The 56,339-nt window shown below is 71.8% G+C and carries 51 protein-coding genes and 2 pseudogenes (2 of these 53 cut by a window edge); 29 read left to right on the top strand and 24 right to left on the bottom strand.

Annotated elements, in window-relative coordinates:
- The 9 genes from IE247_RS04000 to IE247_RS04040 form a co-directional block, all read right to left on the bottom strand.
- Window positions 1-78, bottom strand: partial view of a GNAT family N-acetyltransferase gene (locus IE247_RS04000; protein WP_190121486.1) — the 5' end (the start) only. It extends 1,074 nt beyond the left edge of the window; the window shows 78 of its 1,152 coding nt (coding positions 1-78); the start codon lies at window positions 76-78; its stop codon lies off the left edge, out of view.
- Window positions 78-758: a YveK family protein gene (locus IE247_RS04005; protein ID WP_190121487.1), complete on the bottom strand. Its 681-nt coding sequence runs from the start codon at window positions 756-758 to the stop codon at window positions 78-80. The genes IE247_RS04000 and IE247_RS04005 overlap by 1 nt, the downstream gene beginning before the upstream one ends.
- Complete coding sequence (locus tag IE247_RS04010; RefSeq protein WP_190121488.1) at window positions 755-1,888, bottom strand: glycosyltransferase; 1,134 nt, start codon at window positions 1,886-1,888, stop codon at window positions 755-757. Before IE247_RS04010 ends, IE247_RS04005 begins: the two co-directional genes overlap by 4 nt.
- A gap of 8 nt (window positions 1,889-1,896) precedes the next feature.
- A complete protein-coding gene (locus IE247_RS04015) occupies window positions 1,897-2,637 on the bottom strand; it encodes a polysaccharide deacetylase family protein (protein WP_190121489.1) in 741 nt (246 codons plus the stop codon).
- Entirely contained in the window at window positions 2,627-4,255 is a 1,629-nt protein-coding gene (locus tag IE247_RS04020; RefSeq protein ID WP_373305500.1) for a lipid II flippase MurJ, read from the bottom strand. The genes IE247_RS04015 and IE247_RS04020 overlap by 11 nt, the downstream gene beginning before the upstream one ends.
- Window positions 4,252-5,682: an O-antigen ligase family protein gene (locus IE247_RS04025; RefSeq protein WP_190121490.1), complete on the bottom strand. Its 1,431-nt coding sequence runs from the start codon at window positions 5,680-5,682 to the stop codon at window positions 4,252-4,254. Before IE247_RS04025 ends, IE247_RS04020 begins: the two co-directional genes overlap by 4 nt.
- Window positions 5,683-5,685: 3 nt before the next feature.
- Window positions 5,686-7,167 carry a sugar transferase gene (locus IE247_RS04030; protein ID WP_190121491.1) on the bottom strand — a complete coding sequence of 494 codons (1,482 nt, stop codon included), beginning with the start codon at window positions 7,165-7,167 and terminating at the stop codon, window positions 5,686-5,688.
- On the bottom strand, window positions 7,164-8,357 hold the full coding sequence (locus tag IE247_RS04035) for a glycosyltransferase (protein ID WP_190121492.1): 1,194 nt from the start codon (window positions 8,355-8,357) through the stop codon (window positions 7,164-7,166). The genes IE247_RS04030 and IE247_RS04035 overlap by 4 nt, the downstream gene beginning before the upstream one ends.
- 90 nt (window positions 8,358-8,447) lie before the next feature.
- Window positions 8,448-9,590: a DUF3344 domain-containing protein gene (locus tag IE247_RS04040; protein ID WP_190121493.1), complete on the bottom strand. Its 1,143-nt coding sequence runs from the start codon at window positions 9,588-9,590 to the stop codon at window positions 8,448-8,450.
- A gap of 531 nt (window positions 9,591-10,121) precedes the next feature.
- Between IE247_RS04040 and IE247_RS04045 the strand changes: the two genes are divergently transcribed.
- From IE247_RS04045 to IE247_RS04070, 6 genes are all read left to right on the top strand, one after another.
- Window positions 10,122-10,415, top strand: a complete 294-nt coding sequence (locus IE247_RS04045; RefSeq protein ID WP_190121494.1) for a hypothetical protein — start codon at window positions 10,122-10,124, stop codon at window positions 10,413-10,415.
- Window positions 10,416-10,736: 321 nt separating this feature from the next.
- Window positions 10,737-11,147 (top strand): rodlin, encoded by a 411-nt coding sequence (locus IE247_RS04050; RefSeq protein WP_190121495.1) that lies wholly within the window; start codon window positions 10,737-10,739, stop codon window positions 11,145-11,147.
- A 304-nt stretch (window positions 11,148-11,451) separates the two neighbouring features.
- Window positions 11,452-11,862, top strand: coding sequence for a rodlin (locus tag IE247_RS04055; protein WP_190121496.1), 411 nt, complete (start codon window positions 11,452-11,454; stop codon window positions 11,860-11,862).
- A gap of 305 nt (window positions 11,863-12,167) precedes the next feature.
- Window positions 12,168-12,401 (top strand): chaplin, encoded by a 234-nt coding sequence (locus IE247_RS04060; protein ID WP_190121497.1) that lies wholly within the window; start codon window positions 12,168-12,170, stop codon window positions 12,399-12,401.
- Between the two features lie 618 nt (window positions 12,402-13,019).
- The gene (locus IE247_RS04065) at window positions 13,020-14,231 is read left to right on the top strand and encodes a pyridoxal phosphate-dependent aminotransferase (RefSeq protein WP_190121498.1); all 1,212 of its coding nucleotides are present in this window, start codon (window positions 13,020-13,022) and stop codon (window positions 14,229-14,231) included.
- A gap of 134 nt (window positions 14,232-14,365) precedes the next feature.
- Window positions 14,366-14,752 carry an SCO4983 family protein gene (locus tag IE247_RS04070; protein WP_190121499.1) on the top strand — a complete coding sequence of 129 codons (387 nt, stop codon included), beginning with the start codon at window positions 14,366-14,368 and terminating at the stop codon, window positions 14,750-14,752.
- 345 nt (window positions 14,753-15,097) lie between these two features.
- On the opposite strand, the gene IE247_RS04075 is transcribed toward IE247_RS04070, so the two are convergent.
- The gene (locus tag IE247_RS04075) at window positions 15,098-16,960 is read right to left on the bottom strand and encodes a phosphoenolpyruvate carboxykinase (GTP) (protein WP_190121500.1); all 1,863 of its coding nucleotides are present in this window, start codon (window positions 16,958-16,960) and stop codon (window positions 15,098-15,100) included.
- 347 nt (window positions 16,961-17,307) lie between these two features.
- Here IE247_RS04075 and trhA point away from each other — a divergent pair, with 347 nt between their 5' ends.
- Both trhA and IE247_RS04085 read left to right on the top strand, forming a co-directional pair.
- A complete protein-coding gene (gene trhA / locus IE247_RS04080) occupies window positions 17,308-17,982 on the top strand; it encodes a PAQR family membrane homeostasis protein TrhA (protein WP_190121501.1) in 675 nt (224 codons plus the stop codon).
- A 169-nt stretch (window positions 17,983-18,151) separates the two neighbouring features.
- The gene (locus tag IE247_RS04085; protein WP_190121502.1) at window positions 18,152-18,790 is read left to right on the top strand and encodes a TetR/AcrR family transcriptional regulator; all 639 of its coding nucleotides are present in this window, start codon (window positions 18,152-18,154) and stop codon (window positions 18,788-18,790) included.
- A gap of 6 nt (window positions 18,791-18,796) precedes the next feature.
- Here the strand turns inward: IE247_RS04085 and IE247_RS04090 are convergent.
- From IE247_RS04090 to IE247_RS04100, 3 genes and pseudogenes are all read right to left on the bottom strand, one after another.
- Window positions 18,797-20,847 (bottom strand): annotated as a pseudogene (locus IE247_RS04090) (thioredoxin domain-containing protein).
- Between the two features lie 255 nt (window positions 20,848-21,102).
- On the bottom strand, window positions 21,103-22,557 hold the full coding sequence (locus tag IE247_RS04095; RefSeq protein ID WP_229868625.1) for a YDG/SRA domain-containing protein: 1,455 nt from the start codon (window positions 22,555-22,557) through the stop codon (window positions 21,103-21,105).
- 941 nt (window positions 22,558-23,498) lie between these two features.
- Window positions 23,499-24,443, bottom strand: coding sequence for a DUF4357 domain-containing protein (locus IE247_RS04100; protein ID WP_190121503.1), 945 nt, complete (start codon window positions 24,441-24,443; stop codon window positions 23,499-23,501).
- 114 nt (window positions 24,444-24,557) lie between these two features.
- Between IE247_RS04100 and IE247_RS04105 the strand changes: the two genes are divergently transcribed.
- The 7 genes and pseudogenes from IE247_RS04105 (at window position 24,558) to IE247_RS04135 (ending at window position 29,650) form a co-directional block, all read left to right on the top strand.
- On the top strand, window positions 24,558-24,830 hold the full coding sequence (locus IE247_RS04105) for a hypothetical protein (protein ID WP_190121504.1): 273 nt from the start codon (window positions 24,558-24,560) through the stop codon (window positions 24,828-24,830).
- A complete protein-coding gene (locus IE247_RS04110; protein WP_190121505.1) occupies window positions 24,827-25,234 on the top strand; it encodes a type II toxin-antitoxin system VapC family toxin in 408 nt (135 codons plus the stop codon). Before IE247_RS04105 ends, IE247_RS04110 begins: the two co-directional genes overlap by 4 nt.
- Before the next feature lie 245 nt (window positions 25,235-25,479).
- Window positions 25,480-25,710: pseudogene (locus IE247_RS04115) on the top strand (Uma2 family endonuclease); the annotation flags it as partial.
- Window positions 25,711-26,090: 380 nt separating this feature from the next.
- Window positions 26,091-28,187, top strand: a complete 2,097-nt coding sequence (locus IE247_RS04120) for an SEL1-like repeat protein (protein WP_190121506.1) — start codon at window positions 26,091-26,093, stop codon at window positions 28,185-28,187.
- A gap of 353 nt (window positions 28,188-28,540) precedes the next feature.
- The gene (locus IE247_RS04125) at window positions 28,541-28,789 is read left to right on the top strand and encodes a hypothetical protein (protein ID WP_190121507.1); all 249 of its coding nucleotides are present in this window, start codon (window positions 28,541-28,543) and stop codon (window positions 28,787-28,789) included.
- A 199-nt stretch (window positions 28,790-28,988) separates the two neighbouring features.
- Window positions 28,989-29,231: a type II toxin-antitoxin system VapB family antitoxin gene (locus tag IE247_RS04130; protein WP_190121508.1), complete on the top strand. Its 243-nt coding sequence runs from the start codon at window positions 28,989-28,991 to the stop codon at window positions 29,229-29,231.
- A complete protein-coding gene (locus tag IE247_RS04135) occupies window positions 29,231-29,650 on the top strand; it encodes a PIN domain nuclease (RefSeq protein ID WP_190121509.1) in 420 nt (139 codons plus the stop codon). Before IE247_RS04130 ends, IE247_RS04135 begins: the two co-directional genes overlap by 1 nt.
- Window positions 29,651-29,735: 85 nt before the next feature.
- Here IE247_RS04135 and IE247_RS04140 read toward each other — a convergent pair whose 3' ends face one another.
- Window positions 29,736-29,948: a DUF4287 domain-containing protein gene (locus IE247_RS04140; protein WP_190121510.1), complete on the bottom strand. Its 213-nt coding sequence runs from the start codon at window positions 29,946-29,948 to the stop codon at window positions 29,736-29,738.
- Between the two features lie 164 nt (window positions 29,949-30,112).
- Between IE247_RS04140 and IE247_RS04145 the strand changes: the two genes are divergently transcribed.
- Window positions 30,113-31,282 carry a serine hydrolase domain-containing protein gene (locus tag IE247_RS04145; protein ID WP_190121511.1) on the top strand — a complete coding sequence of 390 codons (1,170 nt, stop codon included), beginning with the start codon at window positions 30,113-30,115 and terminating at the stop codon, window positions 31,280-31,282.
- On the opposite strand, the gene IE247_RS04150 is transcribed toward IE247_RS04145, so the two are convergent.
- Complete coding sequence (locus tag IE247_RS04150) at window positions 31,279-31,719, bottom strand: protein-tyrosine phosphatase family protein (RefSeq protein WP_190121512.1); 441 nt, start codon at window positions 31,717-31,719, stop codon at window positions 31,279-31,281. The genes IE247_RS04145 and IE247_RS04150 overlap by 4 nt on opposite strands.
- A gap of 82 nt (window positions 31,720-31,801) precedes the next feature.
- A complete protein-coding gene (locus tag IE247_RS04155) occupies window positions 31,802-33,172 on the bottom strand; it encodes an NsdA family TPR-like regulatory protein (RefSeq protein ID WP_229868627.1) in 1,371 nt (456 codons plus the stop codon).
- A gap of 175 nt (window positions 33,173-33,347) precedes the next feature.
- Between IE247_RS04155 and IE247_RS04160 the strand changes: the two genes are divergently transcribed.
- The 5 genes from IE247_RS04160 (at window position 33,348) to IE247_RS04180 (ending at window position 42,623) form a co-directional block, all read left to right on the top strand.
- Entirely contained in the window at window positions 33,348-33,704 is a 357-nt protein-coding gene (locus IE247_RS04160) for an ATP-binding protein (protein WP_190121513.1), read from the top strand.
- 145 nt (window positions 33,705-33,849) lie between these two features.
- Window positions 33,850-37,065: a tetratricopeptide repeat protein gene (locus IE247_RS04165; RefSeq protein ID WP_190121514.1), complete on the top strand. Its 3,216-nt coding sequence runs from the start codon at window positions 33,850-33,852 to the stop codon at window positions 37,063-37,065.
- Window positions 37,066-37,191: 126 nt separating this feature from the next.
- Window positions 37,192-40,236, top strand: a complete 3,045-nt coding sequence (locus tag IE247_RS04170) for a tetratricopeptide repeat protein (RefSeq protein ID WP_190121515.1) — start codon at window positions 37,192-37,194, stop codon at window positions 40,234-40,236.
- 4 nt (window positions 40,237-40,240) lie between these two features.
- Window positions 40,241-41,545 carry a CHAT domain-containing protein gene (locus IE247_RS04175; RefSeq protein ID WP_190121516.1) on the top strand — a complete coding sequence of 435 codons (1,305 nt, stop codon included), beginning with the start codon at window positions 40,241-40,243 and terminating at the stop codon, window positions 41,543-41,545.
- 82 nt (window positions 41,546-41,627) lie between these two features.
- On the top strand, window positions 41,628-42,623 hold the full coding sequence (locus tag IE247_RS04180) for a hypothetical protein (RefSeq protein WP_190121517.1): 996 nt from the start codon (window positions 41,628-41,630) through the stop codon (window positions 42,621-42,623).
- Between the two features lie 98 nt (window positions 42,624-42,721).
- Here the strand turns inward: IE247_RS04180 and IE247_RS04185 are convergent, their stop codons facing one another.
- Window positions 42,722-42,973 (bottom strand): hypothetical protein, encoded by a 252-nt coding sequence (locus IE247_RS04185; RefSeq protein ID WP_373305501.1) that lies wholly within the window; start codon window positions 42,971-42,973, stop codon window positions 42,722-42,724.
- The gene (gene mca, locus IE247_RS04190; RefSeq protein ID WP_190121518.1) at window positions 42,966-43,847 is read right to left on the bottom strand and encodes a mycothiol conjugate amidase Mca; all 882 of its coding nucleotides are present in this window, start codon (window positions 43,845-43,847) and stop codon (window positions 42,966-42,968) included. Before mca ends, IE247_RS04185 begins: the two co-directional genes overlap by 8 nt.
- A 165-nt stretch (window positions 43,848-44,012) precedes the next feature.
- On the opposite strand from mca, the gene IE247_RS04195 reads away from it, so the two are divergent.
- Complete coding sequence (locus IE247_RS04195) at window positions 44,013-44,417, top strand: DUF4307 domain-containing protein (protein WP_190121519.1); 405 nt, start codon at window positions 44,013-44,015, stop codon at window positions 44,415-44,417.
- Between the two features lie 224 nt (window positions 44,418-44,641).
- Entirely contained in the window at window positions 44,642-45,139 is a 498-nt protein-coding gene (greA, locus tag IE247_RS04200; protein ID WP_190121520.1) for a transcription elongation factor GreA, read from the top strand.
- 132 nt (window positions 45,140-45,271) lie between these two features.
- Here the strand turns inward: greA and ilvA are convergent, their stop codons facing one another.
- Complete coding sequence (gene ilvA, locus IE247_RS04205) at window positions 45,272-46,507, bottom strand: threonine ammonia-lyase (protein WP_190121521.1); 1,236 nt, start codon at window positions 46,505-46,507, stop codon at window positions 45,272-45,274.
- 155 nt (window positions 46,508-46,662) lie between these two features.
- Here ilvA and IE247_RS04210 point away from each other — a divergent pair, with 155 nt between their 5' ends.
- Window positions 46,663-47,169 (top strand): MarR family winged helix-turn-helix transcriptional regulator, encoded by a 507-nt coding sequence (locus IE247_RS04210; RefSeq protein WP_190121522.1) that lies wholly within the window; start codon window positions 46,663-46,665, stop codon window positions 47,167-47,169.
- A 242-nt stretch (window positions 47,170-47,411) separates the two neighbouring features.
- A complete protein-coding gene (locus tag IE247_RS04215; RefSeq protein WP_190121523.1) occupies window positions 47,412-47,603 on the top strand; it encodes a DUF1059 domain-containing protein in 192 nt (63 codons plus the stop codon).
- A gap of 66 nt (window positions 47,604-47,669) precedes the next feature.
- Here the strand turns inward: IE247_RS04215 and IE247_RS04220 are convergent, their stop codons facing one another.
- Entirely contained in the window at window positions 47,670-48,827 is a 1,158-nt protein-coding gene (locus IE247_RS04220) for a cystathionine gamma-synthase (protein ID WP_190121524.1), read from the bottom strand.
- A gap of 263 nt (window positions 48,828-49,090) precedes the next feature.
- Here IE247_RS04220 and IE247_RS04225 point away from each other — a divergent pair, with 263 nt between their 5' ends.
- The 3 genes from IE247_RS04225 (at window position 49,091) to msrA (ending at window position 52,291) form a co-directional block, all read left to right on the top strand.
- Entirely contained in the window at window positions 49,091-50,200 is a 1,110-nt protein-coding gene (locus tag IE247_RS04225) for a hypothetical protein (RefSeq protein WP_190121525.1), read from the top strand.
- Between the two features lie 174 nt (window positions 50,201-50,374).
- On the top strand, window positions 50,375-51,523 hold the full coding sequence (locus IE247_RS04230) for a hypothetical protein (protein ID WP_190121526.1): 1,149 nt from the start codon (window positions 50,375-50,377) through the stop codon (window positions 51,521-51,523).
- 102 nt (window positions 51,524-51,625) lie between these two features.
- Window positions 51,626-52,291, top strand: coding sequence for a peptide-methionine (S)-S-oxide reductase MsrA (gene msrA / locus IE247_RS04235; protein ID WP_190121527.1), 666 nt, complete (start codon window positions 51,626-51,628; stop codon window positions 52,289-52,291).
- A gap of 67 nt (window positions 52,292-52,358) precedes the next feature.
- On the opposite strand, the gene IE247_RS04240 is transcribed toward msrA, so the two are convergent.
- The 4 genes from IE247_RS04240 to IE247_RS04255 form a co-directional block, all read right to left on the bottom strand.
- Complete coding sequence (locus IE247_RS04240) at window positions 52,359-53,276, bottom strand: aminoglycoside phosphotransferase family protein (RefSeq protein WP_373305519.1); 918 nt, start codon at window positions 53,274-53,276, stop codon at window positions 52,359-52,361.
- A gap of 163 nt (window positions 53,277-53,439) precedes the next feature.
- The gene (locus tag IE247_RS04245; protein WP_190121529.1) at window positions 53,440-53,778 is read right to left on the bottom strand and encodes a DUF6980 family protein; all 339 of its coding nucleotides are present in this window, start codon (window positions 53,776-53,778) and stop codon (window positions 53,440-53,442) included.
- Window positions 53,779-53,818: 40 nt separating this feature from the next.
- On the bottom strand, window positions 53,819-54,202 hold the full coding sequence (locus tag IE247_RS04250) for a helix-turn-helix domain-containing protein (protein WP_190121530.1): 384 nt from the start codon (window positions 54,200-54,202) through the stop codon (window positions 53,819-53,821).
- Between the two features lie 89 nt (window positions 54,203-54,291).
- Window positions 54,292-55,206 carry an aminoglycoside phosphotransferase family protein gene (locus IE247_RS04255; RefSeq protein ID WP_190121531.1) on the bottom strand — a complete coding sequence of 305 codons (915 nt, stop codon included), beginning with the start codon at window positions 55,204-55,206 and terminating at the stop codon, window positions 54,292-54,294.
- A 104-nt stretch (window positions 55,207-55,310) separates the two neighbouring features.
- Between IE247_RS04255 and IE247_RS04260 the strand changes: the two genes are divergently transcribed.
- On the top strand, window positions 55,311-56,339 hold the 5' portion of the coding sequence (locus tag IE247_RS04260) for a DUF8823 domain-containing protein (protein WP_373305503.1). Its footprint extends 606 nt past the window's final position; only the first 1,029 of its 1,635 coding nucleotides appear in the window; its start codon is at window positions 55,311-55,313; the stop codon falls past the right edge of the window.

Consider the following 56,339-nt stretch of genomic DNA (forward strand, 5'->3'; position numbering starts at 1 on the left):
CCACTCGGGCCGCAGCCGGGCGAAAGCGTGCCCGTCGCGGCAGAGTGCGACGGTCGGCCCGGCCCCCGCCCGCCCCATCAGACCCGCTCCCGCTCGACGGCGTCGCCCGCCCCGGCCGGCGCGGGGACGGCGGCCACGGTGGAGCGGGGCAGCCGCCGGGGGCGCACCAGCAGGACGAGCGCGCCGATCAGCGCCCCGGCCGAGCCGCCGACCGCCGTGGCGATCCGGGGCGAGGCGGACGAGGGGTGGGCGGGCGGGATCGCCTGGGAGAAGCTGACCAGTTGGACGCCGGTGCTCTTGGCGACCTGGTTGCTGCTGACGAAGATCGCGTCGGCGACGGCGTTGGCGATGTCGGCGGCCTCGGCGCGCCGCTCCGAGGTGCCGGTGATCGCGATCATCGGCGAGTCGGGTGAGGTCTCGGTCCGCACCTGGGCGCGAAGCGCCTTGGCCGGGATGCCGACGGCGACCCGGGCGTAGGCGATGGTGGAGTCGCTGGTGGCGATGCGGCCATAAGCCTGGGCGAAGCCGAGGGCGGCGGCGGGCTGGGTGTCCTTGGCGGGGACGGCGACGACATAGCTGGTGGCGGCGTACTGGGGGGTGACGAGCACCCCGTACGCGGCTCCGCCGGCCGCTCCGGCGAGCGCCAGTGCGGGCAGCGGCCACCAGCGGGGCAGTGAGAAGATCCGGCCGACGAGGCGTCTGATCCGCCTTCGGGGGGCGGGCTCCGGGGTCTCGGACGAGTCGGATGAGTCGGTCATGGGAGGGCTCTCTCCGTCGGGTGGTGGTGGATGGGGTGGTGGAGCGGATCGGCGTGCAGGCACTCGTAGAGCGCCATGAGGCGTTCGCCGCTGGTGGCGATGGAGTAGTGCGCCGCGGCGGCGGGCGGCTCCCGCAGCCCCCGGGCGGCCCCCCGCCGCCTTCGCAGCTCCTCGGTCAGCTCCCCGGCCGAGCCGCCGATCCGCAGGCTGCCGGGGGCCTGTCCGGGCGGCAGGTCCTCAAGGGCCGGGCAGACGCGGTACAGCACGGGAAGTCCGGCGGCGAGCGCCTCCACGACGGCCAGCCCGAAGGCCTCCTCGCGGGACGGGGACACGAAGACGTCGAGCGCCGAGAGGACTTCGGGGACGTCCGCGCGCGCGCCGAGGAAGTGGACCCGGTCCGTGGCGCGGAGGCGGGCCGCGAGCGCGCGCAGGGCGTGGCGCTCGGGGCCGTCGCCCGCGAGGAGGAGACGGGCGCCGGGGAGGTCGGCGACCGCGCGGATCAGCAGGTCGAAGCGTTTGCCGGGGACGAGCCGCCCCACCCCGCCGACCACGAATTCTTGCGGTCCGATGGCCAGTTCGGCGCGGAGTGCGGCGCGCGCGGCCGGATCGAAGCGGAACCGGTCCGCATCGACTCCGTTGGGGACGACGTGGACGCGGTGCGCGGGCACCCCCCAGGCTCGCAGCCTTGCCGCGACGGTCTCGGAGACCGCGACGGTCGCCGACCCCAGCCGCTCGGTGGCCAGATAGAGCGCGCGCGTGGGGCGGGTCAGCGGGCGGCCCTCGATCTCCGCCGCGCCGAGCGAGTGCTCGGTGGCCACGAGGGTGCGCACACCCGCGAGGTGGGCCGCGATCCGTCCGTACACACAGGCCCGGTAGAGATGGGTGTGCACCAGGTCGTAGCGGCCCTCGCGGATCACCCGGACGAGCCGGGGCAGCGCGCCGAGGTCGCGGTTGCCGCCCATCCTCAGATGGGTCACCCGGACCCCGTCGGCGCGCAGACCGTCCGCGACCGGGCCCGGGTTGGTGAGCGTCACCACGTCGCAGTGGAGGGGCAGCCGCCGGAGCAGCAGCCGCAGTTGCTGCTCCGCGCCGCCGACCCCCAGCCCGGTGATCACATGGAGTGCCCGCACCGGCCGTCTCACAGCCCCAGCCGGTGCCGCAGCCGCTTCAGCCCGAGCCGTGCGGCCCGGTCGGCGTGGCTGACATGGGTGCGGGGCAGGGCGTACGCGCCGGTCAGCGCGGCGGGCGGCCGGATCGCGCAGGCGTAGGCGTATCCGGCGGCGCGTACGGCGTCCGCGACCCGGGCGTCGACCGTGCCGTACGGGTAGCAGAAGCCCGCCGGTTCCTCGCCGGTCAGCTCGCGCAGCCACTCCCGGCTGCGGGTGGTCTCCTCGCTCAGTACGGCGTCGTCCACGGCTGTCAGATCGACGTGGTAGAGCCCGTGGGAGGCGATCTCGGTCCCGGCACTCGCGGCGGCGCGGATGCCGCGCTCGTCCAGCAGCGGCTTGCGGGGGCCCCGCGCGTCCCAGACGTTGTCGCCGCCGAGCCGTCCCGGCAGGACGAACAGGGTGGCGGTGCAGCCGTGCCGCCGCAGCACCGGCAGGGCGGCCTCGGTGAAGTCGGCGTACCCGTCGTCGAAGGTGAGCCCGACCAGTCCCTGGGCCCGGCCCCGGGCGTGCGCCCTGAGCAGGGTGTCGACGCCGACGCCGGTCAGTCCGAGCGCGCGCAGCCGGGCGAGCTGGAGGTCGAGCCTGGCGGGGGCGACGGTGATGCCGTACGGGTCATCGGCGGGGTCGGCCACCGAGTGGTACATCAGGATCCAGGGCCAGGAGGTGGCCGGGGGTCGGGCGGGGCGGGTCGTCGCCGTGTCAGCGGACATGACGGATCCTCTGTCGGGTGAGGGCCAGCAGGTGGACGATCTCCGGGGCGCGCAGGGCGAGTCCGGCGGCGGTGAAGACGGCGGGGACGAGCAGGGCGCCGAGCGCCAGGCTCAGCAGCGGGTCGGCGGTGAGCGGCGCGGCCAGCCACCCGGCCAGGGCCGCCGCTCCGGCCGCCGCGCCGAGCCGGGCGAGGGTGCGGCCGATCGCCCCGACCTCGATGGCGACCACCCGGGAGCCGAGCCCGAAGAGCAGCAGCAGCGCGGTGGCGCAGATTCCGGCGGCGTTGGCGGCGGCGATCCCGTACACCCCCCACGGTCCGGCGGCGGCCGTCCCGGCGGCGACGGTGACGATCAGTCCGGCGGCCATCGCGGCGAACGGGTACCAGGTGGGCCGTCCGGCGGAGAAGAAGGGTCTGCCGAGCGCGCCGACGAGGGTGTGGCCGAGGAGTCCGGCGGCGTACACCCGCATGACGGCGGCGGTGGTCCCGGTGTCCTCGGCGGTGAAGGCCCCGCGCTGGAAGAGGACTTCGACCAGCTCGGGCGCGTACCCCAGGATGAGCGCCGTGCCGAGGAGCACCACCAGGCCCGCGAGGGCGAGGTCGTTCTCGACCCGGCGGCGGGCCCCTTCACGGTCACCGGCGGCGACGGCCTTGGCGATCACGGGGAAGGTGACGGTGCAGAACATCAGCGACAGGACCATCGGCAGCTGCGCGACCTTCTGCGCGTAGTTGAGATGGGAGATCGCCCCGCCGGGGAGCGACGAGGCGAGGAAGCGTTCGACCAGGACCTGCGACTGGCGGCCGGCCGCGAAGAGCATGATCGGCGCGACGACGGCGAAGCCGACGAGCGGGGGCGCGAGACGGGGTCCCGCTCGCCGGGGGCGGCGGGCGGCGCGCCAGGCGGTCCGGCGGAGGAAGGCGGGGAGCTGGACGAGGACCATCAGTACGCCGCCGACGGCGACTCCGGCGGCGGCGGCGCGTACGCCCCAGAGGGAGTTGAGCAGCAGGGTGGTGCCGATGATGCCGATGTTGGAGGCGATGTAGACCCCGGCGGGCGGCAGAAAGCTCCCGTGGGCGCGCAGGACGGCGCTGAAGTAACCGGCGGTGCCGTAGGTGAGGACGGTGAGCGCGGTGAGACGGGTGCAGTCGACGGCGAGCGCGGGGTCGGCGAAGCCGGGGGCGAGGGCCCGGACGAACTGGGGGGCGAAGAGGATCAGCAGCCCGGTGAGGGCGGCGAGCGCGCCGAGCAGCCGGGGGAGGGTCGCGGCGACCAGCTCGCTCACGGGGTCCTGGCCGCTGGTGCGGGCCGCGGCGGCGCGACGGGTGATGGCGTGGCTGAAGGCGGGGACGAGCAGGAGGGCCATCGCGTCCTCGATGAGGAGGGTCGCGGCCATCTCGGGGACGGTCCAGGCGATGAGGAAGGCGTCGCTCTCGGTGCTCGCGCCGTAGATCCGGGCGATGGTCTGGTCGCGTACGAGCCCCAGCAGCGCCCCGGCGACGGTGAGTCCGGCGGTGACCGCCGCCGCCCGCGCGAGGAACCTCCCGAGCGGCGGGGGGCCGGGTGCCAGGACGGGAGGCGGGGGCACGGACTCCGGGGCCGGGGGCGTCGGGCCGGTCACGCGGCGGTCGTCGCTTCCCGGCCGGTGGCGGCGGTCCCGGTGACCCCGGTGGTCCCGGCGGCGGGGGCCATCGCCCACCAGGCCGCCAGGCCCAGGACGACGCCGGTCAGCACGGTCGAGGGGCCGCCGATGTCGGCGTAGAGGAAGTCCACGGTCTGCCAGAGCATCAGCGCCACGGCGATCAGCCCGCAGTCAGCCGCCGCCGCGCGCCCGCGCCACCGACTCCGATGCCGTACCAGCCGTACCAGCCGTACCACCCCGGCGGTCAGGATCGCCGCCCAGCCGCCCGCGAAGGCGGTGAGACCGATCAGCCCCTGCTCACTGAGGATCAGCAGATACATGTTGTGCGGCGAGAGCAGCGGCTGATGCCGGAAGGCGAAGCCCGCGCCCGCCGTGTCGGCCGCCGAGGAGAGGCCGATCGAGGCGTGGCCGTCGCGGTGGGCGGGGAAGCCCTTGAGGCCGACGCCGGTGACCGGGGTCTGCCGCCACATGCTCCCGGCGGCGGCCCACATCGCGTAGCGGTCGGTCACCGAGCGGTCGGGGGCCTCCGTGACCCGGGTGATGCTGCCGACCCGCTCGGAGATCAGCTGGGAGCCCACGCCGAGGCCGCCGACCAGGACGACCGCGGCCGCCGCCAGCACGGCCAGCGTCTTGGCCGCCCGCCGCAGGCCGGTGAGCGCGAGCACGACCGTACCGGCGGCGGCCGTGGCGATCCACGCGCCCCGGCTGAAGGACAGCGCGAGCGGTACGGCGAGGGCCGCCGCGAGGGCGAGCGCGGCGGGGCGCAGCCATCGGGGCGCGTTCGCGGGCGGGAGCAGGGCGATCGCGGCGGCGGCCAGCAGGCCGTAGGCGACGACGGTGGCCATGCCCATGACGTCGGTGGGGCCGAAGGTGCCGACGGCGCGGATGTTCTCGCCCATGTAGGACGCGCCGGTGGCGGTGGCGTACTGGTGGAGTCCGAGCGCGCCCTGCACGACCGCGAGGGCGACGAGCGCGGCGGCGAGCAGCCGGACGTCCCGGGCGTCCCGGAGCGAGAGCAGCACGGCGGCCGGGACCAGGACGAAGACCTGGAGATGGCGGACGAGTCCGGGCAGCGCGGCGGCCGGGTCGGCCGCGGTGACGGTGGCGAGGGCGAGGGCGGCGACCGGCAGCGCGAGGACGAGCGCGGCGGCCGGGGTCAGCGGGCGGGCGCGCGTTCGGAGCAGCCGGAGGGCGACGAACAGCACGAGGGCTGCGGAGGCGAGGTCGGCGGGGGCCGGGCCGCGCGAGCCGAGCCCGTCGCCGGCCGGGAGCGGCGCGGCGAGCAGCAGCACGGTCGCGAGCAGCGGCAGCAGCGGCAGCCAGTGGGCGGGGCCGGGCCGCCGCCCGGGCCGGTCGGGCCGGTCGGCGGCGCTCGGGGCGGCGGGCGCGGACTGGAGCAGGGCCATCGCTCAGCTTCCTCCGAGCCGCAGGAGCGAGGCCGCCGTGCGGGCCAGGATGCACACGTCCCGCCAGGGCGACCAGGTCTCGATGTAGTGGTTGTCGAAGCGGGCCCGCTCCTCGATGGAGGTGTCGCCGCGCAGCCCGTGGATCTGGGCGAGGCCGGTGATTCCGGCGGGCATCCGGTGGCGGGCCTGGTAGCCGGGGTGGACATGGCTGAACTTGGCGACGAAGTAGGGCCGTTCGGGCCGGGGTCCCACCAGGCTCATGTCGCCGCGCAGCACATTCCACAGCTGGGGCAGCTCATCGAGCGAGGTGCGGCGGAGCAGACTGCCGGTGGTGGACATCCGGCGGTCGAAGGCGACGTTCCACAGGGTGGCGGACTCGTGTTCGTCGGCGGGGCTCAGGGTGCGGAACTTCAGCAGAGTGAACGGTTTTCCGCCGAGGCCGACGCGCTCCTGGCGGAAGATGACGCCGCCGGGCCCGTCCGCGATGCGCACGGCGAGCGCGCAGACCGCCATCACGGGCGCGGCGAGGATCAGCGCGGCGGCGGCGACGACGGTGTCGATGACGCGTTTGACGGCGCGGGCGACGGGCCGGTGCAGGGCCGCGCGGAGGGGGCGTACGGAGAGTCCCCACAGATGGTCGTGGCCGACGGCCCGGCTCCAGGTGTTGCCCGCGGCCGCTCCCCCCTCGACCAGCCAGAGCCGGCAGCCGTGCCGGGCGAAGAGCCGCAGCAGGGCGGCGGTCTCGGTGTCGGGTCCGGGCGGTTCGGTGAAGAGCGCGTGCCGCACGGCGTGTCCGCCCACGGCCCGGGCGACGGCCTGCCGGGTGGTGAGGAGGGGCAGCGGTCCGCCGCCGTCGTCGGGGGCGGCGGCGATCTGGCCGACCGGGCGCATGCCGTACTCGGGGCGGGCGGTCAGGGCCCGGGTGACCTGCTGGGCGAGCGCGCCCCGGCCGACGACGAGCACGGATTGCGGCCGGCGCGCGGCGGCCCTGCGGCGGCCCAGGTGGACGAGGCCCCGGGCGGCGCAGCAGAACGCGGTCTGGGTGAGCACGGCGAGGACGAGTTCCCGCCAGCCGATGGCGTACCGGCTGTCGTGGGCGGTCAGCGCCTCGGTGAGGACGAGCCACTGAAGCAGGGCGAGCCCGGCGACGGTGGGCGCTTCGGCGAGCGCGGACGGGGAGAGGCTGGGGCGGTACAGGCCCCGGCAGGCGTGCAGGGCGGGCTGGAGGAGTACGAGCAGGGCGAGCACGGCGAGCGGGAGGCGGCCGGGGGCGGGCAGCAGGGCGGCGGTGAGCGCCGGGGCGAGCGCGTCGGCGGCGAGCAGCGCGGCCACCGGTCCGCGTCCGCCGGTGGCGGGCCGGGCCGGGGAGAGCGCCCTCGTCCGGGGGCGGGCCGGGCCGCGCGGCGGGTGCAGGGCGGTGGTCATGGGTCCGGCCCCGGCCAGGGGCCGGGCGGTGTGGGGCGCTGGAACGCTCTCCGTCGTCATCGCTTGGCGCTCTTCCTGGTCGGGGGGTGGTGCGGCAGCAGTAGGTCCCGGTAGAGGTCGAGTACGGCGGCGGCGGTGGCGCGCACATCGCCGGTGGCCCGGACATGGGCCCGGGCCTCGCCGCCGAGCGCGGCGCGCAGCCCGGCGTCGGTGAGCAGCGCGGCGACGGCCGCCGCGAGGGCTCCCGGGTCGCCCGGCGGTACGAGGCTGTGCCGCCGGTGGCCGGGTGGGAGGCTCTCGCCCGCCCCGCCGACGTCGGTCACCACGACGGGCCGTCCGCAGGCCATGGCCTCCAGCGGGGCGAGCGCCATCCCCTCCCAGCGGGAGGGGAGCACGAGCAGGTCGGCGGCGCGCAGCCAGGGGCCGGTGTCGGGGACCGCGCCCGCGAACAGGACGCCGGGGGGCGCGTCGCGGACGAGGTGTTCGCGGTCGGGTCCGTCGCCGACGAGCAGCAGCCGGGCGGCGGGGACGCGGGCGAGCACCCGGGGCCAGGCGGTGAGGAGGGTGTCCTGTCCTTTCTGCCGGCAGAGCCGGCCGACGCAGACCACGAGGGGCGCGTCGGCGGGTACGTCGCCGAGCGCGTCGAGGGAGGCCCGGGCGGTGCGGCGGTCGTCCTCGGGGGCGAGTCCGTCGGCGGGGGCGAAGTGGCCGAGGTCGACGCCGTTGCGGATGACGGCCCAGCGGGCGGCGATACCGGCGCGTTCGCCGGTCCGGCGCTCGCTCTCGCTGACGCACAGGGTGCGGGTGCTCCAGCGGGTGGCGTACCGCTCCCAGGTCAGCGCGGCCCGGGCGGTGCGGCCCGCGACGGCCTCGAAGGACCAGGCGTGCGGCTGGAAGACGGTGGGGACGCGCCCTCTGACGGCGAGCCGGGCGGCGAGGCCCGCCTTGGCGCTGTGGGCGTGCACCAGATGGGGCCGGTCGCGGCGGATCAGCCGCCCGGCGGCGAGGACTTCGACGGGGAGTCCGGGGCCCGGTTCGCGCGCCGCGTTCCACAGCCGCACCCGGGCGCCCGCGGCCTCGGCGCGGTCGGCGAGTTCGCCGCCGGGCGGGCAGGCCACGATCGCCCGTACTCCTTCGGCGGTCTGCGCCCGGACCAGATCGGTGACGACGCGTGCGACTCCGCCCTCCACCGGCTGCACCAGATGGAGAATCGTCGGTCGGCTCGGCTCGGTCCGGCTTTCTTGCGGCACGTGCGGCTCTCTTGTGTGGCTCGGGCTCGGGCTCGGACGAGCGGTGCGGCGGCGGGGCAGCGGCAGGGCGGTCGCGGGGCGGGGTGGGGTTCAGCGGCGGGTGTCCGTCTGCGCGAAGAGGACGCCGAGGCCGTATCCGCCCGTCCCGGCGTCGAAGAGGAAGGTGAGACGGGTGCCGCCGGCGGTCAGCGCGGGGCCGATGTCGAACACGTCGGAGTCGTAGCCGAGGGTGTTCGAGTGGGCGGGCTGCCGGCTGATCGCGCCCTCGGGTCCGGTGATGGTGGAATTCATGACGTCGGTGGCGGGATTGGCCGTGTCGGTGAGCCCGAACGCCTTCGCGCCGTCCGCCCGTACGCTCACCGCGTCGCCCTTCTCGCCCCGGTCCCCGTCGTAGGAGACGAATCCGGCGCGGCCCTTCGCCCCGGCGGGGACACGGAGTCCGGAGAGGCTGATCTCCTGGCTCTTCCGGTCGGTGCCGAGCGCCTCGAATCCGTCCCAGAGGGAGAGATGGCGCAGGGGTTCGGTGCTGTTCTCATAGGCGACGACCAGGGTCCAGCCGCCCCAGGCGCCGACCGTCGAATTCCCCATCGCCACATTGATCTGGGCCACGGTGTAGAGGCCGGATCCGGCGCGGCGCACCAGTGGGGTGATGTCGGCCGAGGCCTGAAAGGCGTCGGCCCCGTCCGCGTCCCGGTGGGCGATTCGGGTGTCGGCGAGTACCTGCTGATATTGGCCGCCCTGTTCCGCGATGAGAACGCGTCCATTGTCCTCGGGCGGCTTCTGTTCTCCGGCCAGCAGATTTCCGCCCCAGTACAGCCGGGCGTAGGTCACCGTGGAGTTGCTCGGGATCGCGAGCCGGGCGCGGCTGGAGTTGTAGGTGTTGGGGTCGTCGTCCTGGTCGATGTAGTACATCTCGAAGTCGCTGTTGACCCCGTCGCCGGATCTCGCCGAGGTGCAGGAGGGTCCTGACGTGCTCGTCGGCGAGGTGCAGGTGATCGAGGAATTCGCGGCGCGGACGATGCCGCCGTGGTGCACGGCCTGATAGCGCTGGGCGAAGGGAATGCGCTCCGATTCCGGCTGGCCGGACACGTCGACGGCCAGGGGGGCCGATACGGGAGAGGCCTGTGACGCGGCGGCAGAATGGGGCGGGGCCGACAGTGTCACGGCCGACAGTGCGAGCAGGAGAACCGCGCCCAGAACACCTCGGGCGGTGAGGCCGGTCGGTTTCGGCATGACTGGCTCTCCCTGTTCGATCTACATGACAAAAACAGGAGTGCAGTTTGTCAGAAACTAGTCGGAAAACAGGTAGGACGCGCTTGTTGGGCCAATTGGCGGCTGATCACCCGAAAGGCCGGGGATGTTGGCGGGCGAGATGCCCGACCGGCCGGGCCGCCCTTTTCCGGGCATCGCGGATTCCCGCCGGAAATATCCCTTCGGGTGATCGGGCACATCCCTTTCCGGCAAGGCTCGTTGGGCGGGGCCGCGAGGGCCGTACGGGGTGACGCGCCGTCACCCTCCGGCGACGGCGGGCCGCCGCGGACCGGCCGCGGACCCGCTGCCACAGAACGGCCCGGCGCGCGCGCCGACGGCCGCCGGGGCCCGCGACTGGGCCCGCGACTGGGCCCGCCGCCGGGACTCAGCGTCGGCGCTCATCGGTGTTCATCCGCTGATACGAGAATCGCCGCAGGGGTTTCTCCGGAAGCGGGGGCTCGTTACGCATGTCGTCGTCGGCGACGACCGTCGCCGGAGAAGGGATGCGAAGACATGAAGTACACCAGGGTTGCCGCGATCATCGCCGGTTCGGTCGCGGCGCTCGGCGCGGCCTCGCCCGCGATGGCGGCGACCACGTCCGGCATGCCCCCCATGAGCCTCAACGGCGGCGTCAACCAGCTCGTCAGCCAGAGCCCGCTGCTGAACGGCGGCAGCGGAAACGTGGTGAAGGACGTCGCCGACACCGCGATGGAGCTGAACCAGGTCAAGGGCGACGCCCCCCAGAGCGCGCTGAAGACCGCCGGTGCGGCGACGCCCCTCCTCGGCGGCATCGAGCTGGGCGGCTGACCGCCGCCGCCGGGGGCGGACACGACGGAAGGGGGTGCGGCAGCCGGTGGGCCGCGCCCCCTTCCCGTACGTCCGTAAGGGTGGCATCCCCGCCCGGCTTCCGGTTCGGGCGGCCGGGCCGGGTACAGAGCGGAACGGACGCCGCGCGGAGAGACCAGGAGACGAGCACGGGCGGCGGCCACGATGCTCCCCGATTCGGCATATGAGCCGATGAGTCCGCCGCATGGGGTCCATTGGAGTGAACCGGCGGAACCAAACAACCCCGGCGGAGTTGCTCAGGGCGCTCCACTTGCGGGCATCCACGAGACAGAAGGACGGAACATGCTCAAGAAGGTTATGGCGACCGCCGCGGTCACCCTCTCCGTGGCGGGCGCGGGCGCGGCGATGGCACCGCAGGCTATGGCCATCGGCGACCACCAGGGCACCACCTCGGTCAGCGGCAACGACTCGATCCAGGCGTACGGCAACTCCGCCACCCACGGCGACCAGAGCCCGCAGCTGGGTCTGGTCCAGGGCTCGCTCAACAAGCCCTGCGTCGGCCTGCCGCTCAAGGCGAACGTCGGCTCGCTCATCGGTCTCATCCCGGTCGCCGTCCAGGACGTCTCGGTGCTCTCCGCCCCGCAGAACCAGCAGTGCACCGAGAACTCGACTCAGGCCAAGGGCGACGAGCCGCTGTCGCACATCCTCAGCAACATCCCGGTCCTGTCGGGCAACGGCGCCGGCAACAGCTGAACCGCCGAATCCGCCCCCGGGCGGACCCGGCACACCGATCCCCCACGCGTACCCCGACACCCCCTCGGTGCCGGGGTACGCGTGCTCCGTCCGGCCGACGGGACATCGGGACAGTGGGACGTCGGGACGTCGGGACAGTGGTCGGCGGGTCACTCGCATGGCCCTCCATCGATCTTCCGTACGGGTGCGCGCGGTTCGCCGCCCGCCGTTGCGGCATTCGGGTGAACGGGCAGAACCAAACGGGTCCCGGAACGGTTGACCAGGCTGCTCCACGATCGATCGTTCACAGCGAAAAGGAACACAAGTGATCAAGAAGATTCTGGCAACCGCCGCGGTCACCGCTTCGATGGTGGGCGCAGGCGCCGCGATGGCCCCCCAGGCCATGGCCATCGGCAACGACAACGGCACCACGTCCTTCAGCGGCAACGGCTCGACGCAGGCCTACGGCAACTCCGCCACCCACGGCGACATGAGCCCGCAGATCGCTCTGGTCCAGGGCTCGCTCAACAAGCCCTGCATCGGCCTGCCCGCCAAGGCGAACGTCGGCTCGCTCATCGGTCTCATCCCGGTCGCCGTCCAGGACATCCCGATCCTCTCGGCCCCGCAGAACCAGCAGTGCACCGAGAACTCGACTCAGGCCAAGGGCGACGAGCCGCTGTCGCACATCCTCAGCAACATCCCGGTCCTGTCAGGCAACGGCGCCGGCAACAGCTGAGCGCGGACGCCGAGGTCGTGAGTGTGCCCCCGAGCGCGGTGCGTTCGGGGGCACACTCATTCGGCGCTTTTCTTCCTGAATTTCAAAAAAGATGTGGCCGCGTTCCCCATAGGCTATGTTTCCACCCGGTTCAATAATTCACCGTGCTGCATCCGAGTGAGTTTTCGAACCGGCGGCCATATAAAGGTTTCCTCGCGGGAACCTCCTCGTTACTAACTCTGCGGGGGTGCCCATGCACAGGGAACTGTCGACGCAGCGCGAAGGCCGCGGCTGCGTACAGCACCACCGCTGAAAGGATCAATGAAATGAAGCACACAAAGGCTGCTGCCGTTGTCGCGGGCGTCCTCATGACGCTGGGATCCGCCGCTCCGGCCATGGCCGACGCCGGTGCCAACGGCGCGGCCGTCGGTTCGCCCGGCGTGCTGTCCGGCAACGTGGTTCAGGTCCCCGTACACGTGCCCATCAACCTCTGTGGCAACTCGATCAATGTCATCGGCCTCCTGAACCCGGCCTTCGGCAACACCTGCGTCAACTCCTGACGCCAAGCCGGCGGGAATAGAACCCCGGGACGCATGAATGCATGCGCCCCGGGGTTCTATTTTTTCACCAAACCACAAAATTACCCATAAATAAACAGGGCCCAAATTCGCGCCCCATCTGGAATTCCTCTTTCCGGCCGGTGGATCCCCGCCGCACGAATAAGCCCGTCCGATTCGACTCGATCGGCCGCATCCCGCCGGAGATGAAGAAATTCTCATTTCCACCGGCGGCGCCCGGCCCGGACCGGCCGCCCATCGGCCCCGCGCCACCGTGACCGGCCCGGGCGCACAGCATGGGGCGGGCGGGCGTACCCGGGCCCGGCACGGCGGTCGCCCGCCCCGGGCCCCACCCGGGCGCTCCACCCGCGCACCCCACCCGCGCGTTTCGTCCCGCCGGACCCGGCCGAGTGACGAGTGACGAGTGACGAGCGCAACACCAAATCGCCGCTCTCGTCGCCGTACCGCATAAACCGCAGGCGTGCGGCCCGCTCCGCTATCGCATTCCAAGGATGGATGCCCCGGCCACCGTACCGAGCAGCCGGGCCTCCATTCCCGTACAAGGTCGCGAGGGGTGAAAACATCCGACGACCCCGGTTACACGGCCGTAAGCTCACCGGCATGCAGGTGATCCAGTCGACGAAGCTCGCAAATGTCTGTTACGAGATCCGGGGTCCCGTCCTTGAGGAGGCGATGCGGCTGGAAGCGGCGGGTCATCGCATCCTCAAGCTCAATACCGGCAACCCGGCGGCCTTCGGGTTCGAGTGCCCGCCGGAGATTCTGGAGGACATCCTCCGCAATCTGGGAACGGCTCACGGCTACGGCGACGCCAAGGGGCTGCTCTCCGCCCGGCGCGCGGTGATGCAGCACTACCAGACCAAGGGGATCGAGCTGGACGTCGAGGACGTCTATCTCGGCAACGGCGTCTCCGAACTGATTCAGATGTCGATGCAGGCACTGCTCGACGACGGCGACGAGGTGCTCGTACCCGCTCCCGACTATCCGCTGTGGACCGCCTCCGTATCGCTCGCCGGGGGCACCGCCGTGCATTACCGGTGCGACGAACAGTCCGACTGGATGCCGGACCTCGCCGACATCGAACGGAAGATCACCGACCGCACCAAGGCGATCGTGATCATCAATCCGAACAATCCCACCGGCGCGGTCTATGACGACGAGATGCTGCGCGGGCTCACCGAAATCGCCCGCCGCCACAATCTGATCGTCTGCTCCGACGAGATCTACGACAAGATCCTCTACGACGGCGCGACCCACACCCCGACCGCCGCGATCGCCCCCGATCTGATGGTCCTCACCTTCAACGGGCTCTCCAAGAACTACCGCGTCGCGGGGTACCGCTCCGGCTGGATGGCGGTCTGCGGGCCCAAGGCCCACGCCTCCTCCTACATCGAGGGTCTGACCATCCTCGCCAATATGCGGCTCTGCGCGAACATGCCCTCCCAGCACGCCGTGGCCAGCGCGCTCGGCGGCCGGCAGTCGATCGAGGACCTCGTTCTGCCGGGCGGGCGGATCCTGGAGCAGCGGGACGTGGCGTACGAGCTGCTCACCCAGATCCCCGGGGTCAGCTGCGTCAAGCCCAAGGGCGCGCTGTATCTCTTCCCCCGGCTCGACCCCAAGGTCTACAAGATCAAGGACGACCGGCAGATGGTCCTCGATCTGCTGCGCGCCGAGAAGATCATGGTCGTGCACGGTACGGGGTTCAACTGGCCGGAACCCGATCACTTCCGGATCGTGACCCTGCCCGCCACCAAGGATCTCGCGGACGCGGTGACCCGGATCGGGACCTTCCTGGATGGCTACGGCCAGCCCTGACCGGATCTCGACCGGCCTGAGCTGGGGAAACCGCCCGACCCGCCGCTATCGAGCCACCAGATCCGACGAGACTCAACTTTAGACAGAATCCAAGCTAGGATGGTCTCCTGAAAGTGAGCAGGAGGCCATCCCCCATGTACGAGCCAATACGCACCCGGTCCGTCCACACCATGGCCGACAGCGCCGACTACCCCCACCGCTCCCGTGAGGACGAGCTGGACATCCAGCTCGCCGGTCATCTCTCCGCGCTGCTGGCCGTCACCGACGAACTGTCGCTCGACGACGCCGCCGAGCGGGTCGCGGCCCAGATCGCCAGATTGCGCGGCGCGCCGCCGGTCCGCCACGCGGGTCTGAGCGGGGCCCGCCCCGAGGCCCTGCACCGCCGGGCGCACGCCCTGGCCGGGCGGGCGCTGGTGGTCGCGGCGTCCCGCGCGGACACGGCGGCCGCGATCCTCGCCGCCGAGCGGATGGACGCCCACGCCGCCGCTCTCGACACCCCCGGTCTGGTCGGGGCCCACTGACGGCCCCGGTTCACGGGCCGGTGAGGCGCGTGGACCGGGTGCCACCCACGCGTCTCCGGACGGGATTCACATCCCCCCGGGTCCCGTCCGGGGACGCTCCCGCCGCGCGCACCGGCCGGGAGCCGCACATACCGGCGGGGATGCCGCACATACCGGCTGGGAGGCTGTGCGCACCGGCCGGGAGAAAGAAGGCGGCCCCCGGAGTCTGAGGGGACTCCGGGGGCCGGAACGCGGCGGGCCTGAGGGTGACCCCCACAGGTCAGGGCGGGACTGGTCGGGCCGGTCCGCCGCGAGGTTCGAGCGGCCCCGCCCGCCCGGCGGCTGCCGGAGCGGGCGGGGAGCCGGTCAGCCGAGGCGGGCGACCAGCGAGCGGTACTCGTCCCACAGCTCCTTGGGGGTGTGGTCGCCGAAGGTGTTGAGGTGCTCGGGGATCAGCGCCGCCTCCTCGCGCCAGACCTCCCGGTCGACCTTGAGCAGGAAGTCGAGGTCGTCGGCGGCCAGATCGAGACCGTCCGTGTCGAGCGAGCCCGCCGCCGGCAGGATGCCGATCGGGGTCTCGACGCCCTCGGCCCGGCCCTCAAGCCGCTCCACGATCCACTTGAGCACCCGGCTGTTCTCGCCGAAGCCCGGCCAGACGAACTTCCCCGCGTCGTTCTTGCGGAACCAGTTCACGTAGTAGATCTTCGGCAGCTTGGCCGCGTCCGCCTGCTGGCCGACCTTGATCCAGTGGGCCATGTAGTCGCCCATGTTGTAGCCGCAGAACGGCAGCATCGCGAACGGGTCGCGGCGCAGCTCGCCGACCTTGCCCTCGGCGGCGGCGGTCTTCTCGGAGGCCACGTTCGCACCGAGGAAGACGCCGTGCTGCCAGTCGAAGGACTCGGTGACCAGCGGAACGGCGCTGGCGCGGCGGCCGCCGAAGAGGATCGCCGAGATCGGCACGCCCTTGGGGTCCTCCCACTCCGGGGCGACGGTCGGGCACTGGGCGGCGGGCACGGTGAAGCGGGCGTTGGGGTGGGCGGCCGGGGTCCCCGACTCGGGGGTCCAGTCGTTGCCCTTCCAGTCCGTGAGGTGGGCCGGGGTCTCCTCGGTCATGCCCTCCCACCAGACGTCGTTGTCGTCGGTGAGCGCGACATTGGTGAAGACGGCGTTGCCCCAGAGAGTCTTCATGGCGTTGGCGTTGGTGTGCTCGCCGGTGCCGGGCGCGACGCCGAAGAAACCGGCCTCGGGGTTGATCGCGTACAGCCGGCCGTCCTCGCCGAAGCGCATCCAGGCGATGTCGTCGCCGATGGTCTCCACGGTCCAGCCGGGGACGGTGGGCTCCAGCATGGCGAGGTTGGTCTTGCCGCAGGCGGAGGGGAAGGCGGCGGCGATGTACTTCGGGGACTCCGACTCGCCGGCGGGCGGGGTGAGCTTGAGGATCAGCATGTGCTCGGCCAGCCAGCCCTCGTCACGGGCCATGACGGAGGCGATGCGCAGCGCGTAGCACTTCTTGCCGAGCAGGGCGTTGCCGCCGTAGCCCGAGCCGTACGACCAGATCTCGCGGGTCTCGGGGAAGTGCGAGATGTACTTGGTGGAGTTGCACGGCCACGGGACGTCCCGCTCGCCCTCCGCGAGGGGCGCGCCGAGGGTGTGGACGGCCTTGACGAAGAAGCCGTCCTCGCCGAGCTCGTCCAGGACGGGCTGTCCCATCCGGGTCATGGTGCGCATGGAGACCGCGACGTAGGCGGAGTCGGTGATCTCGACGCCGATGGCGGAGAGCGGGGAGCCGAGCGGGCCCATGCAGAAGGGGACGACGTACATCGTGCGACCGCGCATCGAGCCGCGGAAGATGCCTTCGCCGGCCGTGCCGTCCTCACCGCCGGTGAAGAGGGCCTTCATCTCCGCCGGGGCCTTCCAGTGGTTGGTGGGCCCGGCGTCCTCCTCCTTCTCGGAGCAGATGAAGGTGCGGTCCTCGACGCGTGCGACATCGGTGGGGTCGGACGCGGCGTAGTAGGAGTTCGGCCGGGTGGCCGGGTCCAGCTTCGTGAACGTCCCCTTGGCGACCAGCTCCTCGCACAGCCGGTCGTACTCGGCCTCCGATCCGTCGCACCAGACGACGCGGTCGGGCTGGGTGATCGCCGCGATCTCGTCGACCCACGAGATCAGCGCCTTGTGATCGGTGGGGGCGGTGCTGGGGAAGGTGGTGGAAGCCGCGATGTCGCGCGCCACGATCGCTCCTAAGTGAGGGTTTTGAGGGGTGCCCTGTGCGGTTGCCCTGTGCTGTTTTTCCTTGCTGCCCCGTGGGGGCCGCGACCCGGATGCTTCGCAGGCGCTCATCCGGTGCCGACTGCACTCATCTGATCATCCGGGGCTCGCGCCCATATGTCCAGGGGGTGTCTCACGTGAGCATCGCCACTCGTGCCGGGTGCTGGGTACCGCCATTCGTGTCCCGGTACGACCCCGTTCGCCGGGGAACCGCCGGGGAACCGCCGGTGAACCCGACCGCGCGGGAGCGGCCCGGCGGCGGGTCCGGCACACCGGTCTGTTACCTACGGTTGCGTAGGTACCATCCAGATATGACCTCTGCCGCGCCCGAAGTGACCGAGACAGAATCCCCTCCGGTGAAACCGAAGATGCGCGGCTGGCTGCATGCCGGGATGTTCCCCGCCGTCCTGGTCGCCGGACTGGTGCTCACCGCGTTCGCCGGCTCCACCAAGGCCCGGGTCGCGTGCGCGATCTATGTGCTCACCGCGTGCCTGCTCTTCGGGGTCAGCGCCCTCTACCACCGGGGCGACTGGGGCCCGCGCGGGGAGGCGGTGCTGCGCCGGCTCGACCACGCCAATATCTTCCTGATCATCGCGGGCACCTACACCCCGCTGACGATGCTGCTGCTCCCCGACTCCACCGCCCGCCCCCTTCTCTGGGCGGTCTGGGCGGCCGCGGCGGCCGGCATAGCCTTCCGGGTCTTCTGGGTGGGCGCGCCGCGCTGGCTCTACACGCCCTGCTACATCGCGATGGGCTGGGCCGCCGTCTTCTTCCTGCCGGACTTCCTCCGTACGGGCGGCATCGCGGTGCTCGTCTGCGTGATCGTCGGCGGGCTGCTCTACAGCGTGGGCGGCGTGGTCTACGGGATCAAGCGCCCCAACCCCTCACCGCGCTTCTTCGGCTTCCACGAGGTGTTCCACTCCTTGACGCTGGCGGCGTTCGTCGTGCACTACGTCGGCATCTCCCTGGTGGCCTACCAGAGCTGACCCCCTTTCTCTCTCCCCCCGCTCTCTCCCCGCTCTCCCGGCCGTGGCGGCCCGCCCGCCACGGCCTTCCTGTCCGGCGCCGGGGGCGGGGAACCCGGGGCGGGGGAATCCGGGGCGGACAGGCGCGTGGACACGGCCCGCCCGAAGACCGGTACGGGACAATGAGCGCATGGCCGCCATCACCCCCGCCCCCGCCGAGACCTCCGGCCCGCCGCCGATGGGGCTGCGGGAGCGCAAGAAGCTCAAGACCCGGATCGCGATCCGCCGCGCCACCCACCGGCTGGTCGCGGAGCAGGGGTACGAGGCGACCACCGTCGAGCAGATCGCGGAGGCCGCCGAGGTCTCCCCGTCCACGGTCTTCCGCTACTTCCCCACCAAGGAGGACATCGTCCTCAGCGGCGGACTCCACCCCTCCCTGGAGACCGAGCTGCGGGCCCGGCCGCCCGCCGAGGACCCGCTCGACTCGCTCCGGCTCGTGATCACCACGGGCCTGGCCGCCTTCACCCCGGAGGAGCGCGCGGAAGCCGTCCTGCGCACCCGGCTGATGGTCGAGGTCCCGGCGATCCGCGCCCGGATGACCGAGTCCATCGCCCTCACCTCCGACCTGCTGGTCCGCGCCCTCGCGGACCGCACCGGCCGCCCCCACGGCGATCTCGACGTACGTGTGTTCACCGCCGCCGTGCTGGGCGCGCTGCGCGAGGTGATGCTGTACTGGGCGGCCCGCGACCACCAGGACGACCTGGCCGAACTGGTGGACCGCGCGCTGCGGACCCTCAGGGACGGCGTACGGCTCCAGCGTCCGCTTTAGAGCGCTTTAGATCCCGCCGCCGCCGGGTGTCAGCTCCCCCGCCAGCTCGGCGCTGTCCGTCACCGGCCGCCGGCACACGAACGCGCGGCAGACATAGGCCGCCGCCTCGCCGCCCACCAGCTCCCGGTCCCTCAGCAGCGGAAACTCGTCCCCGCCGGGGATGCCCACCGCCACCACCGCGCCGGGCGCGGCCGCCAGCAGCGCCGTACGGTGCAGCGCGGCCGTCGCCGGATCGTCGGCGGGCCCGACCACCGCGACCTCCCGGGGGCCGTCCAGCAGCGCCTCCGCCACGGCGAGCCCCCATCCGATGAACCTCGGCGCCTTCGGCCCGAGGTTCTTCACCACCCCCAGCGCCCGCTCGGCCGCCGTCAGATGCGCCTCGGACCCGGTGTGCGCCGCGTACGAGAGCAGCGCCCCCGCCGCGGCGGTCCAGCCGGACGGAGTGGCGTTGTCGGTCGGGTCCTGCGGGCGGCGGATCAGCTTCTCGGCGTCGTCGGCGGTGTCGTAGAGCGTCCCGTTCTCACCGGTGAACCGGTCGATGACGATGTCCAGCAGCAGCCCGGCGAACTCCAGCCAGACGCCCTCCCCGGTGACCGCCGCGAGCGCGAGAAGCCCCTCCGCGACATCCGCGTAGTCCTCCAGCACCCCCGCGTTGGGGCCCACCCGGCCGTCCTTCGAGGTACGGGAGAGCCTCGCCGAGTCGTCCAGATGCAGCCGTACGAGGAGGTCCGCCGCCTCGGTGGCCCGCTCGACCAGATCCGGCCGGTCGAAGAACGCCCCCGTCTCCGCGAGCGCCGCGACCACCAGCCCGTTCCACGCCGCCACCACCTTGTCGTCCCGCTCGGGCCGGTGCCTCAGCTCCCGCGCGGCGAGCAGCCGCTCACGGATCGACGCGTCCGCCTCCTCGCCCGGGAGCTGGAGCACGGAAGCCCCGTGCTCAAAGGTGCCCTCCTCGGTCACCCCGTACAGCCCGGCCGCCCGGCGGCCGTCCTCGTCCCCCAGCGCCTCGCTCAGCTGCTCCGGCGTCCAGACGTAGAACGCGCCCTCACTCTTCCCGCCCGTCGCGTCCACACTGTCCGCGTCGAGCGCCGAGGCGAAACCGCCCTCCGCCGTCCGCAGCTCCCGGACCATGAAGTCTGCGGTCTCCAGCGCGACACGCCGAGCCAGTTCGGATCCCGTGGTGCGCCACAGGTGCGCGTACGCCCGGCACAGCAGAGCGTTGTCATACAGCATCTTCTCGAAGTGCGGCACCAGCGCCCCCCGCGGCACAGGACGCAGCACATAGCGGTGAAACCCGCCCCCCACCTGGTCGTACAGGCTGGACCGCACCATGGCCTCACAGGCGCCCTCCGCCATCTCCAGCGCGCCGTCCGAACCGGTCCTGGCGTGGTGACGAAGCAGGAACTCCACCACCATGCTCGGCGGGAACTTCGTGTCCCCCTCCCCGAACCAACCGCTCACCGGGTCGTAATCCCTGCTCAGCCGCAGCAGCGCACTCCCCTGCGACTCCGCCGTCGGCCGCCCCGAATCCCCCGCCCCCAGCTCCCGCCCCGCCAAATCCCCCGTAATCCTCCGCGCGACCTCCGCCACCTCCTCCCGCCGATCCCCCCAGGCCGCCCGCACCCCTTCGAGCACCTGCCTGAACGACGCCATCCCGTGCCGCGGCTCGGGCGGGAAATACGTCCCGAAGTAGAACGGCTCCCCCTCCGCCGTCATAAAGACCGACATCGGCCACCCACCCTGCCCCGTCGCCGCCTGCACCGCCTCCATGTAGACGGCGTCGACGTCCGGCCGCTCCTCCCGGTCGACCTTGACGTTCACGAAGTGCTCATTCATGTACGCGGCCGTCGATTCGTCCTCGAAGGACTCGTGAGCCATGACATGACACCAGCGGTCAGCGGGCCTAAGTGACACGACGAATAGCCCACCGAGAGAAAGATGGGTACGTCGCGCCGCTTGGCCTCTTGCATCGCCTCCTCTCCCCATGGCCACCAATCCACCGGATTGGAGACGTGCTGGAGGAGATAGGGCGACTGGGAGTTTGCCAGTCGGTTCATGTCTCCCATCGTTGCACGACGAGGATCGCAGCGCGTGACCATTTGCGCACGAGGAACGGCTGCCGCGGGCTGGCGGAGGCAAGGTTCCGAACCTGGGGTCGAGGCGTGAGCCGTGCGGAGGAGCCGGAGCTGCTGCCCCATGCGGCTCGCGAACCCCACAGCCGTGGCCCAAGAGGTCGCCACGATCGCCGAAAGGCCGCTCGGATAATGATCGGCAGGCCAAGCAGGTCAGGACCACCACGCCCTCGGGACGACTCACACGTCAATGCCTTGCTCCTCCTCCGGTAGGCCGTGGAGGGTGCGGTGATAGGCGAGCGCCTGTCTGTCGATCCGGTGTTCCGGAGTTTCGCGGAGCACTCCGCGCACCGTGCTGTCAGCCCGGCTCACGACCGTGAGGTCATCGTTGATAACGAACATGCCTGCATCCATGAGCACATGGCAATTGGGGCACAGGCACAGCACGTTACTGATCGCGTCCGCGCCGTTGTGGGGGCGTGCAATGGAGCGGATGTGTGCAGCTTCCGCGTAGGCACGGCCACCCCCCAGCAGAAGACGGACGCCACAGACCTGGCACTTGAAGTCGTGGATCTGTTTGACAAGGTTGGCGACGGCCGTACTGCGAACGACCCGTTGGACCGAAAGGGGTGACCTTATACCGTCGGCCAGGCCCGACCCCTCGGCTTCGTCGCGTTGTGGGAGGTGCGCTACACCCTGCTCAGCAGGCACCCTTCGGACGAGGCGGAATCGCCACACACGCCGTCCGTCCGGTGACTGCTCGGACCAGTAATCCTCAACCGTGTAGAGCCCGTCGTAGCGGTATGCCAGGCCACCAGGGGCGTTCGCGGTCCGGCGGACCACACGAACGGGAGCACGGGTGGATGCGCTCCTCGCCAGTGCGGCATTGCCGCGGGTGAGTTGCTGATCACCCGTCCCCCCCTCGCCGGTATAGATGATGACGTCGCCGTGGTCCTCGTCGCCGAAATGCTCGTCGTGGAGGACGACCGACTCCGCCCCCAGACTCTCGCTGCCCGCGATGCCGGACATCAGCTGCCGATGGACCCCAGCTCTGGCCAAAGCTCGGCGATCGTCGAAACGGCGTCCTGGCGGGACTCCGGGCACGTGGCCGAACCCAGCGGAGGACGGCGGCACGCCTCCGGTCGGGTCCGCCTGCCCACCAGGCAGTGCCGTAGCCAACTCCCTAACCCTGGTGCGTTCCTCCTTCCGTGCCGTGCGCGCCCGGAACAGGGCTTCTCGGAGCCTCTCCGTTCGCAGCGCATCGTGCACGACCGACTCGTCCACCTCGCCTCCCGCTCCGATCACGGAGGCCAGGCCGACGAGGATCTGCTCGAACCGCTCGGGCGTGGGGAAGGTCCGCCCGTCGAGGTAGGAGTCCAACGTACGAGCACTCACCTCACAATGCCGGGCTACCGCTTCCGTGGCGGGGCTGCCGCACACATCCCAGAAGGCACGCAGTTGATCGGCGAAGTCGGCCTCTTCCGGCGTGCGGCGCGGAACCGCCGCTCCCGACAGGCGCGACCGCTCCGCCATGACCCCTTCGGCCACACTTCGACGTTCACGCCACCGGTCCCGCTCCGCCGCATCACCATTCGCCCACGCGTCGACGATCAGATCCAGCGTCTGCACACTCGGCAGGCGGGCACCGCTCAGCGCCGCGTAGACCGCAGTCCTCGACGCGCCATACGCGACCACCGCATTGACTGTTCCGTTCGCCCTCTCCCGCAGTTCACGAAGGGCTCGCGCGAACTCAGCCAGGGGGCCGTCACCCCTCACAGGGAGCACCCTAGGCACAATCTCACTGTGAAGTAGAGCACACTTTCCCTTCTCTCCAGAGAGATGCAGATCACGTTAGATCTACCTAAATAGCATCTGAGCTGCAATGATCCCAATCTACATCAGTCCCGCGATGTTTTCTGCGGATGGAGAGGCTCGAAAGGTCTGCCATCGTTGCATCGACGGCTGAGTCGAGCGCCTGCAACGAGCGACGGCTCCCTGCGCCAACAGGAAGCCGTCTCACTCGTAGTCCCCTTCTATCGGTACGGAGAACTACATGTCTGAGGGTACGGGGCCTGCCCTGCCCCGCGAAGCCGACCAGGGCATGGACGGAACCTCGGGTACGGAACCACTGCGACGCCCCACTCGCTGGCTGACCCCTGCCGGTCTGGCGGTGACCAGCGGAGGCGCCCTTGCCGCCGGATTTCAGGGCAACATGGCCGTCGCCGCGATGTCGGCGGCTCCGAGCCTGCTCCTGGGATCCTTCTTCTTCTTCGGGGTGGTCTGTCCTGCGGTCTGGTCCCGTAAGCCACAACGCCAGAAAGCGGCCCTCGCCGTGATGACCTCCCTGCTCGGAACGGCTCGACGTCGGAACACGACCCGCCGCCGGCGTCCGGCTGGCTAGTCCGCACTCCCTGTTGAGATGGGCCCGGGGACAGCGATATCGCCCGTACACCGATGGCGTCTGCCAGACGCGGCCGCCTCAGCTCAGAAGGGGGCCGACGCACGAGGTGCCTGCGGAGGGCATGGTCGACGTTGTCCCCGCAGACCCCGGCGCTGACCCGCTTCAGGACCCCTCGGCAGCCCCTGCCGGGGGGTCACCCGGAAGGCGTCGGCCACAACAGACAGCACACTGACTTTTAGGGGTGCTCGGCGGCCTCCCGCGTCTCAGCCTTGCGCACGGCCGCCAGAGAACGGCCTCCTTCATCCTTCCATCTGTCCACCCCGTTAACGCTGTATCCCAGCATCACGCTGGCAGCAGGGGAAGGGTGGGTGAAGGTGTACGCCTGTGTCAGCCGTAGGCGCTCATCGTCCTCGATGACCAGGACCTTCTCTTCCAGAAGCTGCTCACGCAGCCTGCGAGAAGCCTTGGGCATGGAGTCAGCGACCTTTCTACGCGCCAAGGAGCCCTCAAGGACGGTGAAGCCGTGCGGGCTCTCGTGGCCACTCGCGATTGTCAGCTTGGCCTTCGCGCTCAGGTGGTACACGCGCCGTGGGCAAGCCGAGCCGGACTGAGAGGGAGACGTAGGGTGCACACCCAGTTGCTCGTCGAAGTAGGGCGCTCCCTGCAGTAGCAGGATCGCAAGAGCGTGCTTGAGGTACTCCCTCAGAAAACGAGTGTCCGGCCCTTCAAGCGCGAGCGGACGCGGCTGGTTGACGTTGATGACGGCCCGCCCGAAGTCGAGCGCCAACTTGATCAGATCTGCTTCGAGGCAGGAGGTGATCGCGGTGCTCAGAGGCTGGTCGCGTGTGCTTGTCAGAACGAAGGTGTAGTTCCAGAAATCCTTCGCCTTGGCCGTCTGGTAGGTGTCCATACGGGTTCGCAAGGCATCGCTTCGGCCGATGTACAACTGGTACGGCTTGGAGAGGCTGCCATCGTTGGGACCGACCAGGACATAGACACCAGGGCGTGCCAGCTCGCCACGCCCGCGTACATCCCGGTAGGCCAGCCGCGGGAAAGCCAGGACCTCTCCGGTCCAGCCCTTGCGCGTGACGCGGCGCAGCCCGTCAGCCACACCATCGACCAGCTCAATGGTGTAGAACTCGCTGGCGTCATCCGTCCTCGACATGTCGACAAGGTTCACATACCGCTCCGAAGACCTGCGCGCACCCCCCGATCTGCACGTGATCACGCTCATCGAAGCCCGTGAGCGTGCATGACCCTCGCGGTGTAATAGACCTTGTCCTACACTTCGTACATGAAGCCGACCCGCGCCGGAACCACTGAGAACATCTCCGTGTCCATGCCCGCCGAGCTGGTCAGCGAGCTCCGATCCCGGACCGGACGTCGTGGCCTGTCCAGCTACATCACCGAGGCTGTCAGGCATCAGCTCGCCATGGACGGGCTCGCCGAGATCGTGGCGTCCCACGAGGAGGAGCACGGCGCGCTCACGGAGCAGGAGATCGAAGGCGCTCGTCGCGAGCTGTTCGGAGACGTGAACGCCGAGGATGCGGAGCGGGGCGCCGCGTGAAGGAGCTGCCGGCCCGCTCGCTGGTGCTCGACTCCGAAGCTCTGTCACTGCTCCTGCGCAACGACCGCACGATGGCGGCTCGCATCGAGGCAGCCCGGCAAGTCGGGGTCCCCATCCTCGTGTCTGCGCTGACCATCGTCGAAGCCGTGCACGGGAAGACCGATCTGGCGCGCTTGAAGTGGGTCCTCTCCCGGCTGCTGGTGGAACCAGTCAGCCGGGAGGACTCCCTGACTGCAGTGAAACTACTTCAAGACGCAGGCGGACTACATGGGCACAAGTACGCGATCGATGCCCTCGTTGCCGCGCTCGCGCTCCGCGTCCCAGCTCCCGTCATCGTTCTGACCTCAGATCGAGACGACTGGTCGAAGCTCTGCGGGAACCGCGTGATCATCAGAGAGGTGTGAGCACCGCCCACTACTGGGCTCGTGAGTCCGCTGTCACCAGTGACAACTGGAGTAGCCGACACTCAGCAGCACGGGGGCGAGGGGACGCTCCTGCGGCACGGCATGGCCGTGCCTGGTCGAACGCGGGCGATACCGGTTATCTCCTGGCGTTCTCCCGATTCGGGCACCACCGAGTCGCAGAACAGTAGGCTGAGCCCAGCAGCGCTGGAACTGTTGAGGTTGAGGTTCCTCGAAGGAGGCACACCATAACCCCCGAGATGGTGACGCCCGCGTGGATGCACACCCAGATCAGCGCGGAGCAGTACGACTCCTGGTCCGAGGAGCAGTGCGCCGACATTGAGATCGTGGACGGGATGACCGCCGGGAGCCTGAGCGCCTCCAAGCGGCACAACCGGCCGGCTCGGATCCGGGCCAATGCCCTGGGGACCGCCGCAGGCCCGGACTGGAACGCCGACACGGACTTCGACGTCCGCCTGGTCATTTCTTCATGACTGGACACAAGGGAAAGCAGAAATTCCGGGAACACCTGGAGGCTCTTCTCGCTGTGGCCGGCTCCCCCAAGCCAGCAGCCATCTGTTCCGCGAGCAGGGATCGACTTGGGCGAACTTCCCTGTCCGTGCAGCGCATCAGCGATTGGCGAAGCGGGAAGCACATACCGACAAATAAGCTCTTCCGAGAGTTTCTCCGTGCAGTCGAAACCTTGGCTCGGCAGCGAAACATCATCTTCCCTGCCGCACTCGCCGACCGGGCAGTCTGGGATCGTCTACTGCGCGCGGCGCGGTCCAAGACTCCCACTCCGGCACAGGCAGAATCGCGTCACATCGCGGTAGGCACAGTCCGGATCCCGATCCGCCCGGTGGCTGACGCCAAGCCCTTGGAGCTGGGAGTACACCGGACGAGTCGTATCGAGGGCTCTCCTCCGCTACCGGCCTATGTGCCACGGGACGCGGACAGCGCGGTCTCGGCTCAGCTGCTTGAAGCCAGAGAGAACGGCGGCCTCGTCCTCTTGGTCGGCGAGTCCACGGCCGGAAAATCACGGTGCGCCTTCGAGGCTGTACGACGCGAACTGCCCGATCATTGGATCATTGCACCGCCTGCGGCAAGCGAGCTGAGCCCCGTGCTGTCGCATATATCCCTACCCAGGTCCGGTCGTCGGAAGTGGGTTCTCTGGCTGGATGATCTCGACCGCTTCCTCCTCCCCGGCGGCCTTGACCAAGGCATGCTGTCCGTGCTCCTGGAGCAACGAGTTGTGGTCATGGCCACCATGCGTTCTGAGGTGTACGGCAATTACAGTGAGCGCGCACTGAGAGGCACGGGAGCCGCCTTGGCTTCTGTGCGCCGCCCAGGCTCTCGGGTGCTGAATCTCATCGAGCCCCTCGTGCTGGAAAGACAGTGGTCCGAGGAGGAGATGAGTCGGCTCCGCGCACAGTTGGCAAACCCGGACCCCGATATGCGTCTCGCTGACGCAGCCCGCCACCACGGCGTTCACGGCATCGCGGAATACCTCGCAGCCGGACCGAAGCTGCTTGAAGAGTTCCTGACGACCAGACGTCAGCCGAAAGGCCATCCCCGGGGCGCGGCCTTGGTCCAGGCGGCCATCGACCTCTCGCGAGCAGGTATCTCCACCCCTCTGGCCACTGAGACCCTGCTGACATTGTCCACGTGTTATCTCTCTGCCGGGGACGCCTCCCGCCTCCAAGCCGAGAGCCCCGAGCAGGCTCTGGCCTGGGCAACCGAGATCCAGTTCGGTGTAGCAGGAATGCTGATTGCCACGGATACCGCCGAAGCCTGGCGGCCATTCGACTACCTCGTGGACGCCATTGCCAGTACCGCCGAAGCGTCGGCCATTCCTGACGAGGTCTGGGAGGCGGCGGTCACGCACGCGAATGGCGGCAACGAGCTACTACCTGTCGGACGATCTGCCTTCCGTTTCGGTCGCCTGGTGCTCGCCGAGCGCTGCTTCTCTCCACTGGCAGCCAGAGGTGACCACACCGCCATGCACGACCTTGGGTTCGTACAGCGCGAAAGACGGCCAGAACACACCTGGCCCTCGTGGTACCGGACGGTATCTGAAACAGGAACTGCACTGCAGGCCCGAGCCCTTGGCGCCCTGCACGAAATTGAAGGCCGACGGGACGAAGCGTCGGCATGCTACGAGAGGGCCGCAGCTCAGGGAGATGCTCTTGCCATGCGGCTCCGGGGTGTGATCGCCCAGCGGTGCAGGCAGAACGACGAAGCCCATGAGTGGTACGTCCGCGCCGCCGAGGGCGGAGACGCGGTAGCGATCTCATCCTTCAATGAACCGGGAATCCACCGGCCAGAAATGGGCCACGCGCTAGGTTCGGAAACCTGGGATCCGAATGTCGAATGGGATGAGGATGACGAAGAGCCGTGGCGGATGACGGCCCGCACATCACGCATCCTCAGCTGCAACCTGGAGATCCTCGCCGATACGGCTCACGACGAGTTGGATGAACTGGGTGACCAGCCAATCTCCCCGAACAGTATTGGGAGATTCTTCGCACGCTTGCCGGCCTCCACATGGAGCCAGCCACGGCATTGGCGGCGCAGGGTGCTAAGAGCCCTGGATGATCTCAACGAGGACATCGCTCTCGGCCACTCTCCGGAACCACGCTGCGCGGCGGAGGAACTGGCGCTCCACTTTGCCCTGGAGAGCGCTTCGGCAATGACATGTGATGAACCGGATCTGGTGGCCGAGCTCACCCAAGGCCTCCCCGAGCAGCAGGGCGACTACGACTGGCTCACTTGTTCAGATTTGCTCTTCCAGGACCACGATGTGCTCTTTCTCTACGACCCGATGATGCAAGGCTTGGAGCATCCCGACGACCCGCTCAACCAACGCATGGGCATTGGAGACCTGCGACCCGAAAGGTGGTTCGAGGAGTTCGGGAACGCGCCGCCTCGCGATCCATCCCGAGGATTCGCACATTGACGTGACCCCGCTGAATAGCGCTGCCGCATGCTGATCTTGATTGGTGGATCATGATCGGGTGTTACATCGCCATGGACTGCATGAACTGTCCGATGAGGCCGGGAGCACCAAGGGCTCACCTCGGAGCCACCCGGACCTGGCTGCGACGCCGAGGCATCCCGCACACCATTCCCGAGCGAGCTGCCCAGTCCGCAATCGGCTCCGGCGCGGTGGCAAGGGCGGCCGTCCGCCCCGCTTCGACAAGGGAGTCGAGTCCTTCCGGACCGGAAGTCCGGACATTATCGGCCCGACCAGGAACTTCAAGCACCCTGGCGCACAAGGCACCTCGGAGTTCAGGTACCGCGCAGCCTTGTATGAGCGTCAGCGCACCGGGCGGTGCGCCGTCGCGCCGAAAGGACCTCATCGTGACCGTGGCACTGCTGTCCACCATGATCTGTGCTGGTGCACTCACCCTCCAGCGCGCCATCTACCCGCTGACCCTTCTGGTCGGCTTCTTGTCCGCGCTGCGCGGCCTTGGTGCCCCCGAGCGGGTCTTGGCCTTCCGTGCCTTTGCCCGAGCAGTCGCGGACGTGAGCAACCGCCCCACGAGCAGTTCCCTCTGAACCCGCACGGGCTGCCCGCCCGGCCCTTGGCGCTCGGCCGGGTTCGCGAGTCCTGTCGGCCGTCGGCGCGGCACCCTGGACTCCAGCCGACCGCGCTCCGCGGCGCTCTGGTGAAGCCGCAGAAGAACAGCAAACGATATCAAAACTCAAGGGAGAATGATATCGTTTGCCGTATCTGATCACCCGAGGAGGGGCTGGCATGGCAAGGACAGTGATCGACCTCGACGAGACCATGGTCGCCGAGGCCATGCGGATCTTCGGGACCAAGACCAAAGCCCAGGCCGTACGGCTCGCCATGGAAGACGCCGTCAAACGGCACCTGCGGCAGGAGGGCTTCGACGCCATGGACGCCGGCGACTTCGACTTCAGCGAGATCATCGAGAGCACCGGCCCTCGCGACGCCAACGGGACCCTGAAGCGCGACGGCGGCCGGGCCACCTGATGCAGGACCGCTTCCTGATCGACAAATCAGCGCTGGCGCGCTGGACGAAGCCGGGCGTAAGAGAGGTGCTGAAGCCTCTCCACGAGCGCTACCTGCTCGCAGTCTGCCAACCCACTGAGTACGAGATGATCCACTCGGCCCGGGACACCGCCGAGGCAACGCGAATCAGCACCTGGCTCCATGCCTTCGACTACCTGCCCAGTGACGACAACGCCTTCACCCGCGCACTGGAGGTGCAGCGCCACGCTCTCAACGCGGGGTTCCACCGGGCACTGTCACTCCCCGACCTGCTCATCGCCGCCACAGCGGAACTGAACCGGCTGACCGTCCTCCACTACGACGGCGACTTCGACATGATCGCCTCTCTCACGGGCCAACCCGCCGAGTGGGTCGTGCCACCAGGCAGCGCCGACCGCTGAACAGTGCTGAGAGCGCTATGGAGATCACCGACTCCTGTGGGGAGTCCACGGGCCCCGACATCGGCGATCGTGCCGCCCGCGCGGGTCAGTTCGCGCGGTCCTCCGCCAGGGTGTGGGCGACGAGGGCGTTGGCGTGGCCGTGGCCGAGGGAGTGCTCCGACTTGAGCCAGGCGACGAGTTCCATGTGCTTGGTCAGGGGGGAGGCGCGGATGAGGTCTTTCCACTCGGTGATGGGGCGGCCGTACTTCTTCTCGATGGAGGGGAAGTAGGCGGCGGGGCCCTGTGCGCTGGCGGTCATGTCGGTGAGTGTGCCATCTGGAGAGGGGGAGCGGGCTACACCGTCGGCGGCGGGGCCGGCTCCCGTGGGGGGTGTAGTCGGTGCCGTGGTGGGGGCGGGGCTTGGATTCCTAGGGTCGAGAGGTGCCGGGCGGGGGTTCCGCCGGGGCTCGACGGAGGGAAGTCATGAGGAACGGCAGCGTGTGGAACGCGAGGTCCCGCAGGGTGGCGACGAAGGCCGGTGGGGTGGCGCTGGCGGCCGCCGCGCTGGTGGGGACGGTGGGGTCGCCGGCTTCGGCGGCGCGGGAGGGGATTGACCCGGCCGAGCGGGGGGCCGGGCTGCGGGCGGTGGTGGAGGGTGGGGAGGCGAGCTGGAGTCTGGGGCGGATCGTCGAGGACGGGCGTACGTCGTGGAAGGGCGCGGCGGGGGTGGCGGATCGGCGCGGTGGGGCTCCGGCGGACCCCGGTGGGCGGTTCCGGATCGGGAGCATCACCAAGACGTTCACCGCCACGGTGGTGCTCCAGCTCGTCGGCGAGGGCCGGATCGGGCTGGAGGACCCGGTGGAGAAGTACCTGCCGGGTGTGGTCCCGGACGGTGAGCGCATCACCGTACGCCAGCTGCTGAACCACACCAGCGGCCTGTTCAACTACACCGAGGCCCCGGAGCACAACATGCCGACGGAGGAGTGGGTGCGGGCCGGCCGCTGGCAGTCGTACTCCGCCGCCGGCATCGTGGCGAACGCGGTCGGGCGCGCTCCCTACTTCCCGCCGGGGAAGGGGTGGAGGTACTCCAACACCAACTATCTGCTGGCCGGGATGCTGATCGAGCGGGTGACCGGCCGGAGCTGGAACAAGGAGGTCGAGCGGCGTATCGCCCGCCCCCTGAAGCTGCGCGACACCTCCATGCCCGGCACCTCCGTACGCATCGGGGGCACGCACGCCCGCAACTACACGAAGCTCCCGTCCGGTCCGGTGGACACCACCCTCCTCAATCCGTCCGAGGCGGGTGCGGGCGGGGCCGGGGTCTCCACCACCGCCGACCTCGCCCGCTTCCACTCCGCGCTGTTCAAGGGGGAGTTGCTTCGCCCGGCCGAGCTGAGGGAGATGAAGCGGACGGTCAAGACGGACCAGGGCGTCGGCTACGGCCTGGGCGTTCAGCGCCTCGACAATCTGAACGGCCTCGGCTGCGGTGAGGTCTGGGGCCATGCCGGCGGCATCCACGGCAGCGTCTCCTTCTTCTTCGGCGACGCGCGCGGCGAGCGGCAGGCCGTCACCTCCGCGAGCCTCTACGGCAAGCCCGACCTCGTGGCGGTGGTCGGCCGGATGAACAAGGCGGTCGCCTGCTCCGCTTCCTAGGAGGTGTCGCCGAATCCCGCGACGTACCGCTTCTGCCAGGGGGTCTCCACCGCGTGGGCGCTGTAGTGCCGTCGTACGTACGCAACCGCGTCCCCCGCCGGTACGCCGTCCAGGACGGCGACACAGGCGAGGGCGGTGCCGGTACGGCCGCGGCCGCCGCCGCAGGCGAGTTCCACGCGTTCGGCGTCGGAGCGGGACCAGGCCTCGGCGAGGACGGCGCGGGCCTCCGAGCGCTTGGCGGGCAGCCGGAAGTCGGGCCAGTGGAGCCAGTGGGACTCCCACGGGACCTCGGGGGGCTGTTTGCCCAGGAGGTAGACGGCGAAGTGCGGGACTCGGCCGGGCGGAAGGGGGCGGCGGAGGGCGCGGCCTCGGATGAGGCGGCCGGAAGGGAGGCGGAGGACACCGGGGGTGGTGGGGTCCCATGGCTCGGTCGTCATCCGATCACCGTAGATTCCCAGGCGCGGAAGGGGTGCCCGGTTATGGATATTACGGAGCCGGGCATGATGATCAGCGCTTGTTTCAGCGCTTGGCGTCGGCCAACGCGCGCGCCCTCTCGTCCAGTTCGCGCGCGGCGCGAACCCTCCGATAAGGCGCGACACGGCGGCGCATGGTGTGGAAGTGGTCGTCGCCCCGCGCGGTCGACAGCTGCGCGTAGTCGTCGAGGAAGGCGCTCCAGGTGGCGCAGGCCTCCTCCAGATGGCCCAGCTCCAGCTGCCGCTGGGCGAGGACCGCGTTGGAGTGGACCCTGCCCTGGCGCTCGCGGTGGGGCTGGGACTTGAGGGACTCCTTGAGGGCGGCGATGGAGCCCGCGAGGTCGCGGGTCTCGTAGAGGACGTGGGCGACATGGAACTGATAGGCCGAGCGGTCGTAGCCGCCGACGGCCTCGCGCCGCGAGTCGGCCCTCGACAGCGCGGCCTCGGCCTCCCTGAGCCGGGCGAAGGCCTGGTGGCGGTCGCCCACCATCGAGGCGGCGTGGGCCTGCTGCCCCCGCAGGAAGGCGACCAGCCGGGGGCCCGCCCCGGGGGCCGCCTGGGCTGCGGAGTCGGCCAGTTGGAGGGCCTTGTTCCCGTGGCCGAGGTTGGCCGCCTGGAGGCTCATGCCGCGCAGGGTGCGGCAGTACGTCACATGGTCGCCCGCCGCCCCGGCCAGCTTCAGCGCCTTGACGTAGTACCGCTGGCCGAGGCCGTGCTCACGCTCGTACATCGCCATCCACCCGGTGAGATAGGTCAGGTCGGAGGCGGCGGACAGCATGTCCTTGCGGTCCTTCTCCTCCCCCGAGGAACGTAACTGGGGCAGCACGGTGTTGACGAGGAACGCGGCCGCCATGGGGCGGGCCAGTCCGCCGCCGAGTTCATCGAGTATGTCCGCGATGCGGTCGGTCATCGTCCGCACCGTCACCACGTCCCCCGGGCCGATGCGGCCGGCCGGGCGGGTGGCGCGTCCGCCCTCCTGGGCGTGTGCCACATCGGTGAAAAGGGGGACGGTGAGAGCGGCCGAGTACAGGCCCGCGGTGAGCACTCCACGACGCGAGGGATCCATGTCAGCCCTTCCGAGATCCATAAGGGATTCGACAGTGTCGTCGCCGTCGGACCCTTTCCTGCCCTTCGGCTGCTGAAGCCCGGCTTCCGCGTATGTCAATGGGCGCCCGAGCTTGCGTTCGAGCGTTTCCAGAATGACTCCCCTGACCTGTTCCCTCGGCTGCGTCCCGGCAAGCCAGTGAGAAACGGCGGATTGCTCGTACTTCAGCTCCATCCCAATCTGGGCACCCGTTCGATTTACCGCGTTGGCGAGCTGAGTGCGCGACCATCGGGCCTGCTCAAGCAGTCCCTCAAGTCCCGTGTTGCGCTGGTTCAGAGAGGCCCTGGCCACATCAACTCCCCACCCGTTCATGGCTTTCACGGTTAGACACGCCGTCAACGGTACCGGTACGGGAGGCTACGCAGTTAGCTCTGCACGGCCCACGATCACCAGTGGACCGAAGAGAACGCCGCACCCCCGGCACCGGTGGACAGGAGGAGCCGTGATCTCCGTGGAAGACGTGGAAGAAGCCGATACGCGACTGAGTATGAGTTTGACGGTCCGGCCCTCGGAGATCCGCCGCATTCGCCGTGCCGTCATGGACCATCTCGACGGACGGGGACTCGGGGAATCCGCTTTCGATATCGCGCTCGTGGTGACCGAACTGCTCGCCAATGTCCATGAACACGCGGATGGCATATGCGAACTGGATATCGAGCCCCGGGAGGGCCGGCTCATCCTCACCGTGCGCGACACCGTCATGGCTCCCCCCACCCTGCGGCACGACTCCCCCTCCGCCGAGAACGGCCGGGGGCTTCTTCTCGTCGACGCGCTGACCGAGCACTGGGAGACCACCGTCACCGCCACCGGGAAGGTCGTCACCTGCACCTTCCGGACTCCCTGAGGCCCGGCGGCGAAGTCCCCGGACGTCATCGGCCCGACTCCCGCCGTCACTCCCGCCGTCCCTCCCGCCGTCCCTCGCGCGAAGCCCCCCGTACAGCGCACACTCGACAGCGGAAACGGAACCGCGATGTCACGAGGGGGAGCCCATGCGGGAGAGTCACCGGACCGAGGCGGAGAGACTGCTGGCCCGCGCCGTGGAGGACGAGGCGCGGCGCTCGGAGGGGCGGACGGACGCGGCCGCGCTGCTCGCGCGCGGGCGGGAGGCGCTGGACTCGCTGGCCGCCGAGGCGGCCGAGGAGTACGCCGCGTACACCGGGGCGCTGGACGGCGCCACGGCCGGGGGCGCCGGGTTCGGCCGGGCGGATCTCGTGACTCCCGCGCTGGTCACGGCTGTCGCCGCGGTGGCCGCCGCCGGGGCCGATCTCGCGCTCGGCACCACGGCCGGGACCGCGCTCGCCGCCGGGGCGGCCGTCGCCGTCGCCGGGGCCGCGACCACCGCCGTCAGGGCGACCGGCGCGAGCCGGGGGGCGGGCGCGCCCGGCCGGGCCGAGACCGAGCAGCGGCGGCTGGAGTGGCTCACCGCCCTGGAGGTGCGCGGCATCCGGCCGTTCCTCGACCGGCAGCGGATGACCGCCGCCCGCACCGCCGCCGCCCGCACCGGCGGCGGAAGGACCGGCGGCGGAAGGGCCGCCGCGGCCCCCTCGCTGCGCGGCGGCGACCGCAGCGCCGCCGCCCGCAGCCGGTCGGTGCTCGCCCACTCCTTCGCCCAACTTCCGGAACCGGAAGGTCCGTTCAGTGGCCGCCGGGAGGAGCTCGCGCAGATCGCCCAGTGGGTCCACGCCTCCCGCGCGGCCACCGAGACCAGGCCGACCGTCGTCGTCCTGCACGGCGTCCAGGGCTCGGGCCGCTCCACCCTCGCCCTGCGCGCCGCCCACCGGCTCAAGGACCAGTTCCGGGGCGCGTGCGTGGTCGATCTGCGCGGCGAGAGCGGCCGGCCGCTCGCCACCCGCGACGCGCTGCTGCATCTGCTGAACCGGCTCGGAGCCCCCCGCGAGCAGCTCCTCTTCCGGGAGCGGTCCTCGGCCGACCAGCAGGTACGGCGGCTGGCCGAGCTGTACCACCGGCATCTGACCGGCCTCCCGGTCACCGTGATCCTGGACGACGCCCGCGACCCGGCGCAGGTGCGCACCCTCATACCCGAGCGCTCGGACAGCCTCGTCCTGGTGACCGCGCGCGAACCGCTGGAGCTGCCCGCCGACATCCCGGCCCGGGTCCACCAGCTGCCCGTGGCCGCCCTGGACGAGGCGGGCTCCGAGGAGCTGCTGCGGGCCGTCGGCGAGCGGTCGGACCAGTCCCCCGCGCAGACGCCCTACGACGGCCAGTCCGCCGAGCGGATACGGGAGCTGTGCGGCGGGCTGCCGCTCGCGCTGCGCGTCGCCGGGTCCTCGCTCGGGACGCGCGGCGCCCAGCGGCTCGCCGCCGACCTCGCGGCGCAGGAGTCCGCCGACCCGGTGGAGCGCGCGCTCCGGCTGCGCCACGCCGACCAGAGCGAGCAGGCCCGGCGGCTGCTGCGCCGGCTCGCGCTCGCAGGGCGGGCCTCGCTGGGCCCGGCAGCGGCGGCGGCGCTGCTCGCGGTGGGCGAGGAGGAGGCACGGCGGCTGCTGACGGCGCTCGCGGACGCCGGGCTCGTCGACAGGGCCCGCTCCGGCCGCTACCGGCTGCACGACACCGTACGGGCCTTCGCCCGGGCCCGGCTCCTCGAAGAGGAGGAGGCGGCGGAGCGCACCGCCGCGCAGGAGCGGCTGATACGGAGCTACGCGGAGCTGGCCGGGGCGGTGATCCGGATGGTGGACGGCAAGATGTCCACCCGGGCCGGGCAGTTCGGCGCGCACGGCTTCCCCTCGCTGGACGCGGCGCTGCGCTGGCTGGACGACGAGTCCAGCTCGATCACCTCCGCGCTGCGCCACGCGGAGGGCGTGAACCAGCAGACCGTTCTGGCGCTGCTGGGGGCGCTCGCGGACTACTGTCTGCTGCGCGGCGATCTGTACCGGCTGGGCGAGATCAGCGAGTTGTCGCAAGCGGTCGACCAGGGGCTGCTGGAGCGGTCCGTGCGCTGGCGTACGGGGATCGCGGCCCGTCAGCTCGGCGAGCTGGACAAGGCCCGCACCACCCTGTCGTCCGTCGTCGGGCTCTACCGCGAGGCGCACAACGACGCGGGGGCCGCGCTCGCGCTCTGCTCGCTCGGCATCACCCTGCACCATCAGGGCAATCTCACCGAGGCGGCGGCCCGGCTGACCGAGGCGGTGGAGCTCCAGTCCTCCGACGCGCAGGCGGAGGACCGGGCGTGGTCGCTGCACGCGCTGGCGGCGGTCCGGCGCGATCAGGCCTCGCTCGCGGAGGCCCTCTCGCTGCTGGGGACCGCGCTGGAGCTGCACCGGGAGGGCGAGTCGCTGCACGGCGAGGCGTGGACGCACTTCCAGCTCGGCCAGGTGTGTCTGCGGATGGGCGAGGTGGCCCGCGCCGATGCCGAGCTGGGCGCGGCCCTCGCGCTGTACGGGCGGACCGGCGACGCGCGCGGCGAGGCCTGGGCGCTGACGCAGCTGGCGCGGGCCCGGCTGGTGGAGGGGGATCCCGCCGAGGCCGTGACCGGGCTGGAGCGGGCGCTCGCCCGGCACCGGGAGAACGAGGACGCGCGCGGCGAGGCGTGGACGCTGTACTACCTGGGCCAGGCGCTGGAGGAGCGCGGCGAGGGCGATCAGGCGGTACGGGAGCTGGAGCGGGCGCGCACGATGTTCTCGCGGATGCGCGATGTGTACGGGCTGGCCTGCGCCCGCCACCACTCGGGCCGGGTCACCCGCGACCAGCGCGCGGCCCGCACCGGCAATCTCCGCAACTCCGGCTTCGCCCGTCAGCTCCTGGTGGACGCCCGGGCCGACTTCCGCCGTATCGAGGTCGCCCACGGCGAGGCGTGGACCTGTCTGGAACTGGCCGTCGTCGACGCGGGCAACGACCGTGCGCGGCAGGCGCTGGGCCTCTGCGACGAGGCCGTCGAGCTGTTCGTCTCGTACCAGGACGAGCGCGGCGCGGACTGGGCCCGCTTCCTGCGCTGCACCCTGCTGCCGTACGCCTCGCCCGGCGGGATCGAGATCGGGTCCGTGGTCGCCCAGGAGGAGTTGGGCCGGCTGATCGCCGCCGGGCACCCCGCCCGGGACGGCAAGCTGGAGGACTGCGCCCAGGCTCTGGCGGTGATGCTGGAGCGCGGCGTACGGCTGGAGGACGGCTGGCAGGCGTGGGACCGGGGGATGGTGCCGGGCAGGCACGCGCGCGAGGTGATGGGGGTGCCGGTGCCGCCGGCCGAATAGGAACCCGGGTGTCCGGTTCTCGGCGGGGGCGAGCGGGGGCGAGTGGGGGCGAGTTGAGCCGTCAAGGCCCGGACGGCGGGGCCCTTTGTCTGGATACTGGTGCTGGGACTCTCGGAGGGGGACGTGATGACCGGGGACGGGCAGGGGGAGGCCGGCGGGGGCGTTCCGGAGGAGGAGCGCGGGTACGAGGAGACCGGCCCGGAACAGGACGAGTTAACCGGGGACGAGGGCCCCGGGTCCGGGGCCTCGGACGCGGACCCGGACCCGGACCCGGACGCGGAGGATCCGGGGCCCGGGGAGGACGGCTCCTGGTCGTACGGCGGATCCGTCGTCGGCAGCGCGCCGCCCGCGCCGCCCGAGGAGGACGGCCGCCCGCACAGCGGGAAACCGGCCGGGCGGCGGCGGAAGCCCCCCGGAGGGACGACAGGACGGCGGCGGAAGTCCGGCGGGGGCATCGTGCGGGGCCTGCACGGTCCGATCGTCGCGAGCGCGAGCGCGAGGGTGTCCCAGAGGGACTCCATGAGCATTTCCTTCGTCGGACCGCCGCCGGAGGCCTCGCCGCTCGCCGCCGGAGCCGGTGGCGGCGGGGACGGCCCGCGCGGATTCATCGGCCGGGCCGGGGAGCTGGGCCATCTGCTGCGGGTGGCCGGGACGACCCGCATGGTCGAGCTGTACGGCCCCGCCGGAATCGGCAAGTCGGCGCTGGCCGAGCGGGTCGCGGACCGCGTCGGGGACGATCGGGCGCGGCCCGTGCACTGGCTGACGGTCCCGGAGGACCAGCCGCGCCCGGAGGTGACGCTGCTGCGGCTGCTCGACCGGATCGGCGTCCCGCCGGGCGAACTGCGCGCCGCCCTGCCCGACTTCCCGGACGCCTCGCCGGAGGCGCTGGCCCTGGTCTGCCGCCGGGAGCTGACCCGGCGGCCCGCCGTGCTGGTCGCGGACGGAGTGCCCGGCGGCCACCCCGGCACCACTCTGCTGACGAGCCTGGCCGACGCCGTGGAGGGCACGGACACCCTGGTGCTCGCCACCTCCGAGACCAGCCACACCGGCTCCGTACCGGCCCTGCTCGGGCACGAGGTGCCCCCGCTCACCGGCGCGCAGAGCGCTCAGTTCCTCGGGCTGCCGCTCTGGACGGCGGATCCGCTGTTACGGGCCTCCCTCGGCCGCCCGCTGTTTCTGCGGCTCGCCGAGGGACTGCCGCGGGACGGCATCGTCCCCCGCTCGCCGAGCGAGCTGTTCGCGTTCGTGCGGTGGGCGCTCAGCCCGGAGGCCGACGGCCTGCTCACCACCCTGGCCGAGCTGGGCATGGAGGAGCTGCCCGAGTCCCTGGCACGGGAGCTGCCGGAGCCGCCCACCGACGCCTGCCTCCAGGAGCTGCTCCAGTGCGGGATCCTCCAGCGCCCCCGCCCCGGCTACTGGCGGCTGCCGCCCGCGCTGCGCGCCCTCGCGGCGGCGGGGAGCGGACCCCGGCCCCCGGGACACAGCCGGAGCGAGCTGGAGGAGCGGCTGACGGGATCGGCCAGGACCGGTTCGCGGTCCCCCGTGGAGCCGTACATCTGGCTGGCCTCCCGTGTGCTCGCCCCCTCCCGGGGCCCGGGCCGCGGCACCGCCCGCCGTCTCGCCCTCGACTGCGCGGGGCTGCTCGCCCGGGACCTGGCCGGCCGGAACAGCCTCGCCCAGCTGCTGCTGCTGTGGTGCACCACCCGGCAGCCGGGCGAGCTGAGCCTGCCGCTGGCCGCCGTCGCCCGGCAGACCGGCGACATCGCGCTCTCCAGAAAGCTGCTGCGCTCCGCCGACGACCTGACGGGCTCCTGGGCCGAGGAGGCCGAGAGTCTGCGCCACGCGGGCCGGCTGACCGACGCGGGACGGGTGCTCGACGGGCTGGATCTGCTCGACGCGGACGGACCGGCCGCCCGGCGGCTGGATCTGCGCGCCGAGATCGACATCGACCGGGGGGCGCCGCGCGGGGCGGGCGTTCTGCTGAGACGGGCCGTGGAGGCCCATCAGATGGCGGGCAGCGAGCGCGGGGAGGCGTGGGCCGCCTACCACTACGGCCGGCTGCGGCTGCTCGTGGGCGACCCGGACGGGGCCGAGGAGAGACTCGGCTTCGCCCAGGGGCTCTTCGCCCGGATCGGCGAACGGCGCGGGGTGGCGTGGGCGCGGACCGGGCTGGCCCGGGTGCCGCTGCTGCGGGGCGACCGCTCGCGCGCCGTGCCCGCGCTGGAGCGCGCGCTGGCCGGGCACGAGGCGACGGACGATCCGCGCGGCCGGGCCTGGACGGGCTATCACCTGGCGCTGGCGCTGGCCGACGAGGGCTCGCCCGATCTCGCGTCGGCCGCGCTGGAGCGGGCGGTCGGGGCCTTCCGGGCCGTCGGGGACGGGCTGGGGGCCGCCTGGGCGCTGCACCAGCTGGCGCTGGCCGGGCCGGGCCCGCACCGCACCAAGGTCGGGCTGCTGATGCGGGCGGGCGCGGCCTTCGAGGAGCTGGGCTGCCCGAAGGGCTTCGCCTGGACCCGGCTGGAGCTGGGGCTGCGCACCGCGGACCCGCTCTGGATCGGCGCCGCCCGGAGCGTCTTCGGGAAGAGCGGGGACGAGGCCGGGGAGCACTGGGCGGACCTGGCCGGCGCCCGGCTCGCCGGCGACCGGGACGAGGAGGCGCGGGCGCTGAAGGAGCTGGCCAGATTCCACCCCCGATGGCTGCTGCGGGACACCGCTTCGGGGCTCCCCCGCGCCGCCCGCGACACCGTGCCGGAACCGCTCCCGGACGGTGCGCCGCGGCAGCGGGGGCAGCACCCGGAGTTCTCGTGCCGGGTCCGGATGCGGCTGCTGGACGAGGTGTTCCGGGGCGGTTCCGCCCGGCTCGCCCTGGGCGTGGAGCCGGGGCCGCTGCACAGCTGGGCGGCCGAGGATCCCGAAGGACCGCCGCTGCTGCGGGTGTACGCGACGGCGCTCGGCGACGCCGATGTGGAGCCCGCCCACTCGGTCACCGTATGGCCGACGTCCGACACCAGCGGCTGGGCGGAGTTCCGCATCACCCCCCACCGGGAGGGACCCCTGCGGCTCCGGTTCACCGTCGAGGACCGGACCGGCGGCACCGTCCTCCAGCAGGTCGAGACCGAGTTCCGCGTCCGCGCCGCCACCCTCGTCCCGGCGCCCGCGCGGGAGGCGTGAGCAGATGCCCCGAGAACTTCCCGTGCGCGTCGTCCAGGATCCGAGCCACGGCTTCACCCGCTTACCCCGCCGGGCGAGCACCGCGCCCGATCTCGTCGTCGGCGTCGACCTGATGTACGGCGACCGCGTCCAGGTGCGGATGCACGGCCCCGCCCTGCCCGACCTCGGCTCCGAGCACCGGGTGGTGCTGCACCGCAATCCGGCGGAGATCCAGGCGGTGGCGACCCGGCTGCGCCATGTCTGGAAGCGCGAGTTCGTCGACGTCCAGTCGGTGGACGCCTGGGGCCGGCCCGCGCCGGGACGGCCCGAGCGCCCCTACGCCACCCTGCTCGACCTCAGCGGCGAGCCGGAGGACGAGCTGCGCCCCTGTATGGAGGAGCTGGCCGCGCAGGGCTCGTACCTCCTCTTCGATCTGCTGCTGGGCGAGGGCCCCCGGAACGGGGGCGCCGACGGCCCACTCGGAACATTCCGGGAGATATTCATACAAGTCCTCTCGGGTGACCAGCCGCTGCGCGTCCGCTTCGACTCCGAACTCTTCCTGCCCTGGCCGATGCTGGCCCTGCCGGGCACCGCCCCGACGGGGACCGAGAGCCTGGACACGCTCTTCCGCCGGTTCCTCGGCCACCGCCACCAGATCGAGCAGACCTGCGGCTCCTACCCGGGCGTCCAGGGCCGGTCGGCACCCCGGCCGCCGGTGATCCCGGCGGTCTCCCTCAACCACGACACGACGATCGACCCCCAGAAGCGCACCCGGGCCGGCGAGGTGGCCGCCGCACTCGCCAAGGACACCGAGTTCACCGAGCGGACCACCCGGGCCGAACTGCTGCGGGCACTGGCGGAGGGGCCGCTCGACGAGCAGCTCATGTACTTCTGGTGCCACGGGAAGTTCCGTACGGAGGACGACCAGACGCCCTGTCTGGTCGTCCGGCTGACGGACGGCCGCGAGATCGACGCCTACACCGTGCGGGGCCGCCCCCCGGTGAACGGGACGGCGGACCTCTTCCGGCCGCTGGTGATGCTGAACGCCTGCTACGCCGGTCTGCCCAGCGGCGCGGATCTGGCCTATCTGGGCCGGGCGCTGATCGACCGGGGCGCTCGCGGGGTGATCGGGCCGCAGATAGAGATGCCCCAGGTCTTCGCGGCCGAGTACGCGCTCGCCTTCCTCACCCGGTATCTGGAGGGACGGGAGACGGCGGGCGAGATCGCGCACTCGCTGGCCCGGGGGTTCGCGGACCGGTACCGCAATCCGCTGGGCCTCGCCTACGCGCTGCACGGCGGGATGGACGAGCGCCTGGAGCGCGCCTCATGACCGCCGTACCTCCTCACCCGCGCACCGGATCCGCGCCGCCCGGGGCCCCGGCCCGCCGAACCGCACCCCCGCGAGGCCGCCCATGACCCTCCACACCGTCGATCTGGACGAGACCGGCTGGCTGCTCGACACCGAGGGCGGCTCGCCCGTCCCCGCCGACCGGCTGGACGAGCACTTCGCGCGCGAGCTGACCCCGCCGTCCTGGGCCACCGACATCCTCGTCTACGCGCACGGCTGGCAGACCTCCCCCAAGGCGGCGGCCGAGGCGGCGAGGCGGCTGACGACGCTCGCCGAGGAGGGGTACGCGGCGCGCCCGGCGCTCTATCCGGCGCTCGGCGACCGGTTCGCGCCCTGGACGGTGGTGGTGCGCTGGCCCTCCCGCAGCGGCCCGCTGCGCCGGGGCTACCGGATGATCCGGAGCCGCGCCCACGCGCTCTCCGCCGACGGGGGGCACGCGCCCCGGGTGATCGGTCAGCTGCTCGACGGTCTGAACGAGCGGCGCGCCGATCCGTCCGCCGCCCGGGTGCTCGCCAACCGGGCGGGGCAGTACGTCCATCTGGTGGGGCACTCGTTCGGCTGCCGGGTGCTGTGCGAGGCCGTCCAGTGGGCGGCGGGCGACCGGCCGGGGCAGACGCTGGGGTGGAGCAGGCCCGCGCCGGCGGGTCGGCCCTTCACCGTGGACTCGATGCTGCTGTTGCAGATGGCGGCCCCGCGGAACGCCTTCGAGACGATGTTCGCCGCCCTCGCCGACGCGCCGCTGCACGGCCCGGTGGTCGCGACGCACTCCCGGCGCGACTGGGCCACCGGGCTGTGGCACAAGCTCGCCGACCAGCGGCGCGGCATCGGCAGCCGGGGCATCGGCAGGGCTCCCGAGCCGGTCTCCGCGATCCGGATGCTGCCGCCGGACGAGCCGTATCCGAAGCGGTCGCTCGACCACTGGTTCGTCAGCGTGGACGCCGGAGAGGTCTTCACGGCGGGCTGGGGCCCGTCGGGCGCGCACTCCGACCATCTGCACCCGGAGACGGCGCATCTGCTGCTGTCCCTCGCCAACCACTCCCGCTCCGAACACGGCGGCTGACCGGCCCGGCGGCCGTACGGGGCCGCCGGGCCGGTCAGCCGGTGTTCAGGTGCTGAGGGTGCTGAAGGCGCTGAAGGCGCCGAGGGCGCCCGGAGTGCTCAGGCGCTCTTCGCGGTGGTCTTGGCCGCGCCCTTCGCCCCGCCCCCGGCAGGTGCTTCCGGGGCCTCCTCGAAGTTGACCCGGCCCATGTGCCGGTTCAGGGACTTCATCAGGAACCACACGCCGACGGCCAGCGCCGCGAAGACCAGGAACCCGAGAACACCGGGGGTGACCTTGTTCTTGTCGAGCTCTTCGGCCGCCAGCGCGGCTTGCATCATTGCCAGGTTTACGCTTCCGCTCATATCAGGCATTCTCGCGGATGCCCGCGAAGAGGTCGTCCTCGGGGAGGGAAGTATCGACCAGGGACTTCGCCAGCTCGTACTCCTCGGTCGGCCAGACCTCCTTCTGGAGCTCCATCGGAACCCGGAACCAGCCGCCCTCGGGGTCGATCTGCGTGGCGTGCGCGATCAGCGCCTTGTCACGGATCTCGAAGAACTCGGCGCACGGGACATGGGTGGTCAGCGTGCGCTCGACGCGCTCGAACTCCGTCCACCGCTCCAGCCACTCCCCGTACGGGGACTCCATGCCGCGCGCCAGCAGCGCCTCGTGGAGCGCGACCGTGCGGGGGCGGTTGAAGCCCTGGTTGTAGTAGAGCTTCCGGGGCTGGAAGACCGGCCCGAACTCGGACTCGGGGAAGCGCTCGGCGTCCGCCGCGCCCTCGAAGGCCACCATCGTGATCTTGTGGGTCATGATGTGGTCGGGGTGCGGGTAGCCGCCGTTCTCGTCGTACGTGGTGATCACCTGGGGACGGAACGAGCGGATCGAGCGGACCAGCCGGCCGGCCGCGCCCTCCACGTCCTCCAGCGCGAAGCAGCCCTCGGGGAGCGGGGGCAGCGGGTCGCCCTCGGGGAGGCCGGAGTCGACATAGCCCAGCCACTCCTGCTGGACGCCCAGGATCTCGCGGGCCTCGTCCATCTCCTTCCGGCGGACCTCGTGGATGTTCGCCTCGATATAGGCGTCACCCTGGAGCTTGGGGTTGAGGATGGAGCCGCGCTCGCCTCCCGTGCAGGTCACGACCAGCACGTCCACCCCCTCGGACACATACTTGGCCATCGTGGCCGCGCCCTTGCTCGACTCGTCGTCGGGGTGGGCGTGAACGGCCATCAGTCGCAGCTGCTCAGTCAAGACTCGATCCTCAATGATTCGTCGCGAAATGTTCTGTGCCGTCCCGCCGCGGCGGCCCTGCGGGGTGGCGGTCGGGTGGCCTGAGGGCGGCTTCTATAGTGACCGAATCGGGGGACAGAAAATTCCGGACCCCCCAGCAGGGGAGAACTCCCGAGAGGAACGGTCATGACCGCCGTGCGCGAGCAGCTTCCCGAAGGCCGATACGGCGACTCCGCGGATCAGCGCGCCGACCGCAAGCTCAAGATCCTCGGGTCCGTGCTGGGCACGGCCTTCCTCGGGATGGTCGTCTGGTTCGGGTACGACTATGTCACCGGCGAGAAGATCAGCGCCGAGGTGATCAAGTTCTCGGTGACCTCCGACTCCGAGGTCCAGGTCCATCTGGAGATCCGCAAGGACGCCGACGCCACCGGCACCTGCACCGTCCGCTCCCGCTCCGAGGACGGCGCGGAGGTCGGCCGCCTCGATGTGCCCGTGAACGCCCCGGGCGACGGCCGGATCGACGAGATCGCCAAGATCCGCACCACCTCGCGCGCCACCAGCGCGGAGCTGGCGCAGTGCACCGCCAAGTAGCCAAACCCCTCGGCAGCGGCGTTTTCCCGACGTGACAGGGGCGGAAATCCGACCCTTCCCGATGGCGGGTCAAGGCCCTGACCTGCGTTGACGATGTTCTAGTGCTTTATGTCCTCCCCCTTCTGCCACGAAATTGTTAGGCTCGTGGTTTCGCCCATCCAGGAAGACACCATGCTTCTGGGTAGGGCGATGCTTTGTATTCCCAGTACCTACGAGGAGCACCTGTGACCCAGACCAGCGAAAACGTCACCTGGCTCACCCAGGAGGCGTACAGCCAGCTCAAGGCCGAGCTGGAGTACCTGTCTGGTCCCGCGCGCATCGAGATCGCCAAGAAGATCGAGGCAGCGCGCGAGGAAGGGGACCTGCGGGAGAACGGCGGGTACCACGCGGCCAAGGAGGAGCAGGGCAAGCAGGAGCTCCGGGTCCGCCAGCTGACCCAGCTCCTCGACACCGCCAAGGTCGGCGAGGCCCCGGCCGACGACGGCATCGTCGAGCCCGGCATGGTCGTGACGATCGCCTTCGACGGCGACGAGGACGACACCCTCACCTTCCTGATGGCGTCCCGCGAGTACGCCAGCTCGGAGATCGAGACCTACTCCCCGCAGTCCCCCCTCGGCTCGGGCGTCAACGGCAAGAAGGTCGGCGACGACGCCGAGTACGAGCTCCCCAACGGCAAGAAGGCCATGGTCAGGATCCTCGCCGCGAAGCCCTACTCCGGCTGAGCCCCGGCACACCCGCCCGTACGAAGGGGCAGGACCGCACCACGCGGCCCTGCCCCTTCGTACGTCCCGGGCCGCTCCGTACGTCCTGCCCCCGCTTCGTACGTCCCGGGCCGTGAGCGACCGCCGCCGGGCTCAGCCCATCACCGTGACCGTGTACCCCGCGGCGCGGAGGGCGGCGGCGAGTTCGGCGCAGTGCTCGGGGCCCTTGGTCTCCAGCTGGAGCTCGACCTCGGCCTCGGTGAGGCCGAGGCGGGGGTCGGTGCGGACATGGCTGACGTCGAGGACATTGGCGTCGAGGACGGTGAGGGAGCCGAGCATGGCGGCGAGGGCGCCGGGGCGGTCGGTGAGGCGGAGGCGGAGGGAGAGATAGCGGCCCGCGGCGGCCATGCCGTGGCGGAGGATGCGCTGCATGAGGAGGGGGTCGACATTGCCGCCGGAGAGGACGGCGACCACCGGTCCCGTGAAGCCGCGCGGATCGCTCAGCAGGGCGGCGACGGGGGCGGCGCCCGCGGGTTCGACGACGAGCTTGGCGCGCTCCAGGCAGAGCAGAAGGGCGCTGGACAGCTCGTCCTCGGTGACCGTGCGGATCTCGTCCACGAGATCGTCGATCAGGGCGAAGGGAAGATCGCCGGGGCGGCCCACCCTGATGCCGTCGGCCATCGTGGCCGGGGCGGGGACCGAGACCGGGTGGCCCGCGGCCAGCGAGGGCGGATAGGCGGCGGCGCCCTCGGCCTGGACGCCCACCACGCGCACATCGGGGCGCACCGCCTTCACCGCCGCGGCGATGCCGGCGACGAGCCCGCCGCCTCCGACGCCGACGACGATCGTCCGCACCTCGGGGCACTGCTCCAGGATCTCCAGGCCCACAGTGCCCTGCCCGGCTATGACGTCGGGGTGGTCGAAGGGGTGGATGAAGACCGCGCCGGTGGCGTGCGCGTACTCCTGGGCGGCGTCGAGGGTCTCCTCGATCACCTGGCCCGAAAGCCGGACCTCGGCCCCGTACTCCCTGGTCGCGGCGACCTTGGGCAGCGGCGCGCCCTCCGGCATGAACACGGTGGAGCGGACGCCGAGCAGCGAGGAGGCCAGCGCCACCCCCTGGGCGTGGTTGCCCGCCGAGGCGGCGACGACGCCCGCCGCCCTCTCCTCGGGGCGGAGCCCGGCGATCCGCACATACGCGCCGCGCAGCTTGAAGGATCCGGTCCGCTGGAGGTTCTCGCACTTGAGGTGGACGGGCGCCCCCACAAGCTGGGACAGATGCCTGCTGCCCTCCATCGCGGTGGTGCGCGCGACTCCGGAGAGCATCTTCTGCGCCCCCAGCACATCGTCCAGGATCACCGGGTGCGGGGCGGCGGGCAAACGGAAGCTCATGCCTCAAGTCTCGCAGCTCATAGGGCGGACGGCCGCTTCTGTCCAGTGGGCGAACACCGCTTCTTATGGGTTTCCCCAAGCCCGTCCGGAGGGGGTCACCGCCCGCGTACTCTGTCCCCCACCAATCGACCACCGCACGAGAGAGCCCCCTGGCCATGCCCACTTCTCAGGACATGACGACTCATCTCGATCCTGGCCTCCTCGATGCCCTCCAGCACCAGGTCGCCCTGTTCGCCCGCCGCGCGGAACAGACCCGGCTCGGCGGCGTCGGTCAGGTCCGCAACTCCATGGACCGCGCCGCATATCTGCTGCTCAACCGGCTGGACCGGGAAGGCCCGATGGGCGTGAAGGCGCTCGCGGCGGGGATGGGGATCGACTCGTCGACCGTGACCCGCCAGGTCGCGCCGCTCGTCGACACCGGACTCGTCAAACGCACCTCGCACCCGGAGGACGGCCGTGCGGTCGTGCTCCAGCTGTCCCCGCGCGGACAGGCCCGCCTCGAAGAGGTCCGCTCGTCCCGACGGGAGCTGATGGCGAACGTCACGGACGGCTGGACGGAGAGCGAGCGCGAGTCGTTCTGCACGCTGCTCACCCGTTTCAACACCGCGCTGTCGGCCCGCCAGACCGGGCTGCCGCCGATGGACCCGGCGGCGGCCTCGTAGCCGCCGGGGACGGGACGGTACGACCCTGGTACGCCGACCACCTGGGTAGCGCCGGTTCCGGACAGGACGAAGGAAGGTGAGATCGGTCCTCCGTAACATCCCGTAGCACCTTGTACCACCCCGCAATACCGCCGTGCCCGTGAGTTCGAGCCGTGCATCACGGGTGCGGCGTCGCCGCCCTCCGCCCCACCGACCAGGACTATGGTGGAAAAAGCGGTACGTAAGGTACCGAGGAGGTCGTGATGACCAGAAAAGTAGCGGACTGCCGTAATTTCCCGAGCGAGACGAACTGCACCCTCACCATCTCCGGTGAGGAGGAGGAAGTCGTACGGGCGGCGTCCGAGCACGCGGTCTCGGTGCACGGGCACACCGACTCCCCGGAGCTGCGGGAGCAGATCCGAGGCTCGCTGGAGAGCGAGAAGGTCCCCGCCTAGGACCACCGTCCGAGAGAGCGGGAGCGAGCCGACGCCTCAGCGACGTCGGCTCTCCCCCACGAGGGCTCAGCCCGCGAGCGCCTGCTGAAGATCGGCGAGCAGATCGTCGACGGCCTCGATGCCGACCGACAGCCGCACCAGATCGCCGGGAACCTCCAGCGCGGAGCCCGCCACCGACGCGTGCGTCATCCGGCCCGGGTGCTCGATCAGCGACTCGACCCCGCCCAGCGACTCACCGAGCGTGAACAGCCGCGCACGGTCGCAGACCGCGACCGCCGCCGCCTCGCCGCCCTCGACCCGGAACGAGACCATGCCGCCGAAGGCCTTCATCTGCTTGGCCGCGATCTCGTGGCCGGGGTGGTCCGGCAGCCCCGGGTAGAGCACCTGCGTCACCTTCGGATGACGGGTGAGCATCTCGGCGACCCGGCTCGCGTTCTCGCTGTGCCGGTCCATCCGGACGGGCAGGGTCTTGATCCCGCGCAGCACCAGCCAGGAGTCGAACGGGCCGGCGATCGCGCCCATCGCGTTCTGGTGGTACGCCAGTTCCTCGCCGGTCTCGTCGTCGGCGGCGATCAGCGCACCGCCGACCACGTCCGAGTGCCCGCCCATGTACTTGGTCAGGGAGTGCACGACGAGATCCGCGCCGAGGGCGATCGGCTGCTGGAGATAGGGGCTGGCGAAGGTGTTGTCGACGACCAGCCGGGCCCCCGCGCCGCGCGCGATCTCCGCGAGCGCCGTGATGTCGGTGATGCCGAGCAGCGGGTTGGAGGGGGTCTCGACCCAGATCAGCCGGGTCCTGGGAGTGAGGGCCGCGCGCACGGCGGCCGGGTCGGAGGTGTCGGCGACGGACCACTCCACCCCCCAGCGCGCGACGACCTTGGCGAAGAGGCGGAAGGTGCCGCCGTAGGCGTCGTTGGGGATCACCACATGGTCGCCGGGGACCAGCAGCGTACGGAGCAGGCAGTCCTCCGCGGCGAGCCCGGACGCGAAGGCGAGCCCGCGCCGGCCGCCCTCCAGTGCGGCGAGATTCTCCTCCAGGGCGGTACGGGTGGGGTTGCCGCTGCGGCTGTACTCGTAGCCGCCGCGCAGACCGCCCACGCCGTCCTGCTTGTAGGTGGAGACCTGGTAGATGGGCGGCACGACCGCGCCGGTCAGCGGATCGGCGGTGTTGCCCGCGTGGATGGCGAGCGTTTCGAGGTGCTGGGAGCTGTACTGGTGGCTCATGTGGCCGAGGGTAGCGGCGCGCGGAACGGATTCGCGCCGCGAGGCCCTGGCCAGGGCGTACGGTCCATTGCGGAAGCGTGGACGGGCTGTTGCGGGAGTATTGCCGCGCGCCCGGGGCGGGTACGGGACGGGCCGGCGGACGGGTCCGGGGACGGGCCGGTGGCGCGCCCGGGGACGGGCCCGGGGACGGGCCGTGTACGGGCCGGTGGCGGACGGACGCCACGGCGTGGCCCGTTGTCGGCGGTGTCCGGGACAATGGCGTCATGGAGATTCTCTGGTTCCTGATCGCGACGGCCATGCTGGCCGCGATCATCGGCCCCTACGTCATGCGCCGCCGGGGCGGCGGCGGCATCCGCCAGGTCGCGCCCGGCTCACCCGACGCCGCCGACCCGGAGACGTACGGCTTCGTCCGCCAGGAGGAGCAGGACATCCGGCTCCCCGGCCCGGACCAGGACCTTCTCGATGTGCTCGACGTGGTGCAGCGGACCCAGGACTGGCGGGCCGCCTCCCAGCTGCTCGCCGGGACGCCGAAGGACGGCGAGGTCCGCTGGCAGCGGGTGCAGGCGTTCGCCGGGGCGGCCTCGCTGGAGCTCCGGCAGAAGCCCGGCGCGGGCGGCGCGTGGCTGCGGACCTGGCGCTCGGAGTCCCCGAAGGACGCGGGCGGCGCACAGGTCCACGCGGAGTTCCTGGTGCAGCAGGCGTGGCGGTCGTCGACCGTGGGCGCGGACGACTTCCGGATCATCCTGGAGGAGTCGCGCACGGTCTGCGGCGAGGCCGCGCTGCTCGCCCCCGGCGACCCGATTCCGTACATCGTGGAGCTGGCCGTCGCCCGGGGCCTGGGGTACCCGCACGAGCAGTTCGACCAGGTGTGGGCCAAGGTGATCGACCGCGCGCCGCAGCACATGGGCGCGCATCTGGCGGCGCTGCACTACTGGTGCGAGAAGTGGCACGGCAGCCGCGAGGAGGCGGACCACTTCGCCACCACCGCCGCCGCGCGCGCCCCGCAGGGCTCGCTGCTGGCCGCGCTGCCGCTGTTCGCGGTCTACGAGCACATCTCCGATCTCGTCATGGTGCGGAACTTCCATGGGACGGCGGTGGTCTCCAAGGCCATGGAGGGCGCGCTGTTCGCGGTGCACTCGGCCCGCGCGGACGATCCGATGCTCGCGCACGTACGGCATCTGCTGGTCCTCTTCCTCGTCCGCGCGGAGCGCTGGGCCGAGGCGATGAACCAGCTGGTGCGGGTGGACGGCCATGTGGGCGCGCTGCCGTGGACGCACAGCGAGGACCCGGCGGCCGAGTACACGGTCTACCGCAATCTCGCCGTGGCGGGGTACGAGGCGAACGGCGGCAGCCCGGCGACGCTGGCGCGCTGACCGCACGCCGACAGCGGTGGTGGCTTCGGGTGGTTACGGACCGCTTCGCGGTATCACGCACGGGTAGTTGCGGCCGGAGCGCGGCTGAGGTGATACTCCGATCCCCCCGCCGCCGGGGCGTTCGCGTTCCGCCCGGCTCCGGGAGCCACTGTGCGGCGGCGAAAGGCCGGGACCATGCACCTCTTCTCGCGGCGCTCGAAGGCCGGCTCCAAACAGACCCCGGCGAGCGGCTCCCCGCCCGGCCGGGCATCCGGCCCGGCACCCTCGCCGCCGCCCGGGCCCGCCCTGGGGCCCGCGCTCGGCCTCGCCCCCAGGCTGGGCATGAGTCTCGGGCTGACCCGCCGGGTGGACCGGCCCGTGGACGCGGAGCGCCTCGCCGCGCTGGGGCTGCTGCCCCGGGAGCGCCAGGACATCCGGCGGCCGTCGGCCGATCCCGGTCTGGACCGGGTGGTGGCCGCCGCGCGGACGGGCGACTGGCTGCCGGGCGCGGAGTATCTGATCCGGGCCGGCGGCGACTGGCAGCGGCGCACCGCGGTGATCGGGGGCCTGGCGAGTGCGGCCCGGGCCGACGACGTCTGGCTCCAGCACTGGCGGGCGGCCCGGCCCGGGGATCCCGGGGCCGCCGCCGTACAGGCACAGGCCATGATCGACCTCGCCTGGCAGGTCCGGGCCGGGGGACGGTCCGCGCGGACCTCCCAGGAGCAGTCGGAGGGCTTCATCCGCATCCTCAGCCGGGCTGGGCGGGAGATCTCCCACGCCAAGGAGCTGGGCGGGGGCGATCCGTCGCCGTATGTCGCGGACATCTGGCGCGGGATCGGCATGGGCCGCCCGCACCAGGAGATGCACCGGCTCTGGGACGAGACGGCCTCCCGTGACCCGTACCACCTGGTGGCGCACCGCAGCGCCCTCCAGTACTGGTGCGCCAAGTGGCAGGGTTCGCGCGAGCTGGCCTTCGCCTTCGCGGACCGGGCGGCGGACTCCGCCCCGCCCGGCCGGCTGCTCAGCTCGCTCTGGCTGATCGCCTGGTGGGAGCACCGGGCGGGGCAGGGCGGGCGGGGGGAGTTCCGGCGCGAGGAGGTGTGGGCCGCCGTCGACCGGCTCGACGACGACGCGTCGGCGGCCGACCCCGGTCACCCGCACCTCGCGGAGGCGCGGCACCTGCTGGCGTACTTCCTCGTCCAGCAGGGCAGGGCGGACCTCGCGCTGGAGCAGTTCCGGCTGGTGGACGGCCATGTGGGAGCGTTCCCCTGGACCCAGGCCGAGGACCCGGCGGAGCTGTACCGGACCTTCCGCGACATCGCGGTGAATCTGGCGGGACACTGAGGGCCGGGGCCGGTCGGGGCGGCGGTCCGGCGGGCCCGGAGGGGGAATGCGGGCCCCGGCGGGCGCGTTCTTCTTGACGCCGGCAATCTCAAGGAGCCCCGCATGTTCCTGTCTCATCGCACCCCGCAGCTCCCCACGCCCGACCAGGCGCTGAAGGGCCGCCCCGAGCCGACCTTCGGCGTCCCCGAGCGCCACACGGTCCTGGACACCCCGCTGCTCGGCCCCTATCCGCAGGGCCTGGAGGTCGCGGACTTCGGCCTGGGCTGCTTCTGGGGCGCCGAGCGCGTCTTCTGGCAGACCCCCGGCGTGTGGACCACCCTCGTCGGCTACCAGGGCGGTCACACCCCCCACCCCACCTACGAGGAGGCCTGCTCGGGCCTGACCGGCCACACCGAGGCCGTCCGCGTGGTCTACGACCCCTCGGTGATCTCGTACGAGCAGCTGCTGAAGGTCTTCTGGGAGGCGCACGACCCGACCCAGGGCTTCCGCCAGGGCAATGACGTGGGCACCCAGTACCGCTCCGCCGTCTACACCCACTCCCCCGCGCAGGAGGCCGCCGCGCAGGCCTCCCGCGAGGCCTATCAGCGGGTCCTCACCCGCTCCGGGCACTCCGGGATCACCACCGAGGTGCTGCCCGCCGAGGGCCGCCCCTTCTACCCGGCCGAGGCCTACCACCAGCAGTATCTGGACAAGAACCCCGGCGGCTACTGCGGCATCGGCGGCACCGGCGTGAGCTGCCCGATCGGCGTGGCGAAGGCGGACGGCTGACCTCCGGGCCCGTACACGACCCCGAGAGGCGGCCGGACAGTCACTGTCCGGCCGCCTCTCGCGCTGTTCAGCCGGTGCGATCGGTGTGATCGGTGAGGACCTCGGTGATCTGGCGGTGGGTCTGGGCGGCGACGGCGGGGCTGGTGGCGGCGTAGGAGAGATACGCGCCCAGGCCGCCGGTCAGGGCCCAGGCACGGCCGCGTTCCCAGGTGGCGTCGTCGACGCCGAGGGCGGCACGGAAGTCGCGCCGGGCAGCGGGAGTGAGCAGGGTCCAGGCGACGGTGAGATCGACGGCGGGGTCCCCCATGCCGAGGCCGCCGAAGTCGATGACGGAGCTGAGCCGGCCGTCGGCGGTGAGGAGGAGGTTCCCGGTGTGGAAGTCGCCGTGGAACCAGACGGGGGGCCGGTCCCAGGCGGGGGCCGCCAGCGCGGAGTCCCAGACTTCGGTGAGCGCGCGGGCGTCGAAGACGCCGTCGAGCGCGGCGATCGCGCGCCGGGTCGCGTGGTCGCGTGCGGAGAGCGGGGATCCGCCGAGGCCGGGGTGCGGGCCGGGGGCCAGCTCGTCGGCGTGCGGGAGGCCCTGGAGGGCGGTGAGGAAGCCGGCCAGCTCACGGGCGGTACGGCGGGGGTCGGCGAGGCCCTCCACGGAGGCGGTCTCGCCCTCGATCCAGCGGGTGACGGCCCACGGCCAGGGGTAGCCGAGGGCGGGGGTCCCGAGAGCGAGCGGCTCGGGGACGGCGACCGGGAGCAGCGGGGCGATCCGGGGCAGCCAGAAGTGCTCGGCCTCGGCCTGGCCCACCGCCCAGTCGCCCCGGGGCAGCCGTACGGACAGCTCGGAACCCAGCCGGTGGATCACATGGTCGGAGCCGCCGGGCTTCAGCCGGGTGAGCGGCAGACGCGCCCACCGGGGGAACTGAGCGGCGATCAGCCGCCGTACGAGCGCGGTGTCGACGACCGGGGCGGGCACCTCGATGGACACGCGGATCCCTCCCCGGCCCCCGCTCCACCGCGAGCGGCCGGCGCTCATCACAGCACCGGCGGGAAGCGGCTGTCGACCGGATTTCCGGCCCGGACGCGCTCGCCACCCGGCGCCATCCGGCGGCACCCGGCGGCACGCGCCGGAAGCGGCTTGAGAGGCTGCCGGTTCGTCAGTCAGTCAGTCCCGGGGCCGGGGCCGGGCCGGGCCGGGCCCCGAGCCAGCGGGCGTCCCGGAACTCGGCCGGGACTTCGTCCTCCCCCGGGTCGATCCCACGGCGTTCCAGTTCGTCGAACCACCGGTCCCGCTGGGAGTCGGGGAGGCGCCGTCCGCACCAGGGGCAGAAGTCGATGGTGATGCTCGATGTGCCGCCGTCGTGGACGATCAGCCCGTACTCCTGGAACTCCGCGCTGAATCGGATCAGCGCGTCCGGACAGTCGAAGGGGTCGCTGTGCCGGTCGCACGGCGCGTTCGCGCGGAGGCTCATCGCCTCGCAGCAGTGGTCGGTCATGGCCTCGGTTTCTCGTATCGGCCCCGGCGGGGCGGGCGGCTCAGGCGGCCAGTCGGACCTGGCCCTGGCCCTGGCCGGAGGGCCGCAGCGAGGAGAGAGGGAGGGTGGACACCGTCCGGACGGTCAGCTCCCGGTGGGTGAGGGCGAGCAGGTCGGCGAGACCGAGACCGAGCGCCCGCGCGGCGGCGGCGAGCACCTCGGAGGAGGCCTCCTTGCGGCCCCGCTCGATCTCGGAGAGGTACGGCATCGAGATCCGGGCCGTCTCCGCGACCTCCTTGAGGGTGCGCCCCTGGGCGAGGCGCTCGCGGCGCAGCACCTCACCGACGAGGTCGCGCCACAGCGGCTCCTTGGGGTCGGGGGCCCCTGCGGCGGGGCGCAGCGGGACGACTCGGGCGGCGTGGTCGGGGGCTTGGCGGCTGGTCACGGTCCCAGCGTAGGAGGGCGGGGCGGGGAAGGCGGCGGATCCGGTTCCGCCCGGGGCGAAACCCCTTCGCTGTCGTCGGAGTTGTCCGCTCACAGGTCCGCGATCAGTTCGGCCAGCCGGTGCCGCGTGTCCTCGGAGAGGGGGCGGCCGGGCTCGGGGAGGAGGGTCGCGAGGGCCCAGCCCCGGCCGCGCGCCCAGGTGGCGTCGTCGGTGTCGAGGGCCTCGCGGAAGGTCTCCCGTGCCGGGGCGGGGAGGAAGGTCCAGGCGGGGAGCAGATCGACGGCGGGGTCGCCCACGCCCAGGGTGCCGAAGTCGATGACGGCGCTCAGCGCGCCGTCGGCGGTCAGCAGATTGCCCTCCGCGAGGTCGCCATGGATCCAGACCGGCGGCCGGTCCCAGGCGGGGGCCGCCAGCGCGGCTTCCCAGACCGCCGTCGCGCCGTCGGGGTCGAGGGGGCCGCCGGGGGCGGCGGGGCCGCTCGTGCGCAGGGCGGCCAGCTTGGGGAGCACCCGGGCGGCGGTGGCGGCGGAGTCCCGCTCGTCGCCCATCGGCACCCCTCGGAAGGCGTTGCTCCACTGGGGTCCGGGGCCGTCGGCGGCGTCGATCCGCCGGAGGGCGGCGATGAATCCGGCCAGCTCCCGGGCGGCCTCCACGGGGTCGGCCAGGCCCTGGGGGGTGGCCCGCTCGCCGTCGAGCCAGCGGTAGACCGACCAGGGGTGGGGGTAGCCCTCGCCCGGTTCGCCCTTCGCCAGTGGCTGCGAGATCGGCAGCGGCAGATGCGGGGCCAGCTCGGGCAGCCAGCGGTGCTCGCGCTCGACCTGCCCGGCCCAGCGCTCGTAGCGGGGCAGCCGCACCGAGAGCGCGCCGCCGAGCCGGAAGGTCGCGTTGTCGACGCCGGGGCGCGGGACCGGGGTGATCGGCAGTTGCGCCCACTGTGGGAACTGGGTGGTGAGGAGCCTTCGTACCAGGGTCTCGTCGCAGGTCGCGCTCTCGGGGTCAGCCATGGACATCCGCCTCTCGTCAGCCGTCGCCGGCGTCCCATCCCACCGTCGGCCGGGCCCGGCTGTCCACGCGTTTTCCGTGTTCGGCGCGCGATTAGGGTTGGGGGGTGGGGATCAGCGAGCAGCGGGCAGAGACGAAGACCGGGCCGATAGCGCCGGCGGCGGCCGAGCAGGACGGGCCGTCGCCGTGGTGGCGGGTGCCGCTGGTCGTGACGGCCGCCGTCGTGCCGCTGTATGTGCTGTGGGTGGGCTGGCTGGCCACCGGCGGGGGCGATCTCGCGGCGCAGTCGGCGTGGACCGCGTTCGTGGAGTCGCATCCGGGTTCGGCGTACAACCTCTCCTGGTACGGGGGGATGCACACGGTCAACTACAGCGTGCTGGCCCCGCCGCTGATGGCGGCCTTCGGTGTGCGGACCGTGTCGGTCGCCGCCGGGCTGCTGGGGTCGTGGGCGCTGGCGTGTCTGGTGGTCCGCGCCGGGGTGCGGCGGCCGGTGTGGCCCGCGCTGCTGGGGGCGTTCGCGGTCTGGTGCAATGTGGCGTCGGGGCGGACGACGTTCGCGCTGGGGCTGGCGATCGGCCTGGTGGCGCTGGTGCTGATACGCAGGCCCGCGCCGGTCCTGGCGGCGGTGGGCGCGGCGCTGGCGACGCTGGCGAGCCCGGTCGCCGGTCTCTTCCTGGTGGTCGTGGGGGCCGCGTATCTGCTGGAGAGGCGGTGGCGCGAGGCGGTGGCGCTGCTGGCGCCCCCGGCCCTGGTGGTGGGGGCGACGACGCTGCTCTTCCCCTTCTCCGGGGAGATGCCCATGCCCTCGGGGAAGCTGTGGATGCCGCTGCTGAGCTGCGCGGCGGTGGTGCTGGCCGCGCCCGCGCGATGGCGGACGGTGCGGTTCGGGGCCGGGGTGTACGCGCTGGGCGTCGTGCTGACGTATGTCATTCCCTCGCCCATCGGTACGAATGTGGAGCGGCTGGTGGGGCTGGCGGGCCCGCCGGTGCTGCTGGCGGCGCTGATGGCGACGGGTGCCGCGTGGGGGCTGAGGCGGGCGGGGCTCGCGCGGGCCGTGCTCGCGGCGGTGCTGGTCGTGAACGTCCTCTGGCTGATCGACAAGACGGAGGACGATCTCACCGTCTACACCGAGGTC

Origin of the sequence: Streptomyces inusitatus, from assembly GCF_014651115.1 — a bacterium.
GTDB lineage: Bacteria > Actinomycetota > Actinomycetes > Streptomycetales > Streptomycetaceae > Streptomyces > Streptomyces amakusaensis.

What these genes read in the sequence shown, in the direction of transcription:
- IE247_RS04005 (WP_190121487.1), bottom strand. Translation starts at nt 758, where the DNA reads ATGACCGACTCATCCGACTCGTCCGAGACCCCGGAGCCCGCCCCCCGA.
- IE247_RS04015 (WP_190121489.1), bottom strand. Translation starts at nt 2,637, where the DNA reads ATGTCCGCTGACACGGCGACGACCCGCCCCGCCCGACCCCCGGCCACC.
- IE247_RS04025 (WP_190121490.1), bottom strand. Translation starts at nt 5,682, where the DNA reads ATGGCCCTGCTCCAGTCCGCGCCCGCCGCCCCGAGCGCCGCCGACCGG.
- IE247_RS04030 (WP_190121491.1), bottom strand. Translation starts at nt 7,167, where the DNA reads ATGACGACGGAGAGCGTTCCAGCGCCCCACACCGCCCGGCCCCTGGCC.
- IE247_RS04040 (WP_190121493.1), bottom strand. Translation starts at nt 9,590, where the DNA reads ATGCCGAAACCGACCGGCCTCACCGCCCGAGGTGTTCTGGGCGCGGTT.
- IE247_RS04045 (WP_190121494.1), top strand. Translation starts at nt 10,122, where the DNA reads ATGAAGTACACCAGGGTTGCCGCGATCATCGCCGGTTCGGTCGCGGCG.
- IE247_RS04050 (WP_190121495.1), top strand. Translation starts at nt 10,737, where the DNA reads ATGCTCAAGAAGGTTATGGCGACCGCCGCGGTCACCCTCTCCGTGGCG.
- IE247_RS04060 (WP_190121497.1), top strand. Translation starts at nt 12,168, where the DNA reads ATGAAGCACACAAAGGCTGCTGCCGTTGTCGCGGGCGTCCTCATGACG.
- IE247_RS04065 (WP_190121498.1), top strand. Translation starts at nt 13,020, where the DNA reads ATGCAGGTGATCCAGTCGACGAAGCTCGCAAATGTCTGTTACGAGATC.
- IE247_RS04070 (WP_190121499.1), top strand. Translation starts at nt 14,366, where the DNA reads ATGTACGAGCCAATACGCACCCGGTCCGTCCACACCATGGCCGACAGC.
- trhA (WP_190121501.1), top strand. Translation starts at nt 17,308, where the DNA reads ATGACCTCTGCCGCGCCCGAAGTGACCGAGACAGAATCCCCTCCGGTG.
- IE247_RS04085 (WP_190121502.1), top strand. Translation starts at nt 18,152, where the DNA reads ATGGCCGCCATCACCCCCGCCCCCGCCGAGACCTCCGGCCCGCCGCCG.
- IE247_RS04105 (WP_190121504.1), top strand. Translation starts at nt 24,558, where the DNA reads ATGAAGCCGACCCGCGCCGGAACCACTGAGAACATCTCCGTGTCCATG.
- IE247_RS04125 (WP_190121507.1), top strand. Translation starts at nt 28,541, where the DNA reads ATGAGCGTCAGCGCACCGGGCGGTGCGCCGTCGCGCCGAAAGGACCTC.
- IE247_RS04130 (WP_190121508.1), top strand. Translation starts at nt 28,989, where the DNA reads ATGGCAAGGACAGTGATCGACCTCGACGAGACCATGGTCGCCGAGGCC.
- IE247_RS04135 (WP_190121509.1), top strand. Translation starts at nt 29,231, where the DNA reads ATGCAGGACCGCTTCCTGATCGACAAATCAGCGCTGGCGCGCTGGACG.
- IE247_RS04140 (WP_190121510.1), bottom strand. Translation starts at nt 29,948, where the DNA reads ATGACCGCCAGCGCACAGGGCCCCGCCGCCTACTTCCCCTCCATCGAG.
- IE247_RS04145 (WP_190121511.1), top strand. Translation starts at nt 30,113, where the DNA reads ATGAGGAACGGCAGCGTGTGGAACGCGAGGTCCCGCAGGGTGGCGACG.
- IE247_RS04150 (WP_190121512.1), bottom strand. Translation starts at nt 31,719, where the DNA reads ATGACGACCGAGCCATGGGACCCCACCACCCCCGGTGTCCTCCGCCTC.
- IE247_RS04155 (WP_229868627.1), bottom strand. Translation starts at nt 33,172, where the DNA reads ATGAACGGGTGGGGAGTTGATGTGGCCAGGGCCTCTCTGAACCAGCGC.
- IE247_RS04160 (WP_190121513.1), top strand. Translation starts at nt 33,348, where the DNA reads ATGAGTTTGACGGTCCGGCCCTCGGAGATCCGCCGCATTCGCCGTGCC.
- IE247_RS04165 (WP_190121514.1), top strand. Translation starts at nt 33,850, where the DNA reads ATGCGGGAGAGTCACCGGACCGAGGCGGAGAGACTGCTGGCCCGCGCC.
- IE247_RS04170 (WP_190121515.1), top strand. Translation starts at nt 37,192, where the DNA reads ATGACCGGGGACGGGCAGGGGGAGGCCGGCGGGGGCGTTCCGGAGGAG.
- IE247_RS04175 (WP_190121516.1), top strand. Translation starts at nt 40,241, where the DNA reads ATGCCCCGAGAACTTCCCGTGCGCGTCGTCCAGGATCCGAGCCACGGC.
- IE247_RS04180 (WP_190121517.1), top strand. Translation starts at nt 41,628, where the DNA reads ATGACCCTCCACACCGTCGATCTGGACGAGACCGGCTGGCTGCTCGAC.
- IE247_RS04185 (WP_373305501.1), bottom strand. Translation starts at nt 42,973, where the DNA reads ATGCCTGATATGAGCGGAAGCGTAAACCTGGCAATGATGCAAGCCGCG.
- IE247_RS04195 (WP_190121519.1), top strand. Translation starts at nt 44,013, where the DNA reads ATGACCGCCGTGCGCGAGCAGCTTCCCGAAGGCCGATACGGCGACTCC.
- ilvA (WP_190121521.1), bottom strand. Translation starts at nt 46,507, where the DNA reads ATGAGCTTCCGTTTGCCCGCCGCCCCGCACCCGGTGATCCTGGACGAT.
- IE247_RS04210 (WP_190121522.1), top strand. Translation starts at nt 46,663, where the DNA reads ATGCCCACTTCTCAGGACATGACGACTCATCTCGATCCTGGCCTCCTC.
- IE247_RS04215 (WP_190121523.1), top strand. Translation starts at nt 47,412, where the DNA reads ATGACCAGAAAAGTAGCGGACTGCCGTAATTTCCCGAGCGAGACGAAC.
- IE247_RS04220 (WP_190121524.1), bottom strand. Translation starts at nt 48,827, where the DNA reads ATGAGCCACCAGTACAGCTCCCAGCACCTCGAAACGCTCGCCATCCAC.
- IE247_RS04225 (WP_190121525.1), top strand. Translation starts at nt 49,091, where the DNA reads ATGGAGATTCTCTGGTTCCTGATCGCGACGGCCATGCTGGCCGCGATC.
- IE247_RS04230 (WP_190121526.1), top strand. Translation starts at nt 50,375, where the DNA reads ATGCACCTCTTCTCGCGGCGCTCGAAGGCCGGCTCCAAACAGACCCCG.
- msrA (WP_190121527.1), top strand. Translation starts at nt 51,626, where the DNA reads ATGTTCCTGTCTCATCGCACCCCGCAGCTCCCCACGCCCGACCAGGCG.
- IE247_RS04245 (WP_190121529.1), bottom strand. Translation starts at nt 53,778, where the DNA reads ATGACCGACCACTGCTGCGAGGCGATGAGCCTCCGCGCGAACGCGCCG.
- IE247_RS04255 (WP_190121531.1), bottom strand. Translation starts at nt 55,206, where the DNA reads ATGGCTGACCCCGAGAGCGCGACCTGCGACGAGACCCTGGTACGAAGG.